The organism is Corynebacterium callunae, assembly GCF_046592015.1.
In the GTDB taxonomy this organism is placed as follows: Bacteria; Actinomycetota; Actinomycetes; order Mycobacteriales; family Mycobacteriaceae; genus Corynebacterium; species Corynebacterium callunae_A.
Genome location: NZ_JAWVOB010000005.1, coordinates 57,672 through 114,169 on the forward strand (window position 1 = coordinate 57,672; position 56,498 = coordinate 114,169).

At 53.0% G+C, this 56,498-nt stretch carries 52 protein-coding genes, 5 tRNA genes, 1 pseudogene and 2 riboswitches; of the genes and pseudogenes, 25 read left to right on the top strand and 33 right to left on the bottom strand.

What is annotated here, in order from left to right; genetic code table 11:
* Nucleotides 1-171 precede the first annotated feature (171 nt).
* Nucleotides 172-594: a hypothetical protein gene (locus tag SFC07_RS07070; protein ID WP_411207528.1), complete on the bottom strand. Its 423-nt coding sequence runs from the start codon at nt 592-594 to the stop codon at nt 172-174.
* A gap of 442 nt (nt 595-1,036) precedes the next feature.
* On the opposite strand from SFC07_RS07070, the gene SFC07_RS07075 reads away from it, so the two are divergent.
* Complete coding sequence (locus tag SFC07_RS07075; RefSeq protein WP_411207529.1) at nt 1,037-1,282, top strand: hypothetical protein; 246 nt, start codon at nt 1,037-1,039, stop codon at nt 1,280-1,282.
* 28 nt (nt 1,283-1,310) lie between these two features.
* Here the strand turns inward: SFC07_RS07075 and SFC07_RS07080 are convergent, their stop codons facing one another.
* Nucleotides 1,311-1,460: a hypothetical protein gene (locus SFC07_RS07080; protein WP_411207530.1), complete on the bottom strand. Its 150-nt coding sequence runs from the start codon at nt 1,458-1,460 to the stop codon at nt 1,311-1,313.
* Between SFC07_RS07080 and SFC07_RS07085 the strand changes: the two genes are divergently transcribed.
* Nucleotides 1,460-1,894: a hypothetical protein gene (locus tag SFC07_RS07085; RefSeq protein ID WP_411207531.1), complete on the top strand. Its 435-nt coding sequence runs from the start codon at nt 1,460-1,462 to the stop codon at nt 1,892-1,894. The genes SFC07_RS07080 and SFC07_RS07085 overlap by 1 nt on opposite strands.
* On the opposite strand, the gene SFC07_RS07090 is transcribed toward SFC07_RS07085, so the two are convergent.
* Complete coding sequence (locus SFC07_RS07090) at nt 1,891-2,940, bottom strand: alpha/beta fold hydrolase (protein WP_411207532.1); 1,050 nt, start codon at nt 2,938-2,940, stop codon at nt 1,891-1,893. The two genes, SFC07_RS07085 and SFC07_RS07090, sit on opposite strands and share 4 nt — an antisense overlap.
* Before the next feature lie 147 nt (nt 2,941-3,087).
* Between SFC07_RS07090 and SFC07_RS07095 the strand changes: the two genes are divergently transcribed.
* The 7 genes from SFC07_RS07095 (at nt 3,088) to SFC07_RS07125 (ending at nt 8,927) form a co-directional block, all read left to right on the top strand.
* On the top strand, nt 3,088-3,405 hold the full coding sequence (locus SFC07_RS07095) for an ArsR/SmtB family transcription factor (RefSeq protein WP_411207533.1): 318 nt from the start codon (nt 3,088-3,090) through the stop codon (nt 3,403-3,405).
* A gap of 94 nt (nt 3,406-3,499) precedes the next feature.
* Nucleotides 3,500-4,492 (top strand): LLM class flavin-dependent oxidoreductase, encoded by a 993-nt coding sequence (locus SFC07_RS07100; RefSeq protein ID WP_411207534.1) that lies wholly within the window; start codon nt 3,500-3,502, stop codon nt 4,490-4,492.
* Nucleotides 4,482-5,432 carry a nuclear transport factor 2 family protein gene (locus tag SFC07_RS07105; RefSeq protein ID WP_411207535.1) on the top strand — a complete coding sequence of 317 codons (951 nt, stop codon included), beginning with the start codon at nt 4,482-4,484 and terminating at the stop codon, nt 5,430-5,432. The genes SFC07_RS07100 and SFC07_RS07105 overlap by 11 nt, the downstream gene beginning before the upstream one ends.
* On the top strand, nt 5,417-6,067 hold the full coding sequence (locus SFC07_RS07110; protein WP_411207536.1) for an SDR family oxidoreductase: 651 nt from the start codon (nt 5,417-5,419) through the stop codon (nt 6,065-6,067). The genes SFC07_RS07105 and SFC07_RS07110 overlap by 16 nt, the downstream gene beginning before the upstream one ends.
* 172 nt (nt 6,068-6,239) lie before the next feature.
* Nucleotides 6,240-7,136 (top strand): ABC transporter substrate-binding protein, encoded by an 897-nt coding sequence (locus SFC07_RS07115; RefSeq protein ID WP_411207667.1) that lies wholly within the window; start codon nt 6,240-6,242, stop codon nt 7,134-7,136.
* 54 nt (nt 7,137-7,190) lie between these two features.
* Nucleotides 7,191-8,162 (top strand): amino acid ABC transporter permease, encoded by a 972-nt coding sequence (locus SFC07_RS07120; RefSeq protein WP_411207537.1) that lies wholly within the window; start codon nt 7,191-7,193, stop codon nt 8,160-8,162.
* A complete protein-coding gene (locus tag SFC07_RS07125) occupies nt 8,163-8,927 on the top strand; it encodes an amino acid ABC transporter ATP-binding protein (RefSeq protein ID WP_411207538.1) in 765 nt (254 codons plus the stop codon).
* Nucleotides 8,928-8,934: 7 nt separating this feature from the next.
* Here SFC07_RS07125 and SFC07_RS07130 read toward each other — a convergent pair.
* From SFC07_RS07130 to SFC07_RS07170, 9 genes and pseudogenes are all read right to left on the bottom strand, one after another.
* Nucleotides 8,935-9,090, bottom strand: a pseudogene (locus SFC07_RS07130) (PTS nitrogen regulatory IIA subunit); the annotation flags it as partial.
* Nucleotides 9,091-9,142: 52 nt separating this feature from the next.
* The gene (locus SFC07_RS07135; RefSeq protein WP_411207539.1) at nt 9,143-9,889 is read right to left on the bottom strand and encodes a TSUP family transporter; all 747 of its coding nucleotides are present in this window, start codon (nt 9,887-9,889) and stop codon (nt 9,143-9,145) included.
* A gap of 3 nt (nt 9,890-9,892) precedes the next feature.
* Nucleotides 9,893-10,372, bottom strand: a complete 480-nt coding sequence (coaD, locus tag SFC07_RS07140; RefSeq protein ID WP_411207540.1) for a pantetheine-phosphate adenylyltransferase — start codon at nt 10,370-10,372, stop codon at nt 9,893-9,895.
* Nucleotides 10,372-10,959, bottom strand: a complete 588-nt coding sequence (rsmD, locus tag SFC07_RS07145; protein ID WP_411207541.1) for a 16S rRNA (guanine(966)-N(2))-methyltransferase RsmD — start codon at nt 10,957-10,959, stop codon at nt 10,372-10,374. Before rsmD ends, coaD begins: the two co-directional genes overlap by 1 nt.
* The gene (locus tag SFC07_RS07150) at nt 10,959-11,174 is read right to left on the bottom strand and encodes an acetyl-CoA carboxylase biotin carboxyl carrier protein subunit (protein WP_411207542.1); all 216 of its coding nucleotides are present in this window, start codon (nt 11,172-11,174) and stop codon (nt 10,959-10,961) included. The genes rsmD and SFC07_RS07150 overlap by 1 nt, the downstream gene beginning before the upstream one ends.
* Nucleotides 11,175-11,218: 44 nt before the next feature.
* Complete coding sequence (locus tag SFC07_RS07155; RefSeq protein WP_411207543.1) at nt 11,219-13,342, bottom strand: ATP-dependent DNA helicase RecG; 2,124 nt, start codon at nt 13,340-13,342, stop codon at nt 11,219-11,221.
* A 3-nt stretch (nt 13,343-13,345) separates the two neighbouring features.
* On the bottom strand, nt 13,346-15,043 hold the full coding sequence (locus SFC07_RS07160; RefSeq protein WP_411207544.1) for a DAK2 domain-containing protein: 1,698 nt from the start codon (nt 15,041-15,043) through the stop codon (nt 13,346-13,348).
* Nucleotides 15,044-15,054: 11 nt separating this feature from the next.
* The gene (locus SFC07_RS07165) at nt 15,055-15,816 is read right to left on the bottom strand and encodes a uracil-DNA glycosylase (RefSeq protein WP_411207545.1); all 762 of its coding nucleotides are present in this window, start codon (nt 15,814-15,816) and stop codon (nt 15,055-15,057) included.
* A gap of 3 nt (nt 15,817-15,819) precedes the next feature.
* The gene (locus tag SFC07_RS07170) at nt 15,820-16,779 is read right to left on the bottom strand and encodes a thiamine-phosphate kinase (protein ID WP_411207668.1); all 960 of its coding nucleotides are present in this window, start codon (nt 16,777-16,779) and stop codon (nt 15,820-15,822) included.
* Between the two features lie 232 nt (nt 16,780-17,011).
* On the opposite strand from SFC07_RS07170, the gene SFC07_RS07175 reads away from it, so the two are divergent.
* Nucleotides 17,012-17,998: a DUF3515 domain-containing protein gene (locus tag SFC07_RS07175; protein WP_411207546.1), complete on the top strand. Its 987-nt coding sequence runs from the start codon at nt 17,012-17,014 to the stop codon at nt 17,996-17,998.
* 91 nt (nt 17,999-18,089) lie between these two features.
* Here SFC07_RS07175 and SFC07_RS07180 read toward each other — a convergent pair whose 3' ends face one another.
* Nucleotides 18,090-19,175, bottom strand: a complete 1,086-nt coding sequence (locus tag SFC07_RS07180; protein WP_411207547.1) for a D-alanine--D-alanine ligase family protein — start codon at nt 19,173-19,175, stop codon at nt 18,090-18,092.
* 24 nt (nt 19,176-19,199) lie between these two features.
* Nucleotides 19,200-20,198, bottom strand: a complete 999-nt coding sequence (locus SFC07_RS07185) for an NAD(P)H-dependent glycerol-3-phosphate dehydrogenase (protein WP_411207548.1) — start codon at nt 20,196-20,198, stop codon at nt 19,200-19,202.
* Between the two features lie 240 nt (nt 20,199-20,438).
* On the opposite strand from SFC07_RS07185, the gene SFC07_RS07190 reads away from it, so the two are divergent.
* Nucleotides 20,439-21,449, top strand: a complete 1,011-nt coding sequence (locus SFC07_RS07190; protein WP_411207549.1) for an NUDIX hydrolase — start codon at nt 20,439-20,441, stop codon at nt 21,447-21,449.
* A 100-nt stretch (nt 21,450-21,549) separates the two neighbouring features.
* On the opposite strand, the gene leuD is transcribed toward SFC07_RS07190, so the two are convergent.
* Nucleotides 21,550-22,143 carry a 3-isopropylmalate dehydratase small subunit gene (gene leuD, locus SFC07_RS07195; RefSeq protein WP_411207550.1) on the bottom strand — a complete coding sequence of 198 codons (594 nt, stop codon included), beginning with the start codon at nt 22,141-22,143 and terminating at the stop codon, nt 21,550-21,552.
* Nucleotides 22,144-22,164: 21 nt separating this feature from the next.
* Nucleotides 22,165-23,610: a 3-isopropylmalate dehydratase large subunit gene (gene leuC / locus SFC07_RS07200; RefSeq protein WP_411207551.1), complete on the bottom strand. Its 1,446-nt coding sequence runs from the start codon at nt 23,608-23,610 to the stop codon at nt 22,165-22,167.
* A 186-nt stretch (nt 23,611-23,796) separates the two neighbouring features.
* Between leuC and SFC07_RS07205 the strand changes: the two genes are divergently transcribed.
* Nucleotides 23,797-24,504: an IclR family transcriptional regulator gene (locus SFC07_RS07205; protein WP_411207552.1), complete on the top strand. Its 708-nt coding sequence runs from the start codon at nt 23,797-23,799 to the stop codon at nt 24,502-24,504.
* On the opposite strand, the gene SFC07_RS07210 is transcribed toward SFC07_RS07205, so the two are convergent.
* Nucleotides 24,466-25,053, bottom strand: a complete 588-nt coding sequence (locus tag SFC07_RS07210) for an HD domain-containing protein (protein WP_411207553.1) — start codon at nt 25,051-25,053, stop codon at nt 24,466-24,468. The two genes, SFC07_RS07205 and SFC07_RS07210, sit on opposite strands and share 39 nt — an antisense overlap.
* A gap of 59 nt (nt 25,054-25,112) precedes the next feature.
* Here SFC07_RS07210 and SFC07_RS07215 point away from each other — a divergent pair, with 59 nt between their 5' ends.
* The 6 genes from SFC07_RS07215 (at nt 25,113) to SFC07_RS07240 (ending at nt 32,289) form a co-directional block, all read left to right on the top strand.
* Nucleotides 25,113-25,640, top strand: coding sequence for a hypothetical protein (locus SFC07_RS07215; RefSeq protein ID WP_411207554.1), 528 nt, complete (start codon nt 25,113-25,115; stop codon nt 25,638-25,640).
* A 46-nt stretch (nt 25,641-25,686) separates the two neighbouring features.
* Nucleotides 25,687-26,466, top strand: a complete 780-nt coding sequence (locus SFC07_RS07220; protein ID WP_411207555.1) for a sulfite exporter TauE/SafE family protein — start codon at nt 25,687-25,689, stop codon at nt 26,464-26,466.
* A 118-nt stretch (nt 26,467-26,584) separates the two neighbouring features.
* Complete coding sequence (locus SFC07_RS07225; RefSeq protein WP_411207556.1) at nt 26,585-28,000, top strand: rhodanese-like domain-containing protein; 1,416 nt, start codon at nt 26,585-26,587, stop codon at nt 27,998-28,000.
* 51 nt (nt 28,001-28,051) lie between these two features.
* Complete coding sequence (locus tag SFC07_RS07230; protein WP_411207557.1) at nt 28,052-28,210, top strand: hypothetical protein; 159 nt, start codon at nt 28,052-28,054, stop codon at nt 28,208-28,210.
* Between the two features lie 182 nt (nt 28,211-28,392).
* The gene (malP, locus tag SFC07_RS07235) at nt 28,393-30,783 is read left to right on the top strand and encodes a maltodextrin phosphorylase MalP (RefSeq protein WP_411207558.1); all 2,391 of its coding nucleotides are present in this window, start codon (nt 28,393-28,395) and stop codon (nt 30,781-30,783) included.
* A gap of 369 nt (nt 30,784-31,152) precedes the next feature.
* Nucleotides 31,153-32,289 (top strand): hypothetical protein, encoded by a 1,137-nt coding sequence (locus SFC07_RS07240; RefSeq protein WP_411207559.1) that lies wholly within the window; start codon nt 31,153-31,155, stop codon nt 32,287-32,289.
* Between the two features lie 141 nt (nt 32,290-32,430).
* Here SFC07_RS07240 and SFC07_RS07245 read toward each other — a convergent pair whose 3' ends face one another.
* Nucleotides 32,431-33,354: a restriction endonuclease gene (locus tag SFC07_RS07245; protein ID WP_411207560.1), complete on the bottom strand. Its 924-nt coding sequence runs from the start codon at nt 33,352-33,354 to the stop codon at nt 32,431-32,433.
* A gap of 522 nt (nt 33,355-33,876) precedes the next feature.
* Here SFC07_RS07245 and SFC07_RS07250 point away from each other — a divergent pair.
* Entirely contained in the window at nt 33,877-34,677 is an 801-nt protein-coding gene (locus SFC07_RS07250) for an alpha/beta fold hydrolase (RefSeq protein WP_411207561.1), read from the top strand.
* 98 nt (nt 34,678-34,775) lie between these two features.
* Here SFC07_RS07250 and SFC07_RS07255 read toward each other — a convergent pair whose 3' ends face one another.
* Nucleotides 34,776-35,135, bottom strand: a complete 360-nt coding sequence (locus SFC07_RS07255; RefSeq protein WP_411207562.1) for a hypothetical protein — start codon at nt 35,133-35,135, stop codon at nt 34,776-34,778.
* A 14-nt stretch (nt 35,136-35,149) separates the two neighbouring features.
* A riboswitch (SAM riboswitch) is annotated at nt 35,150-35,267 on the bottom strand.
* Nucleotides 35,268-35,401: 134 nt separating this feature from the next.
* Nucleotides 35,402-35,514, top strand: a riboswitch (TPP riboswitch).
* Here SFC07_RS07255 and thiC point away from each other — a divergent pair.
* Nucleotides 35,511-37,259 (top strand): phosphomethylpyrimidine synthase ThiC, encoded by a 1,749-nt coding sequence (gene thiC, locus SFC07_RS07260; protein WP_411207563.1) that lies wholly within the window; start codon nt 35,511-35,513, stop codon nt 37,257-37,259. It overlaps the preceding riboswitch by 4 nt.
* A gap of 3 nt (nt 37,260-37,262) precedes the next feature.
* Here the strand turns inward: thiC and SFC07_RS07265 are convergent, their stop codons facing one another.
* From SFC07_RS07265 to SFC07_RS07295, 7 genes are all read right to left on the bottom strand, one after another.
* Complete coding sequence (locus SFC07_RS07265; RefSeq protein ID WP_411207564.1) at nt 37,263-37,595, bottom strand: hypothetical protein; 333 nt, start codon at nt 37,593-37,595, stop codon at nt 37,263-37,265.
* Nucleotides 37,595-38,743: a TRAFAC clade GTPase domain-containing protein gene (locus SFC07_RS07270; protein WP_411207565.1), complete on the bottom strand. Its 1,149-nt coding sequence runs from the start codon at nt 38,741-38,743 to the stop codon at nt 37,595-37,597. The genes SFC07_RS07265 and SFC07_RS07270 overlap by 1 nt, the downstream gene beginning before the upstream one ends.
* A 1,559-nt stretch (nt 38,744-40,302) precedes the next feature.
* Entirely contained in the window at nt 40,303-41,583 is a 1,281-nt protein-coding gene (locus tag SFC07_RS07275) for a hypothetical protein (protein ID WP_411207566.1), read from the bottom strand.
* A gap of 55 nt (nt 41,584-41,638) precedes the next feature.
* Entirely contained in the window at nt 41,639-42,529 is an 891-nt protein-coding gene (locus SFC07_RS07280; protein WP_411207567.1) for a helix-turn-helix domain-containing protein, read from the bottom strand.
* 90 nt (nt 42,530-42,619) lie between these two features.
* On the bottom strand, nt 42,620-43,714 hold the full coding sequence (locus tag SFC07_RS07285) for a CHAT domain-containing protein (protein ID WP_411207568.1): 1,095 nt from the start codon (nt 43,712-43,714) through the stop codon (nt 42,620-42,622).
* A gap of 155 nt (nt 43,715-43,869) precedes the next feature.
* Complete coding sequence (locus tag SFC07_RS07290) at nt 43,870-44,121, bottom strand: DUF5655 domain-containing protein (RefSeq protein ID WP_411207669.1); 252 nt, start codon at nt 44,119-44,121, stop codon at nt 43,870-43,872.
* A 169-nt stretch (nt 44,122-44,290) separates the two neighbouring features.
* Nucleotides 44,291-44,500 carry a hypothetical protein gene (locus SFC07_RS07295; RefSeq protein ID WP_411207570.1) on the bottom strand — a complete coding sequence of 70 codons (210 nt, stop codon included), beginning with the start codon at nt 44,498-44,500 and terminating at the stop codon, nt 44,291-44,293.
* 42 nt (nt 44,501-44,542) lie between these two features.
* Here SFC07_RS07295 and SFC07_RS07300 point away from each other — a divergent pair, with 42 nt between their 5' ends.
* Nucleotides 44,543-46,027: a recombinase family protein gene (locus SFC07_RS07300; RefSeq protein ID WP_411207572.1), complete on the top strand. Its 1,485-nt coding sequence runs from the start codon at nt 44,543-44,545 to the stop codon at nt 46,025-46,027.
* 176 nt (nt 46,028-46,203) lie between these two features.
* Here the strand turns inward: SFC07_RS07300 and SFC07_RS07305 are convergent.
* Nucleotides 46,204-46,279: transfer RNA gene (locus SFC07_RS07305), tRNA-Glu, on the bottom strand.
* Nucleotides 46,280-47,266: 987 nt separating this feature from the next.
* Between SFC07_RS07305 and SFC07_RS07310 the strand changes: the two genes are divergently transcribed.
* The 4 genes from SFC07_RS07310 to SFC07_RS07325 are packed head-to-tail and all read left to right on the top strand — an operon-like array spanning nt 47,267 to nt 53,859.
* Nucleotides 47,267-48,769 carry a DUF3375 domain-containing protein gene (locus tag SFC07_RS07310; RefSeq protein WP_411207574.1) on the top strand — a complete coding sequence of 501 codons (1,503 nt, stop codon included), beginning with the start codon at nt 47,267-47,269 and terminating at the stop codon, nt 48,767-48,769.
* Nucleotides 48,769-49,416 (top strand): DUF4194 domain-containing protein, encoded by a 648-nt coding sequence (locus SFC07_RS07315; protein WP_411207575.1) that lies wholly within the window; start codon nt 48,769-48,771, stop codon nt 49,414-49,416. The genes SFC07_RS07310 and SFC07_RS07315 overlap by 1 nt, the downstream gene beginning before the upstream one ends.
* Nucleotides 49,413-52,763, top strand: coding sequence for an ATP-binding protein (locus SFC07_RS07320; protein WP_411207577.1), 3,351 nt, complete (start codon nt 49,413-49,415; stop codon nt 52,761-52,763). The genes SFC07_RS07315 and SFC07_RS07320 overlap by 4 nt, the downstream gene beginning before the upstream one ends.
* A complete protein-coding gene (locus SFC07_RS07325; RefSeq protein ID WP_411207578.1) occupies nt 52,750-53,859 on the top strand; it encodes a Wadjet anti-phage system protein JetD domain-containing protein in 1,110 nt (369 codons plus the stop codon). Before SFC07_RS07320 ends, SFC07_RS07325 begins: the two co-directional genes overlap by 14 nt.
* A 436-nt stretch (nt 53,860-54,295) precedes the next feature.
* On the opposite strand, the gene SFC07_RS07330 is transcribed toward SFC07_RS07325, so the two are convergent.
* The 6 genes from SFC07_RS07330 to SFC07_RS07355 form a co-directional block, all read right to left on the bottom strand.
* Complete coding sequence (locus tag SFC07_RS07330; protein WP_411207579.1) at nt 54,296-54,478, bottom strand: hypothetical protein; 183 nt, start codon at nt 54,476-54,478, stop codon at nt 54,296-54,298.
* Between the two features lie 79 nt (nt 54,479-54,557).
* Entirely contained in the window at nt 54,558-54,995 is a 438-nt protein-coding gene (locus SFC07_RS07335; RefSeq protein ID WP_411207580.1) for a hypothetical protein, read from the bottom strand.
* 920 nt (nt 54,996-55,915) lie between these two features.
* Nucleotides 55,916-55,988, bottom strand: a tRNA-Glu gene (locus SFC07_RS07340).
* 37 nt (nt 55,989-56,025) lie between these two features.
* Nucleotides 56,026-56,097 (bottom strand) — tRNA-Gln (locus SFC07_RS07345).
* Between the two features lie 80 nt (nt 56,098-56,177).
* Nucleotides 56,178-56,250, bottom strand: a tRNA-Glu gene (locus SFC07_RS07350).
* Nucleotides 56,251-56,287: 37 nt separating this feature from the next.
* Nucleotides 56,288-56,359, bottom strand: a tRNA-Gln gene (locus tag SFC07_RS07355).
* Nucleotides 56,360-56,498: the final 139 nt, after the last annotated feature.

Consider the following 56,498-nt stretch of genomic DNA (forward strand, 5'->3'; position numbering starts at 1 on the left):
GCTGGAACCAATTAGAAATCAGGTTCCAGCCGTTCTTTTGGGGTTAAGTAGCAAAAAGTGTGTCCGGTCGGCGTGTCACTAACCGGACACACTTCGCTTAGCGAATGGTTCCTTTTCTTATTCCGGTGGAGGGGCCCGACCCCCGGCTCAGAGAGCGGTGGTTCAAGCTGCCTACGAATTACGCTCCACGAAATCCTCAAGCCCCGGAGCTACCCACCCCACGGGGAGTGACCACAGGTGAGACAGTTCAGGTCTAAATGATTTGCGCTCTTCTTCGAGTACAAACGCAGCAAAGTCTTCTTCGAGTGTTGCACTCATGAGAGATTGACCTGGAAAAACAAAAGAAATTTCACCAGGCGTGGAAAGAGCCGTCACAAACACCAGATGCACCAATTGCCCTTTATATATTTCTTCACGAGCAACATCAGCCTTGTTAATATCTTCCCATTCAAGAAAATGGTTCTTCAGCTTCCTACCCTTCAGAAGCTTTTCAATATAATCAAGTCCGTCTGAGCCATCTAATAAACCTACGCAGCATTCATAGCTTGAATCCTGCTCAGAAAGGAATAAAAGAATCAGCTTGTCGGAATACATGCCTCAATTCTCCTATCCCATTCCTCACCAACACTGTTAGTCTGGCACGATCAGACTTAGTCAATGAATGAAACGGGCCATAACTGTTGGCCATTGCTACACCCTTCTAAGGAGCAAAGTGTTGCAACGACCCTCTGAACTTAAGGCATAAGGAGATAACCCAAAATCCCCGTACCAGGCGCCTGGTACGGGGATCCACCATGGATTGGAACCACCCAACCCACCACATATCCCCGCCCACCACAGGCGAGGATAAGGGAATGCTACCTGATTACTAAGCCTGGGGACAAGCATTGCGCAGCCCCACCACTAAATCGCCTTTAAATCACCTTTATTTGTCTGAGCTAGCTGCTAGCATTTCGCCACTTAGCTAAGACCATATTTGTTGAAAGGTATTCTCCGTTGACCTGTGATCCTTGCCCAACACTTACCATCAATCGTGATGGCAAAGCAGTATGTCTCCACTGTGGCCAGCTGGTTCCTGCGATTGATTATTCGAAACAGCTGCGCGAACAACGAAGAGAAGAAAGTCGGCGAGAGCGCCGTCAACGTCAGCGGGAAGCAGATGATTTTGCAATCTGGACTGAGGATTCCTGGGGCACGGATAATCTCGGCTGGGAAGGCGGGGGAAAACTCGGTACGTGCACGGCGGGGTGGCCGCGTCGAAAGCAACCGAAACCGCCACTAACGCAAACCTCCGGAAACCTGACGAACCCTTAGTCCTCAAAAACCAGCCCAGCAGATAGTTCCCTCTGGGCATAAATCTGCCCCTTAATGGTGGCGAGTTTTTGCTCAACACCTTCCATGGCGTCGGCACCGACAACAAATCTCAATCGCAGGTGTTCAGAATCAGAAAGGGTGACCAATGCGCCAGCAAGTTTGGCTGGGTCACCCCCTGCTGCCCATTAATGCTCTTCCAGGCAGCGATTGTTTCTTAGATCCGCGGTCCCAGGATTTTTATCGAGATTGGCCCGTAGTGGCGCAACAAACCGTCGCCCTGCTCAGAGCTGAATCCGAGCGTAATCCGCAAGATCGCACATTAAGCGACCTAGTTGAAGAGCTTTCTGTTAGTAGTGAGGATTTCCGCACCTTGTGGGCTTCTCATGATGTCCGCGAGCACCGCACTGGGTTAAAGCTTTTCCAGCATCCGATTGCGGGCAGCCTGGACCTTAATTTTGAAGCCATGAATCTTGATAATGATCCCGGAATGTTTTTTGTGGCGCTGACAGCACCTCCGGGATCATCCTCACACGATGGCCTCCTATTACTTAATAGTTGGACCGCCACTTCACACTCTTAGGAAGCAAAAAGCTCTCCAAGGTGCTTATCAATCTGCTGCATGTAGTTGGCAGATATTCCAAAAAGCCCTAAGTGGCCAGCGTTATCTTCAATGACGCGCAGCTCACTTCCAGGGATCAGTTCCTGCTCTGCAGCACAATCGCGCACTGGGAAGAACATATCCTCACTAATGGGCATCACAAAGGTCTTGGCCTGCACACGGCCAAGTGCTGCAGCTAGATCACCATCGGTATGGCGGGAGACATCACCGCGCTGCCACTTCCAGGCATTGTTGAGCAGAGTGTTGGGATCCATGGACAAAAATAGTGCGTCCAGGAAGTCGGAAAGCACGGCTTCTTTGCTATCAAATCCCAAGCTGCGCCATTCTTCGCGCTTCCAATATTCAGTGGAAAATCCCATGACAGCCCACAAATGAGATTGACGTCGCAGGCCATCGGCTACCTCAGTGTGGGAGGTGTACTCTCCGCCATTAAAACCGGGGTCAGATTCGATAGCCTCGTTGAGAGTCTGAGTGAAAATGAAATCATGCGGAGTGTTCTTCGCAGTGCCAGCAATTGCTGCTGCACGCTTGACCTTCTCAGGGAAACGCACGATCCATTCATAGGTTTGTTGCGCACCCATGGAACCGCCCACCACCGCAAAGAGCTCGGTGATGCCAAAGTGCTCACGTAGCAAACGCTCCTGGGCTACTACATCATCACCAATGCGGACCTGCGGGAACTTAGACATGGAAATGGAATCATCGGCAGTATTAAAAGGAGAAACTGAAAGCCCATTGCCAATCTGATTAATGGAAATAATGAAGTACTTCTCTGGATCCAGGGCATGACCTGCACCAACATAGGTGGAGAAATATGCGCCATGGGAGCCGGAATACCAGGTAGGCAGCAAAATCGCGTTGGATTTATCCTCATTCAGGGTGCCGGCGGTAGCAAAAGCTAACCAGCAATCCTCAATTACTCCACCCTCCTCCAATTCCAAACGCCCAATGGACGCGGTCTCATACTCTCCATGAGCCTCAACACCATAAAAATTATTCTCTAACATTCAAACTCCTCATATACGAGAGACGGATCACTAATGAACCCCCACCATGATATAGATCACGGCAGAATCTAGCTACAAAAGACGCTTTTCGACGCGCTCCGCGGCCCCTCATTGGCACATCGAGAATTCTCGATTAGTATTGAGACCATGGCAAGCCAAGTAGAGATTTTTAAAGCACTAGCCAATGATGCGCGGTTGGATATTTTGAAGTGGCTCGGCGAACCAGACCGCTATTTCATCGAACCCGCTAAACATGCCACCGAAGAAGTCCGAAATGCCGGTGGTGTATGCGTGCGCGATATTCATGAAAAAGCCAATATGTCTCAGTCCACGGTCTCGCATTATTTGCAGATCCTGCAGCGTGCAGGCTTGGTGGAATCTGAGCGCGTCGGCCAGTGGACCTATTATCGCCGCAATGAAGAGACGATGAAAAAGATCGCCCACTTCATTTCCGAAGAGCTTTAGAAGTAAACACCTTAAAGATTTACCTGCTTGACGCCATAATATCGAAGTTTCGCAATACTTATGATCGTCTTTTAATTTGGAGGAGATTCATTCCATGTCAGCCAAAACGCTTAATGATCTCAAAGTCTCAATTCTTGATCTAGCAACCATCAGCGATGGCTCTACACCTGCCGATGCTTTCCGCAATACCCTCGATCTTGCTGAACACGCCGATCGCTGGGGATATGACCGCTATTGGATCGCCGAGCACCACAATATGGCTCCTATTGCCAGCGCTGCTACCTCAGTCCTCATTGGACTGGTTGCCGAGCGCACCAAGAACATCAAGGTCGGTTCTGGCGGAATTATGCTGCCCAACCACTCCCCTTTGGTCATTGCAGAACAATTCGGCACCCTGGAATCCATTTTCCCTGGCCGTATTGACCTTGGTTTGGGGCGCGCCCCCGGTACCGATCAAATCACCGCGCGCGCCCTGCGTCGCAGTAATTCCGATGACTTCCCCGGCATGGTGGAAGAACTTCGCTCCTACTTCACCCCAGAGCGCACCGGCAAACACCTTAATGTCACCGCCATCCCAGCAGTAGGCAAAGATCCTCTCATTTGGCTACTCGGCTCGAGTGATTATAGCGCCACCCTTGCAGCAAAGCTTGGCCTCCCATTTTCTTTTGCTGGTCACTTCTCCCCTGGTTTTGCCTTCCCTGCTATCGAGACCTATCGCCAAAACTTCCAGCCTTCTGAAGTTTTGGATGAGCCTTATGTCATGCTGGGCCTGAATCTAGCGGTAGCTGATAGCGATGAAGAAGCTGTCCGCCAGTTCTCCTCCACCCAGCAACACTTCTTGGCCTTGGCCCAGGGACATCCGCTGCCCATCCAGCCACCTCGTCAGATGAGCCAGCAGGAAATGAACATTGTGCACAATTCCGTGGCAGGTTCTGTCGTCGGCAAGCCAGAAACGGTGAAGGAACAAATCAAGGGCCTTTTGAAGCAAACCGAGGTCGAGGAAATCATGTTCACCTCTTATATCTACGACCACCAGGCTCGCCTGCGTTCCTATGAGCTCCTCAAAGAGGTCGTAGATGCTGGCTAGGGAAGAAATCCAAGCACAATTCCACGCCCTAATCGCACCATTTGAAAAGGGCGATCTCACCCCAGTTGCCACAACCCTGGCGCCGGAGATTTCCATGGAAACCTCCAACCTGGGCGATGCTCACGGTCGCGCGGAAATCTTAAGCACCTTAAACGCAGCAGCACCAGCATCGCAGTTCAGCCGTTATCACCTCACCAATGAATACATCGCGGTAGCAAGCATTAAGGCCCAACACAGTGTGTACCTCACCGCTGCGGTTATTCAGGGTGTCAGCACCAGTTGGTTTGGCGGACACTTTGCCAATTCCTGGGACCATGCCGAAAACGGCTGGCACATATCCACCATCCGCTTTGAACTGGACTGGGTTTATGGCTCACATCCCACGCTCAATTCCTGGCCCACGCCTCGTAACCAACTGGGCTGGGCACCCGGGGCGCCCCTGCCCAAACCGCTTAGCGCACTGGATGGTCCCTGGCATGTCCTCCCACATAGCGATGAACTCGGCTCGGATGAGCAACAAATAGTGGATGCTTTTACGCGTTATACCTGGGCTGTTGACCAATGGGACTTATCGCTCATGGATGAGATTTTCGCGGATGATCTTTATACCAATATCTCCCCCTTTGGTCCGCTCCGAAGCAAAAGAGAGTTTCTTAGCACTCTGCTACTTTTCCGCACCGGACGGCCCTATTTGCACCATGCCATGGGCGCCACCGAGGTTGAGGTAGATGGCGATACTGCGCGCTTGCAGGTTTATCGCCTCGTCCCCTATGGCGCCACGCCAGAGCTGTTGGAACGCAATATCTTTGGTGCCATCTATGACTGCACCCTGCAGCGCGTGGACGGAACTTGGGTGTTAAAAGCATCACCTTCACTGAGGGAAAACTTTTCGAAATCCCCACGAAATAGAAAAGGAGAAAAAATATGTCAAAGATTCTGATTATCGGCGGAAATGGCAAGGTCGCTATGCGTCTAGCTCCAATTCTGGTGGAGCAAGGAGAAGAGCTGACGAGCCTCTTCCGCAATCCCGATCACACTGCAGAGGTGGCAGATACTGGCGCGACCCCCGTGGTGCAGGATATTGCAGCGCTGAGCACCACCGAAATGGCCGAGCTCATGCGCGGATTTGATGCCATTGTCTGGTCCGCAGGAGCTGGTGGCGGTGCTGCTGAAAGAACCTATGCCATTGACCGTGACGCCGCCATTCGCAGCATGGATGCAGCAACGCAAGCCGGAGTAAAGCGTTATGTCATGATGTCTTATCTCCGCGCGCGTGCCGGACATGGTGTTGCCCCGGATCAAGGTTTTTATCCTTATATTGAGTCCAAGCGCATTGCAGATGACTACCTGCGGGCCAGCGATTTGGATTACACCATCGTGGCTGGAGATATCCTCAGCCTGGACGAGCCCACCGGAAAGATTAATCGGGTGCTCATTCCTGCTGAAACCACTTATGTGCCACGCGGAGATGTCGCTGCCACCATCGCAGCCGTTCTTAAAGATGATTCCACCATCGGCACCACCCTCGATATTTGTGGTGGAGAAACTCCTATTACAGAGGCTATTCAGGGCTAAAACCGCCAGTTTTTCGTCGAAAAGCGCACTCTTGGCAACCACGCTGCTGGTTTGTGGCACCTCACCAGGTAGTATTTTGCCCATGATTGAGAGTTTGACCCGATTGCGAAAACGGCCGCTATCTTCACTGCGCCGCGAATCCGCACCCCAGGCCAGGGTGTCACGCAGGGTGATGGCGGCTGTTGGCATCATGGCAGCCTCACTCAGCCTTGTTTCCTGCGTTACCAATGAGGAACAAGGAACTCCCGAAGGCTGGGAAGAAATCAGCCCAGTCGCCGTTCCTGAAATTCAGGCACTGGTTCCAGAAGATGTCGCCAGCCGCGGTGTGCTTACCGCCGGCGCCAACCCGCCTTTCCCACCATTTGAGTTCAAGGATTCTGATGGTGAGATCATCGGTGTGGAAATGGATCTAGCCCGCGCCATGGCCTCAGTAATGGGCCTGGAGTTTAGCGCTCAGGAACAGGATTTCTCCCTTATCTTGCCTTCGGTTCAAGCCGGTACCATTGACATTGGCGCATCGGGCTTTACCGATAATGAGGAACGTCGCGCCAACTTTGACTTCATTGATTTCCTCTACGCCGGTGTGCAGTGGGCGCAGGCCACCGACCGCGACACCCCGGTGGACCCCAATAACGCCTGTGGTCTGACCGTTGCGGTGCAGCGCACCACCGTTGCTGAAACTGACGACGTAATGCCAAAGTCGGAACAATGTGTGGCAGAGGGCAAAGAGCCCATCACCATCTTGTCCTATGAAACTGCTGATACCGCAGCTACCGCCCTTGTTTTGGGCCGTGCCGATGCTCTGGCAGCTGACTCCCCCATCACCGCCTGGGCTGCAGCTCGTTCCGATGGACGCATTGAGGTTGTGGGCGAAATGTTCTTGGCTGCACCTTTTGGTTTTGCTTTCCCCAAGGATTCTGAGCTCACCCCAGCTGCGGCTGCTGCCTTCCAGCACTTGATTGATACTGGCGAATATGAGCGCATCCTGACGCAATGGGGCATCAAGGAGGGACTTGTTGATGAGACCCTCATCAATGAAGTTCCCTTTAGTGAACGTCCCGCTAGCTAAAGCTGCCGTTTGAAGCCCATCTAATTCTTATTTCTGCAAAAGGACTTTTTGACTATGTCTGATGTGAATGCCCGAAGCGGGCACCAGCACGCCCAACATTCCCAACGCTCCCAACCCAAACCTATTGAGGCAAAGCCTTTGCGCCACCCAGGCCGCTGGGTCTCAGCAGCAATCATTCTGGGACTTCTCGCCTGGTTTATTATCGGCGCGCTGAACAATGATGCTTATGGCTGGGAAACCTACCGCACCTATCTTTTTGATACTCGCATCGCCACCGCAGCTTTGCACACCATTGCACTGACCGTGCTTTCCATGATCCTCGGTGTAGTACTAGGTGCCATTTTGGCCGTTATGCGCATGTCCGGAAACCCTGTGCTGCAGGGCTCCGCGTGGCTCTACCTGTGGATTTTCCGCGGCACCCCAATCTATGTGCAGCTGGTGTTCTGGGGCCTACTCGGCTCCCTCTACCAGTCCATCAACCTCGGCTTTACCGAGATTGACCTGCAAAGCTTCCTTTCCAATATGTTCATCCTCGCCGTAGTAGGCCTGGGTCTGAACGAAGCCGCCTACATGGCTGAAATTGTGCGTTCCGGAATTCAAGCAGTCCCCGAGGGACAAATGGAAGCCTCTAAGGCTTTGGGCATGAACTGGGCCATGACCATGCGCCGCACCATCTTGCCGCAGGCCATGCGCATCATCATCCCACCAACCGGCAATGAGCTGATCTCCATGCTCAAGACCACCTCCCTCGTGGTTGCGATTCCTTATTCCCTCGAGCTTTATGGTCGCAGCATGGATATCGCTTACTCCCTCTTCGAGCCAGTTCCAATGCTACTTGTTGCTGCAACCTGGTACTTGGTGATCACCTCCATCCTCATGGTGGCGCAGTACTACTTGGAAAAGCACTTTGAAAAGGGCAGCACCCGCACCCTGACCGCCCGTCAGCTGGCTGCCTTGGCTGATGCCGAAGGTGCCATCCCTGGCAATGTCACCGTTGTTCCTGAGCTTCCCAAGGAGAATAAGTAAATGTCTGAATTGATGATTGACGCCCAGCAGGTGTGCAAAAACTTCGGCCGCCTCGAGGTGCTCAAAGGCATTGACCTCCAGGTCCCTAAAGGAACAGTAACCTGCCTTATTGGACCTTCCGGTTCCGGTAAATCCACCATGCTGCGCTGCGTCAACCACCTGGAAAAGGTCAACGCTGGCCGCCTCTACGTCGACGGTGACCTCATTGGCTACCGCGAAAAGGAGGGCGTGCTCTATGAGATCTCCGAAAAGGATGCCGCCCGCCAGCGCGCCGATATTGGCATGGTGTTCCAGTCTTTCAACCTTTTCCCCCACCGCACGGTGATTGAGAACATCATCGAGGCCCCCATTCACGTGAAGAAGGTGCCGGAAAAGCAGGCGCGCGCCCGCGCCATGGAACTACTCGAGCAGGTTGGCCTGGCACATAAGGCCGACGCTTATCCGGTGCAGCTGTCCGGCGGCCAGCAGCAGCGCGTGGCCATTGCCCGCGCGGTTGCGATGGAGCCAAAACTGATGCTTTTCGACGAACCAACCTCAGCTTTGGACCCCGAGCTTGTTGGCGAAGTCCTACGCGTGATGAAGCAGCTTGCTGACCAAGGCATGACCATGTTGGTTGTTACCCACGAAATGGGCTTTGCTCATGAGGTCGCAGACCAGGTGGTCTTTATGGCCGATGGTGTGGTGGTTGAGTCCGGTACCCCAGAACAGGTACTGGATAACCCACGCGAACAGCGCACCAAGGAATTCCTTTCTTCGCTGCTCTAAGGTGAAATTCTAAAAAATGCGGGAGGGCCCGCCGAGATACTCGGCAGGCCCTCTTATTGCTTTCCTTCTTCTTGTCCGGAATTTGTCTAGCGCGATTTTTCAATTGCAGATGTTCCTGGAGTCTTTCCGGATTCATCTTCCACATTGATCTATCACCGCCCATCGCTGTCACCTCCCCACATATCACTCGATTCAGCGACACACTCTAGACTGCTTTAAGCAAAAAGACCACTAAGGCCCTTATACAGCACCACAAAGGCACCGCCAAAGGCCACTACCAGCGCAAATTTCCGAGCCGTGCCCTTAGCAATATGTGGAGCCATCCGTGCGCCCAAGAAATTTCCCAGCACCATCGACACCACGCACACCGGCCACACCCACAGGCTGGTATCGGGTAGATGCGCTGTTCCAAAAAGCGCCTTCACCAAAATGGAGACCAGTGCTGCACTGAAGAAAACCGGCTGCAATGTGGCGGCAAAAGGTTTTTGTTCCCACCTGGTTGCTTGGGCATAAATCGTCATAACGGGACCAGAAGCCCCAGACAGGGAGTTGCTAAAGCCAGAGACAATGCCCGCCACCACCGCTGGGATCCGCCCAGAAAAATGCGGAATTTTCTTTTGGGCGAAAGTCACCAAAGATAATGAAGCAAGCAAGATGAGGGCCACGATGGTTAAGACCACCGATACCGGCACATATTTAAGCAGCACCGTAGCGGGGATGGCCCCTAGGATGAGCATGATGGCGATTATGCGAAATTGCGGCCAATCAATATCTTTATGCACGCTGGCGGTGCTGATGGCGGCGTTAAAAACCGAGATAACATTCACCACCAGGATGCCCTCAATGGGGCCAATGATTACTGCCATGACTGGCCCAGCCACCAGCCCGAGCCCCAAACCTGAGACTCTTTGTAGGCAGGCACCAAAGGCAACAATCACCCCGATGGTGAATAAAGCAAGCATAAATTAGCTTTGGCGGTACTTCTTGGTCATGGCCTCTGCAACCACATCAGGCAAAAGCCCTGAAACATCGCCACCAAAACGCGCTACCTCTTTACAAAGGGTGGAGCTGACATAGCCGAATTTTTCATCGGTAAGCAAGAAAAAAGTGTCCACGCCTGAGAGCCTGCGGTTCATCTGCGCCATGGGCAGCTCATACTCATAGTCCAAGGAGCTGCGCAGTCCCTTGACCAAAGCTCCTACCCCATGGGCCGTAGTGTAATCCACCAGCAAAGATGCCCAGGTATCCACTGACACATTGCTTAGGTGCTTGGTGGATTCACGGATAAGTTCCATGCGCTCTGGCACGCTAAAAAGTCCCGTGTTCTTATTGGGGTTGGCGGTCACCAAGACAGTGACCTCTTCAAATTGCGCAGCAGCGCGGGTGATGATGTCGAGGTGTCCCAGGGTGATGGGATCAAAGGAACCGGGGCAGACGGCTTTCATTAGCTCTCCTCTAACAGGGTTTCATCAAACACAGCCATATCCATACGCGCGATGCCATAGGTGCGCTTTTTGAGCTTCTGGGTGGTGGGCACCATCCAGACTGGCCAATCGGTTTCTGGAGATTCAATGTGGCGTTCCACCACAATAGCTGCACCATCAAGAAGCTTGGGTGTTAGAGCTAGCAGCATGTCCCGCACCGCGTCGTCGGCAAGCTCATAGGGCGGATCAGCCAGCACCATGGTGAAGTGCTTATTGGGCGCTGAGGCCAGGTAGGTAGAGCCTTTCATCTCAACAACCTGCACCCGTGGGTGCTTGACCACCGCAATATTGCGGCGGATGACCTCTACTGCCTTGGGGTTCGATTCCACCAACACCACTTCTTCTGCACCGCGGGAGGCAGCTTCCAGGCCGAGGGCGCCGGAGCCTGCAAAAAGGTCGAGCACGCGCTGGCCTTCAAATCCAAAACGGACCTGCAGGGAGGAAAAGAGGCCTTCGCGGGCACGGTCAGAGGTAGGGCGGGTACCAGCTGGTGGCACTTCAATCTTCCGGCCGCGAGCTTCGCCGGAGATAATGCGGGTTTGTCCCATTAGTTCTTAGCCTCCAATTCCAACAGCTCATCGCCGCCGGTGACATCGGAGAAATCATCAAAAGCCAAGGAAGCAACCACGCCTGGGCCGGGAGCCAGGATGGGAGCCTCGAGTTTGATGGTTTCAACGGTGCCAAGTTGCATTCCGGTGTCTACCGTATCGCCTTCATCGACGAAGTAGTGGACGATTCCGGCAAAGGGTGCGCAGATCTTCATGGGTTATAGACTATCGCAGGTTGCCTCGATATAAGCAGGCAGGGTCAGCTCTTCTCCAGGTAGTCCTGATTAACGATCGCTATCTCACTGACCAGCTCCAGCGCGCGACGGCGGTCGCGTGCTACGAGCTCGGCGGCGTCGATAAGCGCCTGTTCAATAATCTTTTGGTCGGTGATAAAAGAGAGGTGGCGCAATTTGGTGTCGCTGCCTGATTGACGGGTGCCTAGGACGTCGCCTTCTTGGCGTACCTGTAAGTCAAGTTCAGAGAGTTGAAACCCATCAGTTGTGGCGGCGATGGCGGCAAGCCTTTTGCCTTGCGGCGAGTTCTCATCAAAGGTTGTGTGCAAAAGGCACAGGGAGTCATAGGCGCCACGGCCAACACGACCGCGCAGCTGGTGGATTTGGGAAACGCCGAAGCGCTCGGCCTCGCGGATGAGCATGACGGTGGCGTTGGCAACGTCAATACCGACCTCGATGACGGTGGTAGCCACCAAAATATCGATCTCGCCGCGTGCAAACTCTCCCATGACCTCATCTTTAAGGTCAGTGTCCATGCGGCCATGAAGCATGCCGACGTTTAGCCCTGGGAAAATATGCTCTTCGAGAAGCTGATGGATTTCCAGGACGCCGCCTTCACCCTCAATTCGGGGGCACACCACATAGGCCTGCCGACCAGCAAGGACTTCTTCTCCGATGCGTTCCCAGCCGCGTTTAACCCAGCCGGTTTTATAGTCCGGGATCACTGAAGTTTGGATGGGGCGGCGTCCACCGGGTAGCTCACGCAGGGTGGAGACTGCCAGGTCACCGAAGACCGTCATGGCGATGGTGCGTGGGATGGGTGTTGCTGTCATCACCAAAAGGTGTGGGGTGAGCCCCTCGCGGCCCTTGGTGCGCAGGCGATCGCGCTGCTCCACGCCGAAGCGGTGCTGCTCATCCACCACAACGAGGCCCAGATCAAAAAACTCCACACTATCTTGGATCAGCGCATGCGTACCGACGACAATATCGGCATCTCCCGAGATAACTTCCAGCAGTGCCTCTTTTTTCTTGGCGGCGGGCATGGAGCCAGTCAAGAGCACAACGTTGACATCAAGGCCTGCGGACTCCAAGGTGGATCGCAAACTCCGGGCATGCTGCGTGGCCAACACTTCCGTGGGCGCCAGCATCGCGCATTGGCGGCCGGAATCAATGGCCTGCAACATGGCAATCAGCGAGACAATGGTTTTACCCGAACCCACCTCACCCTGGAGCAGGCGTGACATAGGTACCCGCTGCTCAATATCGGCGCTGATTTCTCGAATAACCTGCTTCTGGCCAGCTGTGAGCTGGAAATCCAGAGCCTCGATGAGCATATGCTGATGCCCTTTAAGCGCGCGCGGCATCGGTGGAGCCTTGCGGTTTTTGTTATCAGCACGGCGCAGTGCCATCACGGTGGCCAGTGAAAGTGCCTCGTTATACTTCAGGCGATTAATAAAGGTGCTGGGTGGTTGGTCACCTGGATCGTGAATACCGCGGATGGCTGCATCAAAACTGGGCAGGCCATCTGGAACCACGGTGAGCGGTTCTTTGATCACCGGCATGGTTTCTAGGACGCGTTGCACCGCAGCCATAATCCGCCAGGTGGTCATGGTGGCGGTACCTGCATAAATGGGGATATATTCGCGGTCGACGAGGCGACGGGCAACTTCTTCAATATCGCCATAGGCCGCCAAAGACTTCATACCGCCTGTGGCGGTGAGTTTGGTGGTGGATCCAGGAGTGGGGATAACAATGAACTCTGGGTGTGAGAGCTGAGGTTCATTGCGGAAGAATTTTACTTTGCCGGTAAAAAGCGCGCGGATGCCCTGTGGCAGCAGGCGTGGAATATGTTTGGCACCAAAGAAAGAAATGCCGATGCGCTCGGTTTCGGTGACCACCATGACCTTGTAGAGCAATTTTCCGGACTGGGTATAGGACTGTTTGGCCACAGCTACTTCACCAACGATGGTGACAAGATCGCCCTCGACGGCATCGCCAATGCCTACTCCCGAACCGTGGTGGGAGTATTTGCGCACATGGTGGCCAAGTAGTTGCTCGGCGGTGGTATAGCCCAAGGCTTTTTCAAAGGCCTTGGCCTCTTTTGCGGGCAGAATATCTTTGAGCAAACGCTCATCATGCCAACCCAACATTTTCTACTCCACCCCGATCTCTACGAGATTCTCCATTCCAGATGCAGGATAGACGGTGATCTCCACACCTGTATGAGTGCCCAGGCCACGGCGGAAAATATCCTCATCAAACTCATGCTGGCGTTCTTTCACAATAAGCAGCGTGATCTGCTCGCCGCCACCATCAAGTAGACGCAAAGCGGTACGCGATAACGCCTCATTGAGTTCCTCGGAGACCTGCACAATTTCGGGTCCAATAAAGGTGAGCAGATCTCCCTTGGAACAAGCACCGGCTTGGGTAAGCGCTGCTGAGGTGGCAGCACGAACCACGGCAGTACGCATAGCACCTGCGGCTTCTGCCATGGCATAGGAATCCACCGCAATGGGCTGGGCTGGATCATGCACGGCTACGGCAGCAATGCCAGAGACCAAGGTGGAGGTGGGCAAAATGATGACATTTTGTTCAAAGGCATGACTGGAGCGCTCAATGGAAACCAACTCCCGCTTGCTTAAGAAACCATTGGGCAAAAGGATAACTTCATCAGCACCGGACTTACGGGCACTGGAAACAATCTTGGCCACAATGTCATCATCGGGTTCTTCAGCATGTAGCTGCGAGATTTCCCGCGGAATAACGTTGACACCAGCGCTGCTATACAGCTCTGCCACCAAGCCATGGGGTGCTACGGCCATAAGAACCCGGCGCGGTTGTCCGACTGGGTTATGTCTGGTCTCTGGGAGGATTTCGAGGCGCAAATCTTTTACTGCGCCACTGGCAAAGGCTTGTTCGATGATCTCCCCGGCGCGACGAGAGTGAATATGGACCATGCCGGCGGTGTCGGTTTCGCGGGCGACGATGAGGCTATCGCCAAGTTCGTGGAGTGTGGTTTCCAAAGCGTTGAGTGCTGCCTCGGTGGTGCAGGTGATATAAAACATCACTTCGAGGTTGCCCACTCGGCCATGAGTATCGGCGGAAGCATCGGCGCCTGTGCCCTCGGCGCCTGCGTTGGCTGTGGCATAGTGGGCGCGCAGTTCTTCCCTCGCTGCGCTATCAATTTGGGCGAGCAGGCTTTCCAGCAGGATGACCAAGCCCTGACCGCCGGCGTCTACTACTCCGGCTTCACGAAGCACTGCCAACTGCGAGGGTGTGCGGGCGAGAGCGGTGCGCGCAGCCTTGACGGTATTGCGGACGACGCTTAAAAGATCGTCTGCGCCGTTTTCTACGCTGTGTTCTGCTTCGATGGCAGCCGAGCGCAGGACAGTAACAACGGTTCCCTCTACAGGATCGGTAATTGCACGGTCTACTAGTGAGCGGGCAATACCTAAGGCTTCTTGGAAGGTGCGGCCATTGATCACGCCGTTGGCTGCTGCTTGGGATACTGCTCGCAAGACTTGGCTGAGTACTACTCCGGAGTTGCCGCGTGCACCACGTACGGAACCAACGGCAAGTGCTGCGGTCATACGCGCTACATCGCTGGTGTCGGTGACTTTAAGGGCTTCATCAAGTGCTGCCGTCATGGTGTGGGTCATGTTGGAGCCGGTATCTGCATCGGGCACGGGGAAAACGTTGAGTGCGTTGATTTCGGCACGACGTTCACTCAGTTCCCGCACGGCAGTATGAGCCCAGCCGAGGACCCCGGGGCCGTCGAGTTGGAGTGTAGGGTCAGATGCCACCGCGTTGTTTAGGGTGTCATGCTGGTTTTCGCTGCTACTGCCGGACATAGTGATTTACTTTACAGTTGCCAGTTAATGGGGGTGGCACCGAGGTTCTTTAGAATCTCATTGGCTTGGCTAAAGGGCTTGGAGCCAAAGAATCCGCGGGATGCTGATAGCGGTGATGGATGTACGGAACAGATACATGGGGTTTCGCCGAGGAATTTTTGCACCTCTTGGGCTTGTTTACCCCAGAGTATTGCCACCAGTGGTTGTGCACGTTCACCAAGTGCAGTAATTGCTGCTTCAGTAATTGCTTCCCAGCCTTTACCCTTGTGGCTACCTGCAGCACCGGGCGTTACTGTGAGCACGCGGTTAAACAGCGCCACCCCTTGGGCACTCCAGGGGGTGAGATCCCCGGAGGTCGGCAGCGCCACCGGGAGCTCCGGCAAAGACTTAGACAAGGACACTCCCAAGTCCAGCGCCCCCTGCCCTGGCTGACTGGAACCTCCAGCAGCGCCCACACCGATATCACTAGCCAACTCTTTAAAAATATTGTTAAGGCTGCGGGGCAAAGGCCGCACATCAGCGTGAACAGAAAAGCTTAAGCCCATGGCGTGGCCGGGGGTGGGATACGGGTCTTGGCCCATAATGAGTACTTTGACCTCATTAAAGGGGTAGCTAAAGGCCCTAAATACATCACCCTCAGCGGGCAAAAATCCGCGCCCGGCTTCCACCTCTGCAGCTAAAAACTGGCCCATTTCTGCGATATGGTCTGCTACCGGCGCTAGTGCTGGCTTCCAGCTGGGGTGGATGGGAAGTTCATCAAAGTTTTGCCACATGGCCTAAAAGCTCCTCCAGCCGGTGGAATAGGCAGGTGTCTTTTTATCTACGGTTACCAGATCATCGGGACGGGTTTTGGTCACACGGCCGATGGTACGAAATCCCGAGGGGGCCTCGCCAAAGGTGGTGGAAAGGAGGGTGTGGTCTTCCCCACCGCTTAAGATCCATTCCCAAGGATCGCAACCCAACAGTTCACCGGCGTGGCTAAGGAGTTCATCGGGGGCGATTTCGGCGGAATCCACGTCAATGCGCACGCCGGACTTTTTAGCCATGTGGGAGAGATCCACGATCAGCCCATCGGAATTATCAGTCATGGCGGTGGCGCCCGCAGCACGCGCCACCATCCCCCGGCCGGGGCTGAGTCGCGGGGCGCAGTGGGCGTCGATAAGCGCTTTGAGGTCATTGGGGACCCCGGCGCGCCCAAATCGCTCAAGTAACGCCAGGCCGGCGGCGGAATAGCCTATGTGCCCGTGGGCGACGAGGCTTTGGCCGGGGCGAGCGCGACCGAGGGTGAGTTCGGGCAGCGAGCCGCCGAGTGCGCCGATGGCGGTGACGGAAAGTACGAGGGAGTCACCAGAGGTGACATCGCCACCAACAAGTTCGGCGGAGTACTCCCCTAGGCGTTTGCCGATGCCGGTGGCCAGGCCTTTGATAAAGGCAACTGGGGTGTGGGAGGGCGCGGAGATCGCCAGGAGCGCTGCTACTGGGCGTGCACCCATGGCTTCAATATCGGCGAAGTTTTGCAGGATGGCCTTCTCGCCGATTTCCTCAGGTGTGGACCAGTCCAGGCGGAAGTGGCGGCCAGAAACCAGCATGTCGGTTGCTACCACCGCGCGGGAGTTGGGGGATGCGTGCCTTAGCACCGCGGCGTCGTCGCCGTTGAGGGAGGAACTGGCCTGTTCGGTAATGACCCTGATGACCTCAAATTCGCCGAGTTCACCTACGGTGGGTCCATCCTGCATGGTGGCGGGAAATATGGGGGCAGGCACAGGTGGTTCGCTCCTTGGTTGCTAACGGTGGGTTAAGGCGGGTTAAAGGCGTTTTGAGGGCCAAGATCAGCGCGGGGTGGCCATAAGCACTACTCAGCGCAGTAAAGCGCCATACTCAGTACAGCCTTCAGTACAGAGTGAAAACCCCGCGCGGTTGCTGATCAGTTTTACTCAGTCTATCGCCTGCCGGGTAGGGTGTGCTGATATGAGTGCCGTGAATAACGCAGGTGGTTCTACTGCCGGGGCGATGAAAAAGACGCCCATCATTATTGCTTTAGTGCTGTCCATCGTATTGGTTGTGGGCGTTTTGATCGCAGCCCGCGCGCTTTTGGGGCCAACTGGTCAGCGTCAGGTATCCATGAGTGCCTTGCCCGCGCCAGAGGCAGAATCCGCAGCGTGTAGCACTTTGGTTGAGAATTTGCCGGATAAGGCATTTGGCCATACCCGCGCGGTTATTGCCGAGCCACAGCCAGCAGGCGTGGCAGCGTGGTCATCCTCCGAGATCGAGCAGGTTACCGTGCGTTGTGGCGTGGATATGCCCTTCCAGTACACCGAGCTTGCCACCACCGTTGAGGCCGAAGGCACCACTTGGCTGCCCGTTGCTGATATGACCCCGGGGTCCACCCTGCAGACCTGGTATTCCGTGGACCGCTTCCCCGTTGTTGCCATCACCGCCGATGACTTGAGCACGAACAATGCCGAAAACCCAGTTGCGCCTTTTGCCGAGGCCGTCGCACAGCTCGAGGAGCGCGCCGGGTCACCCTACCCCGCTCCTCTGCGCGATTTGCCCGCCGGAATCCAGACGGATTCCTGCCAGGCCTTGATCGACGCCCTGCCACAGACCTTGGAGGTCGGGGGCGAGGATGGTGCCACTTATACGCTTATCGACGAAACCCGCATGGCTTCGGTCGGATATGGTGCTGACACGATCGCCTGGGATGCACCAGGCCTTGAGCCCATTGTGATCCGCTGTGGTGTTGCCCCTTCTGCCAACTACGCAGCTGGCGCCATGTTGCAACAGATCAACACAATTCCATGGTTTGAGGACACCATCCTTGCTTCCGGAACCACCGCCTCTACTTGGTATGCGCTGGGCCGTGAAACCGATATTGCCGTTTCCCTGCCCCAGGCGGCTGCAAACCTCTTGATCACCATTTCAGGAATTATTGAAAGCACTGTGCCTGCTAGCTAGTTTTCTCAGGCATAAGAAAAAGCCGCGGTTCCCTTTCCGGGAGCTGCGGCCTTTTATGTTTGTGCTGAGGTTCGTACTTAGTTGCTGGTGCTTAGTTGCTAGTGCGGTGCAGGGCTTGCTGCACCAGCACGTCCAACAAATCCTCATAAGCAACACCGGATGCTGCGAAGATCTGTGGGTACATGGAAATTGGGGTGAAACCAGGCATGGTGTTGATCTCATTGAGCACTGGACCTGATGCAGTAACAAAGAAGTCCACGCGGGCAAGGCCTTCACAGTTAAGAGCCTGGAAGGATTCAATAGCTAGGGACTGAATCAGCTCAGTGGTCTTTTGGTCCAGGGGAGCTGGAATCTCTGCAGTAACCACATTGTCCAAGTACTTGGTATCAAAGTCATAGAAGCCGCCTTCACCATCTTCAGTACCGAGCAACATGGCTGGAACCGAGGCGATAATGCGACCATCTGGGTATTGCAGCACACCGCACTCTACTTCGCGGCCGACAATCTCAGATTCCACAATGACCTTCTCATCGTGGTTGCGTGCCAGTTCCACTGCAGCTGGGAAATCTTCCCAGGTGGTGACCTTAGAAATACCGATGGAGGAACCACCGCGGGCAGGCTTTACAAACACTGGCAGGCCAAGAAGGTTCTTCTCTGCTTCGCTGAGTTCACTGCGCTTACGCAGAATAACTTCCTTGCCAATGGGCAGGCCTTCAGCTGCCATGAGCTTCTTGGTGAATTCCTTATCCATACCAGCAGCAGAAGCCAAGATTCCAGGACCCACGACAGGAATATCAGAAAGTGCAAAAAGGCCTTGGACAGTGCCATCTTCACCAAACCGGCCATGCAGCACCGGGAAGATGACATCTGCGGTGGCATAAAGGCTGCCATCGAGGTAGTGGAATTCACCACGGTGCGCTGGATCTAGGCTAGGTCGGATTTCCTCGCGGTGTTCCACCTCTGGCATGCGACGATCACGGAGTTTAAGGTTTTCCGGATTGCTTTCACCTACCACCCAGGCGCCATCGACGGTGATGCCAACTGGGATCACCTCATACTTCTGAGGATCAAGGTGTCCCATGACAGCGCCGGCTGACACACAGGAAACTGAGTGCTCAGAACTGCGGCCACCATAGACAACTGCGACACGGACTTTTCCAGAATTTGAGATGCTCACAGCATTGAAGCTTACAACCTGAAGTTACTCAGCCTTCTTAGACCTGCCCATGAGTGCCACAATCATGTCACTAACTTTCATTTCCTTATGGCACACGCCGTACACAGCAGTGGTAATTGGCATTTCTACGCCGAGGCTGGTGGCCAGATCAAAAATAGACTGTGAGGAAATAACTCCCTCTGCCACCTGGCCATTTGTAGCTTCACGTGCTTGCTCCAGGCTTTCTCCCCTGCCCAGGCGCTCACCAAAACTACGATTTCGAGACAGTGGTGAAGAACACGTGGCCACCAGGTCACCCATACCAGCCAGGCCGGAGAAAGTTTTAGCATCCGCACCAAGGGCACTGCCCAAACGCGCAATTTCAGCCAAACCACGAGTAATCACCGAGGCATTGGTATTTTCACCCAGGCCAAAACCATGGGAAATTCCGCAAGCCAAGGCGATCACGTTTTTACATGCGCCTCCGAGCTCAGTACCCACCACATCTGTATTGGTATAGGGGCGGAAATAGGGCGCAGCTACCGCAGCTTGCACCAGCTTGGCGCGGTTTTCATCAGGGCAGGCAATAACCGTGGCAGCAGGTTGTCCCTGTGCAATTTCCAAGGCCAGGTTGGGGCCAGACAATACTGCAATGCGCTCTGGATCTGCGTCTGCAACCTCAGCAATAACCTGGCTCATGCGCAGGTGGGTATCTTTTTCAATACCTTTAGCCAGGGACACAATGGTGGCGTCCTGAGAAATAAGGTCTTTCCACTGCGCCAAATTTGCACGCAGGGACTGCGAAGGCACGGCGAGCACCACAATATCTGCACCATCAAGGGCCTCAGCGGCATTGGAGGTGGCAATAATTGCCTCTGGCAAAGCGATTCCCGGCAGGTAGTCGGGGTTTTCATGGGTGTGTTGGATAGCGTTGGCGAGTTCTTCGCGCCGGACCCACAAGGTGACCACATTTCCAGCGTCTGCGAAAACCTTAGCCAAGGTGGTTCCCCAGGAACCTGCTCCCATCACGCTTACGGAAACCACTAACCACAACCTTTCGCCTACCAACATGAACTGCTTAAGGTTAGCCCATCGACGCGAACAGATGCATTTAAACACACAAGAAACCTCGTACACGCCGGGGCTCCGTTATGCATTGGAGCTAACACTGGTGAACAATAGAGGTATATGTTTCTCATTCACTCTGTGCGCGGTTTTCGCCCCAGCCCTCTGGCAAATCGACGAGTTTTGTGCACCTTAACGCGAAAGGTGAATTAACACCCAATGGCAAATAAGAACAACAAGCCCCATGAGGTGGACAAAGATCAGGATTCTGCCATGCTGATCAATGGCCGTCTGCAAAAGATTTCCGCCCGCCCCACCGAGGAGTTCACCAAGCCTACCCTGGCTGCTGGTGCTGTTTTGTGGCGCGGTGATATTAACGATCCAGACAATATTGAAGTAGCAGTGATCCACCGCCCCAGCTACGATGATTGGTCTTTAGCAAAGGGCAAGGTTGATCCAGGCGAGTCCATTCCCACCACTGCTGCCCGCGAAATCCTCGAGGAAACCGGCTATGACGTGCGCTTGGGCAAGCTCATTGGCAAAGTCACCTACCCTGTTCTAGACCGCATCAAGGTGGTTTATTACTGGACTGCACAGGTTTTGGGTGGAGAATTCACTCCCAATGATGAAGTAGATGAAATCCGTTGGTGCAGCATCGATGAGGCCTGCGAATTGCTAAGCTACCAGGTTGATACTGAGGTACTTGCTAAGGCTGGAAAGCGCTTCCGTACCCCAACCACCACCCGCGTGCTTTATGTCCGCCATGCCAGCGCACATGCTCGTCGAACGTGGGGTGGCGATGACAATAAGCGCCCACTCGATAAGAAAGGACGCCGTCAGGCAGAATTGCTGGTTCCAATGCTGCTGCCTTATAAGCCCACGGCAATTTATTCAGCAGTTCCAGATCGCTGCCAGGCAACCGCCCTGCCTTTGGCAGATGAACTGGGCCTCGATGTCTCCGTGAACCGTCTTTTTGGTGACGATGCCTGGGCTCAGGATCCTGAAGCCTGCAAGAAGCGTTTTGAAGATGTGGTCGCTCAAGGAGGTGTCCCTGTCATCGTGGGCCAGGGCGAGATTATCCCTCAGATGATTTCCTGGATTGTTTCCAATGGCACCTTGCCCATCAATGAAGAAATCAAGGCCAAGAAGGGCAGCGTATGGGTGTTGAGCTTCCATGATGGACAGCTCACCGGCGCTGATTACCTAGCTAGCCCGCTGCCAGTCAAGTAGCGCTTAGCCAAGCAAAAGCCCGCGTTCTCCCCTCCCTTGCACAAGGAGTCGAGAACGCGGGCTTTTGTGTTGCTAGAAACGCTGCTAAAACTAGCCAGGTTTAGACGTTGGTCTTTGGCTTAAAGGCAGGACGCTTTGCCTCATAAGCCTCGATCTCATCAACCTTGCGCAGGGTCAGTCCGACATCGTCAAGGCCTTCCATGAGACGCCAGCGGATATAAGGGTCAACCTCAAAGCTGACAATTACATCGCCTGCGGTGACCTGCTGGTTTTCCAAGTCAACGGTGAGCTCCAGGCCGGGGTTTTCTTCCATGAGCTTCCACAGCAGCTCAATATCGGATTGCTCCATGATGCCGGTGAGCAGACCTGCCTTGCCGGAGTTGCCGCGGAAAATATCGGCAAATCGGGAGGAGAATACGGCGCGGAAGCCGTAGTCCATCAATGCCCACACAGCGTGCTCGCGGGAGGAACCGGTACCAAAATCAGGTCCAGCTACCAGGACGGAGCCGTTCTTGTAGGTGTCGGTATTGAGCACAAAGTTGGGATCGCTTTTGCGCCAGTTGGAAAAGAGGCCATCTTCAAAGCCGGTGCGGGTTACGCGCTTGAGGTACACAGCTGGGATGATCTGGTCGGTGTCCACATTGGAACGCTGCAGAGGAACGCCAACGCCAGTGTGCTTAGTGAATTTCTCCATGGTTTTTAGGCTCCTTCTAGCTTAAAGATCTGCAGGTGAGGACAGGGTGCCACGGATTGCCGTGGCAGCGGCGACAGCTGGGGAGACCAGGTGGGTGCGTCCTCCAGGGCCTTGGCGGCCTTCGAAGTTACGGTTGGAGGTTGAGGCAGAGCGCTCCCCTGGCTTGAGCTGATCTGGGTTCATGCCCAGGCACATGGAGCAACCAGCGGTGCGCCATTCAGCGCCAGCGTCGGTGAAGATCTTGTCCAGGCCGAGGGCTTCTGCTTCTTGCTTGACCCAGGTGGAAGATGGAACAACCATCATGCGCAGATCATCTGCAATTTTGCGGCCCTTGAGGATATCGGCAGCAATTTGCAGATCCTCAATGCGAGCATTGGTGCAAGATCCGAGGAAGACAGTGTCAATCTTGATGTCGCGCAGCGGGGTGCCTGGAACCAGGTCCATGTACTCCAGTGCCTTTTCAGCAGCTGCCTTGTCATTGTCGTTGGTGAAGTCGTCTGGGTTTGGCACGGATTCGCTCAGTGGCAGACCCTGGCCTGGGTTGGTGCCCCAGGTAATAAAAGGAGTCAGTGCGGAGCCGTCGATTTCCACAACCTTGTCAAAGGTAGCGCCCTCGTCGGTAGGCAGAGTCTTCCAATAAGCCACTGCTTCATCCCAATCAGCGCCGGTTGGAGCCATTTCGCGGCCCTTAACGTACTCAAAGGTGGTCTCATCGGGAGCGATCATGCCGGCACGGGCGCCAGCTTCAATGGACATATTGCAGATGGTCATGCGGGCATCCATGGACAGCTTGCGGATTGCTTCACCGCGGTATTCGAGCACGTAGCCTTGGCCGCCGCCGGTGCCGATCTTGGCAATGATGGCCAAAATCAGATCCTTGGAGGAGACACCTGGCTGCAGCTCGCCGGAGACCTCAATAGCCATGGTCTTAAAAGGCTTCAGTGGCAGGGTCTGGGTAGCCATAACGTGCTCTACCTCGGAGGTACCAATACCAAAGGCCATGGCACCAAAAGCACCGTGGGTGGAGGTATGGGAGTCACCACAGACGATGGTCATACCTGGCTGAGTAGCGCCGAGCTGTGGGCCAACGGTGTGCACAATACCCTGGCGGACATCGCCCATGGGGTGCAGGCGGACGCCAAATTCCTTGCAGTTATCACGCAGGGTGGAAACCTGCAGGCGGGAGATTTGATCGTTAATCTCCAGCAAAGAACCGGTCTTAATGCCCTCGGTAGGAACATTGTGATCCTCGGTTGCCAGGTGCAGTTCTGGGTGGCGCAGCTTGCGGCCAGACATGCGCAGACCATCAAAAGCCTGCGGGGAGGTCACCTCATGCAGCAGCTGGAGATCGATATAAAGGAGGTCGGGTTCGCCGTTTTCTCCCTTGGACACGACATGGTCGCGCCATACCTTTTCTGCCAGAGTCAGCTTCTTCGCTGGGGTGTTGCTCTCCACGGGGCTGGTCATGGAACTCACCGTCCTTTAAACTAAATCCCACTATGTGAGATTAAAATATCGTTTCATGGGACAGTATAGCTTTTAAAAGGATTAATTGTCACCTCCCGCCAAAAATCTCCCAAAATCTTTTTTGGCTCCACCCAGACACTGAATCCCGCCACCACGTCCCACGGAGTGAAATGCTAAATTCAAGGTATGGGACAGCAAGAAATTATCGAGGACTCTACCGAGAGCGGTATTAAAGTTTTAGACCGCACTGTATTAATCCTTAATGTCATCGCGGAACAGCCCCGATCATTGGCGGAGCTCGCAGCGGCCACCGATTTGCCGCGCGCCACCGCCCACCGCCTCGCCTCAGCGCTCGAGGTTCATGGCATGTTGGCACGCTCCCGCGATAATCGGTGGACCATCGGTGCGCGCCTAGCATCATTGGGTGCCCGCGGCGCCGATACCCTTATCGATACCGCCGTTCCAATTATGGCAGACCTAATGGAGCGCACCGGCGAATCCGTACAGCTCTATCGCCTTACCGGCACCACCCGCACCTGCGTGGCCAGCCAAGAGCCCACCTCGGGCCTTAAGAACGTGGTCCCCGTGGGCACCCGCATGCCACTTAATGCAGGTTCGGCGGCCCGGGTTTTTGCCGCCTACCTGCCCATTCCCTCAGCATCGGAGTTCTCCCGCGAGGAACTAGATCAGGTGCGCGCCACGGGACTTGCGGAATCAGTCGGCGAGCGCGAGCTCGGCCTGGCCAGCCTCTCCTCCCCCGTTTTTGACGCCAACGGTTCCATGATCGCAGCACTGTCCATCTCGGGCGTGGCCGAGCGCCTCAAGCCCCACCCCGCCGCCATGTGGGGCACCGAGCTAATCGACGCCGCCGAGCGCCTGGGTGCTCTGCTTTAAGAGCTTTTCGACGCATTCCCCCAGTTGTTTATTCAACTGGTTGGGACCAAGCCTTTCGCAGGAAATGCGGTGCACTTCGCTATACCACCACAGTTGTTGCTGCTTGCCGGAGTTAAAGCGCTGCCATAGGTCCTCACCAAGGACTGCATAGTCATCGGAGATTGAGTAAATATTATGCAGTTTATCGGCTGTGGAAATCAGCACAGCCTCTAAGCTGGCACCCTCGCTGAGGTGTAGGAGGTAAGCGTCGGCACGCGCTTTCCAGGTTTTTAAAGGCTTTTTGGTGAGCTCCTCCACCAGTGCGCGCACGCGCGGGCCAAAATCCGCCTCAAGTTGGGCGGCGCTATATTCTTCGGGCACGTCTTCGAGGGTGTCGTGGAGTAGGCCTGCGATGAGGATATCTTCATCATCAGTGACAGTGCTGAGCAGGTACATCACGGAATAAAGATGGCTGAAATAGGGAATTCCGCTGCCTTTGCGTACGTGGTTGCGATGCGCCCAGGCGGCGGTATTTATAGCTTTTCTCAAACGTGGGGAAAGGGTATTCACGCAGGCAACTTTCGACTAAACTCTTAAATATACGAACCATGTATATAAAGGAGGTTGGGATGTTAAAACTCCAGTCTAGGGCGTTAATCCTGGCAGCTGGCATGCTTGCAGTTTTAAGTGGCTGTGGCCAAACAGACGATTCTGCCGAGACGCCTGTGACGGTAACCGTTACTGAGAGCCCTAAAAGCTCCGACCAACCCACCCCAGCACCTGCCACCACCACAGTGACCAGCACCATTTCTGTGGAGGTGCCCGTCACGGGATACATGGTCCCACGCGATGCCCCGGTTGGCGACAACGTAGATCTAGAGGTTTCGCGAGCCACAGTGTGCATTAATGGCGATGGATTTGGCACCAATGTTTGGGCAGCCGGACCACATACCAGCTGTGAGCTCGTATCCAGCACCTACGAAGTTCTAACAGCAAATTTCAATGCCACCGAGGATGATCTTCGAGATTTCCTGCCTATGTCAATATGGGTTTATAGCCCTGTTACGCAGGTAACCTATGACATGAGCTGCAGAAATGAATCAGCAGAGGTGTCAGTATGCCGTGGCGCTAATAATGCTGAGGTCTACTTTTACTAAGACCTAATCTTGGTTTAAACATACCCCCCAGGGTATCGTCTGATTTATGATTTTAGCCCTTTTAGGCGGTCTGATAATCGGACTTCTCCTTGGCATGCTCGGCGGTGGCGGCGCTATCCTCGCCATCCCCCTGCTCATTTATGGATTTTCTTTTAGCGCCACCCAAGCCACAGCAGCCTCCCTCACCATCGTAGGAATAGGTGCACTCATAGGATTAAGCACCCAATATGCTGCGGGAAATGTACGCCTCAGAGCAGGAATCAGCTTTGGACTACTCGGCATTGTCGGCTCATTTGCGGGCAATAAATTATCCAGCAACCTCAATGAGGCCCTATTACTTAGCAGCTTTGCCGTCTTAGTCTTGGTGGTGGCAATCACCATGATTCTAAAAGTTAAGAATGTCAAAACCCCTGCCCAAGAAGGTAATTCCCACCAACCAAAAGCGGTGTCCGTGCTTTTAACAGCAACTGGGGTGGGCTTTTTAACCGGATTTTTTGGCGTGGGTGGAGGCTTTGCCATAGTTCCGGCCCTGATTTTTGCAATGGGATTTTCCATGCGTACAGCGGCCGGAACTTCACTGGTGGTTATCGCCATCAATAGTGCCGTTGCACTGGCGTTTAAATACTCCGATCTAGCCACAGTGGACTGGGCAATTGCCACCCCCATCATTGGAGCCACCATTGTTGGCGCTTTTAGCGGAGTACTACTGGCCAAGAAGATCAAAGCAACCTCTCTCCAGCTCGGTTTTGCAGGCTTCCTAATCTTCATTTCCCTCTATATGGCAATCCAAAACTTCCCTACCCTTCTCCAAAACCCCTGGCCATAAGGCCTTTTTTAAAACTCTTTTACATACCCCCTGGGGTATATTGACAGAGTGGCTAAGGTGTTTTAAGCTCTACACATACCCCCAAGGGTATACATTCAACTTTGACCTAAGGTTTCACATGCTTTTTGAACGTGTCTACGAAGAAGGCCTCGCCCAGGCCAGCTATTTCATTGGCTGCCAGCGCGAAGGCAAAGCAATTGTGGTTGATGCTCGCCGTGATATTCAGACCTATGTGGATCTGGCAGCAAAAAACAACATGGACATCATCGCCGTAACCGAAACCCATATCCATGCCGATTACCTCTCCGGTACTCGCGAACTTGCCGCTGCCACCGGTGCTGAGATCTTTCTCTCCGGTGAAGGCGGACCAGATTGGCAATATGGATTTGCTGGCACCACCTTGATGCATGATTCCACCATTAAATTGGGAAATATCACCATCACGGCCAAGCACACCCCTGGCCATACACCTGAGCACCTGTCTTTTTTGATCAGCGATGGCGCTGTATCCAGGGACCCAGGCTTTATGCTCAGCGGTGACTTTGTCTTCGTAGGCGACGTGGGACGTCCGGATTTGCTCGATGAAGCAGCAGGTGGCATTGATACCCGCTTCGCGGGAGCAAAGCAGCTCTTCCAAAGCCTCAAAGAGCAGTTCCTTACCCTCCCCGACCACATCCAGGTTTATCCCGGACATGGCGCAGGCAGCCCGTGTGGAAAATCCCTCGGCGCTATCCCCAGCACCACTGTGGGATATGAAAAAGCCACTGCATGGTGGGCGCCTTATCTGCAAAACAATGATGAGGAAGGCTTTGTTGCAGAACTTCTTGCAGGTCAGCCTGATGCCCACGCTTATTTTGCGCGCATGAAAAAGCAGAATAAGCAAGGACCAGCAGTGCTGGGAGCTTTAAGCCCTGTGGAGGAGTTAAGTGCGGAACAGGTCGTCGACAAGCTTGGTTTGAAGGCAGCTGTTTTTGTGGACACCCGCGAGCAAAATGAGGTGCACCGCGCAACTGTGGTTGGTGCCTTGAACATTCCGCGCGGAGCCAAGGCCTCAAATTTTGCGGCTTGGGTTATCGATCCGGAAAAGGACAACACAGACCTCATCGTATTGGCACCTAATGCCGCTGCAGCCGAGGAGTTCCGTGCCGCCTTGATGCGAACCGGCATTGATAGTGTGCGCTACTTCACCACCAGCATTGACGGCTTGCCTACCTTTGCTCCCGCGCTCATCTCCCCTGCTGAGCTGACCTCCACCAGCTATGACGCATTGGTTGATATCCGCGGAAAGTCAGAGTTTGCAGCAGGTACCATCCCCGGCGCGCAACAGCTTTCCGGAGGTTCGGCAATGTGGCGCCTAGATGAGCTACCCACCAGTGGAACCCTAGTGACTTTCTGCCAGTCCGGAGCACGAAACACCGTGGTAGCAAACGCTTTGCGACGCGCCGGGTTTGAGGTTATTGAACTCGAGGGCAGTTATGCCGCGTGGGAAAGTTTCTCCCGCCAATCCCCAAAACTTGCAGTCACCGGGCGCTAGTCCTCAGGCTGTATTTAATTAAACAATCCCCCTTTATAGAGAGGCAACACTATGTGCCGTGCAGTTACTTGTAAGAAATGCGGAAAGACCACCTGGGCAGGCTGTGGCCAGCACGTTGATCAGGTGATGAAGAACGTCCCTACCTCCCAGCGCTGCCAGGGCCATGAGGCGGAGCCTTCCAAGGGCTTTTTGTCTAAGCTTTTTGGTTAAGCGAGCGCGAAAACGGCCAACCCTTGCGGGGGTTGGCCGTTTTTTGCTTTTCGACGAGGTCCTAGTGTTCCCTCCGCCGCAGGCAGCAGTTTTTCGTCGAAAAGCACGGTTTTGAATCCGAAAGTTCCATTTATGTCCGATTGGACGACATTTTTGGCGTTTTGCATTTAGACTCATCTGCTATGAGCCCTGAAAAACAGCCACTTCCTTCCGCACTCGTCGGCAGCCATGTTCGCGCAGCTGCCGGCACCCCCGCTGAGCTAGCAACTGATCGTAAGTTCTGGACTGGTCTTTCCCGTGCCGTGCAAGAGCGCATCGCCACCGACTGGGAAGCCACCCGCGAAGCCTATGGCAACGCTCGTCAGCAGCACTACTTCTCCGCTGAATTCCTCATGGGTCGTGCGCTGCTAAACAACCTGACCAACTTGGGCCTGGTAGAAGAGGCTGCCGCTGCTACTCGCGAGCTGGGCCATGAGCTCACCGATATTCTTGAGATCGAAAATGACGCGGCTCTTGGCAATGGTGGCTTGGGCCGTTTGGCTGCCTGCTTCTTGGATTCCGCTGTTACCCAGGACTACCCCGTCACCGGCTATGGCCTGCTGTACCGATTCGGCCTGTTCCGTCAGTCCTTCAATGACGGTTTCCAGGTAGAAAAGCCAGACCCATGGCGCGAGGAAGAATACCCCTTCACCATTCGTCGTGCCTCTGACCAGCTGGTTGTTTGCTTTGACGATATGAAAGCCCGCGCGATTCCTTATGACATGCCAATCACCGGCTATGGCACCCACAATGTGGGCACCCTGCGCCTGTGGAAGGCAGAGCCTTGGGAGGAATTCGACTACGATGCCTTCAACTCCCAGCGCTTTACCGATGCCATCATCGAGCGCGAGCGCGTTTCCGATATTTGCCGCGTGCTCTACCCCAATGACACCACCTACGAGGGCAAGAAGCTGCGCGTACGCCAGCAGTACTTCTTCACCTCCGCTTCCCTGCAGGCCATGATCAACGGCCACCTGGAGCACCACCCAGATCTGAGCAACTTTGCCGAGTTCCACTCCGTGCAGCTCAATGACACCCACCCAGTGCTGGCGATCCCTGAACTAATGCGCCTGCTCTTGGATGAGCACCAAATAGGCTGGGAAGAGTCATGGGAAATTGTGTCCAAGACCTTCGCCTACACCAACCACACCGTGCTCACCGAGGCTCTGGAACAGTGGGATCAGCAGATCTTCCAGCAACTGTTCTGGCGCGTATGGGAAATCATCGCTGAGATTGACCGTCGTTTCCGCCTCGAGCGCGCAGCCGATGGCCTGGACGAAGAGACCATCAACCGCATGGCTCCAATCCAGCACGGCACTGTGCACATGGCATGGATTGCCTGCTACGCGGCATATTCCATCAATGGCGTGGCAGCGCTGCACACCGAGATCATCAAGGCAGAGACCCTGTCTGATTGGTACGCCCTGTGGCCTGAGAAGTTCAACAACAAGACCAACGGTGTGACCCCGCGCCGCTGGCTGCGCATGATCAACCCTGGACTTTCCGACCTGCTCACTCGCCTCTCCGGCTCCGATGATTGGGTAACCAACCTGGATGAGCTGAAGAAGCTGCGTTCCTACGCCGATGACAAGTCTGTGCTGAAGGAGCTCCGCCAGATCAAGGCTGCCAATAAGCGCGACTTTGCGGAGTGGATCCTGGACCGTCAGGGCATTGAGATCGATCCTAATTCCATCTTTGACGTGCAGATTAAGCGCCTGCACGAGTACAAGCGCCAGCTGATGAACGCGCTCTATGTGCTGGACCTCTACTTCCGCATTAAGGAAGATGGACTCACCGATATCCCAGCCCGCACCGTTATCTTCGGCGCGAAGGCAGCTCCTGGATACGTTCGCGCCAAGGCGATTATTAAGCTGATCAACTCTATCGCTGATCTGGTAAACAACGATCCTGAGGTTTCCCCGCTGCTCAAGGTGGTTTTTATGGAGAACTACAACGTCTCCCCTGCCGAGCACATCCTACCTGCTTCTGATATTTCCGAGCAGATTTCCACTGCCGGCAAGGAAGCCAGTGGCACCTCCAACATGAAGTTCATGATGAATGGCGCCCTCACCCTTGGCACCATGGACGGCGCCAACGTGGAGATCGTGGATTCCGTAGGCGAGGAAAACGCCTATATCTTCGGCGCCCGCGTGGAGGAACTCCCTGCACTGCGCGCGACCTACAAGCCTTATGAGCTCTACGAGACCGTCCCAGGCCTCAAGCGCGCACTCGACGCTCTGGACAACGGAACCCTCAATGACAACAACTCCGGTTTGTTCTATGACCTCAAGCATTCCCTGATTCACGGCTACGGCGTCGACGCCAGCGACACCTACTACGTGCTTGGCGATTTTGCCGACTACCGCGAGACCCGCGACCGCATGGCCGCCGACTACGCAGCCGATCCTAAGGAATGGGCACGCAAGGCATGGATCAACATTTGCGAGTCCGGCCGCTTCTCCTCCGACCGCACCATTCGCGATTACGCAACCGAGATCTGGAAGCTCGAGCCAACTCCTGCAGTTAAGAAGTAGGTTTTAGGGCTGGGCCCTCCGGGATCTGGTTCTTTGACAGCTGCCGCTTAGCTTCCACCTTGCTGCCGCGACGGCTAACCCTTTGGGTTAGCCGTTTTTTGGGGTTCAGGGGGTCCAGGGGCTTAGAAGAGTACTTTTCGACGGGTGTTGGTGGCAGTTGGCTGACTTTATGCGCGCTCTATTTGAAGCTGCCAAACCCAGGCGAAAAGCCTTTCTTAGGAGATTCATTAGAGGAAGACTCTTTACCGCCCACGAATTGCAGGCATAAAGTCTCTAAAGAGCCACGCCGATCCCTCGCAAATTTAGTCCATAGCAAATTTTTGCAATAAAGTTGATATTGAAAGTAACAAAATTAGCTTAAGGATCCCTTTGGACTATTTACGGTATTTCCGCGAGAAAATTCCGACAATTGAACACCTACCAACAGAAGAACTCCTTGAAACAGTTAGGGTTTTAACTCGCGAAGTCAACGAATGGGATTTTGCGAACAAACTGAAGCCTGAAGACATGCTTTGGCGAGAATGTAAACAGATCTATTTCGAAGGTGAGAGAGTCCGAATCACTCCACAATTTCTACTGAATATTGCACGTATCACACTCTTAGATAGGGGCTATTCCTATGAACAAACCTATAAAGAGAGCGACATTGCTGCGTTTAACAAACGCCTCCCCTACCTCAACAAACTACAGTTTTCCCCCAATGGTTCCTTCTACATTAATGGAATCCGAGAATTAGAGATTGTCGAGAATTCAGAGAAAAACTGGGCGGAGCTGCGGCGACAGGAAGAGCTGAATTCTTACCAGATGAGCCTATTCAAAAATGATGTCCTTCCCCAAATTGAATTCACTCGTGCTCTCGCAAACGTTGGTTTGGGTGGGTGGTCCGGATTCAAAACCGAAGGACTTTCGTTCGTCGAAGAGGATTCTTGGGATCTCCACCTCGATTTTTCCGATGGCAAAGGATCAGTTAGTTTCAGTGGCTTGGACTATTACCCAGAAACTTTTGTAGAACTCTGTCGAGTTCTATTTTGTAAACCTCCGGAGATCCTCGACGATGATAGAGAAACTTTAAACATACGCCTACCCAACCTCAGTAAACTCAGTTTCACCATTGGCGGATTCTTTGGTGCCACTGAGACCAGAACGATTCATGTCGATCGTTCTTATCTCATTTTGGAAAGCGCCGACTATGAAGCCTTCACTTTGAAGGATGGCGATCGTCCTCATACAGAGTTCAAAGTTCATAAATTTTCCCTTGAAGAATTCACTAATGAATTGGAAAATCTAGACCTTGGTTTATGGGAAGAGAACTATTTCTCAGGAGCAACGGATGGAACTTCCTGGTGGCTGAAAATGGAGTTTTCAGATGGTGGCGAGCCCTTTGAATCTTCTGGCAATAACGACTACCCCGAAAACTTTGATGAGCTTCTGAGGTTACTGAGCTGCTCAACTAACGAACCGGAGGAAGATGATGAGTTTGAGGACGAGGATGAAGAAGATTACTAAACCCTAGTTAGAAATCTTCCCTCCTCAAACAGGTTTCCACCGGGGCGAAGGGTTGCGTCGAAAAGCGCCATTTTGCCCTGCACACCGCAACTTTTGCGCCTCTGTGCGGAAGGCGCAGAGCTAATTCTGGTGGTATCTAGATTAGGAGAAGAAATCCTCATCGATTTCAACGACTTTATAGGTATCGCGGACCTGGATTCCCACTGCGAACCGAATCATTAGATCAGTGAGGCGTTTGCCGTCGATCAGGATAATTCGAGTAGGAACATTATTTGCGTATGTGCGTGCGCCTTCAGTGAAAGTGCTGGTAGTGATAAAAACGCCACTATCTGCTTTGCCGCTGAGCGCACCAACAAATGCTTGAAGGTCTGGGCGGCCAACTGAATTGTTGTCTGCATATCGTTTGGCCTGGATGTACACACGATTCACGCCGAGAATATCCTGGTCGATCACTCCGTCGATGCCGCCATCGTTACTGAGTTGAGTTACGCTGCCGGCGCCGGTGGTACCGCCGTACCCCATTGCGAGGAGGAGATCGACAACTGCTTGTTCGAAGAACGCGGGTTCTTTACCTTGGAGACGTTGCAAAAGCTCTGCGGCAACCTCATCATTGATTCTTTGAATACCACCTTGTACCTGCTCAATTGGTGTTAAAGACTCAATTTCGCGTTTTTGCTCCGAAGACTCAGCCGCGGTACTTTCTTTCTTCTTGTACACGCGGATGGCAGAGTTTTTATCTTCGCCGAGAGCCCGAATTTCTTTCTCTTTCGCCCCATTTGGGAACATGGGGATTAACTGTTTACCCGCCTCAGTAATTGTGTAATGCCCACGCTTTGGACGACTAAGAGCACCAACATTTGTTAAGAAAGAAACTGCCCACCCGATTCGGTTCTCATACTTTAATTGACTTCCCGAGGAAAGCATCTCTTGTTTCTGCTCGTCGGTGAGCTTAACTTCATCCGCAACCAGAGGCTGGAATTCACGCCAATGCCGAACGACACCGTCGCTTAAAACTTTAAGCGTTGGAATCATAAAGCCTTCCCAATTGGGCATTGACGAACTCATTTTTCTCCTCTTAGAAATGCCAGAATCTTTCAGACAAGCTAGCAGCCAATTTGCTAGCTTGTGTTCTGTTTAATCCTAACGGTGAGTTCTGAGGGGTTTGCAATGGCCTCGCTGTTCCTGGAATAAGGCCCAAATTCTTGGGTAGTTTTACCTGTTTCTGGGACATCGTTGAACGATTCTTGCCTTTTTCTGACCATGGGGTGTCTCGTCGAAAAGCGCACTCTTTTGGCTTACCACCTGGATGGCGGCTGGCTCCCACCACGTAAAACCGCCGGATTTGACTCTAGGTTGGCCTCTATTCATTCCTCCTTTAAAGTAATGCCGCTCAACGGGTTAGGTAGTTTCACATCCAACGCTTTAAGTTCAGTCACTTAACTTAAATATTGTGCCATGAAACACAATGGCGTAAAACTTAACAAACGGTGTTACAAATCGGGTTCTACACCAAGGAACCTCAAATGCAGAGAACCTCGCACCTCCGACACAGAGGCACACTTAAAAACTTTGAAAGGCAATCACAATATGAGCAGTAACAACAATGTCGCCACTTCAGCGGATGGAACCAAGATTTCCTATGTAAAGTCCGGCACCGGCCCAGCACTAGTAATTACGCACGGATCTATTGCCTCCAAAGAGCAATGGGCTCCAGCGATCCATGAGCTAGAAAAAGACTTCACCTGCTTTGTTTATGATCGCCGTGGCCGTGGTGACAATCCAAATGCCACGAACTACTCCATCCAAAATGAAATTGATGATCTTCATGTGATCCTCAAAGAAGCTGGCGAAAATGCTTCAATCCTCGCCCACTCATACGGAGCTTTGTGTGCCCTGGAATATTCCTTAGCGCACCCACTTGGCGATAGGAAGATGATTCTTTTTGAGCCACCTCTTCCTGTAAATGAGCCGATCGCAGGCGAAGCATTGCTTCCTTATAAAGAACTCATTGAAGCCGGAGAAGATGACGCCGCCCTCCGATTCGGCCTTCTCAACTTCGTCAGGTCATCTGAAGAGGAGGTCAATGGTGCATCACACAGCCCATTGTGGCCTTCTTTGGTTCAGCTAGCTCCAACTTGGGTCCGAGAGCTTGAAAGAATGGATCAACTTAGCGATGACCTTTCCCGCTTTTCGGTGCTTTCCGGATCCAAAGTAAGCCTTCTTGTGGGAACGACTACCAGCGATTTCCTGAAAATAGCAGCAAACGGCTTGGCTGAAACCGTGGACAATATTGTTGTGATCGAAATGCCTGGGCTAGACCATCTTGCCCACGTCATGGACCCTGTTAGCTTTAGCGAGTTCGTCAAAGAAGCTTATAACGGTAGCTAAGACACTCAATGGAATATGTAGAGACGGTCAGTGAGATTTTCACTGACCGTCTTTTCTCTTTCTCACCCGAGATACTCGGGAGCTTCCAAGACCTACTTCTACCTAGTGCAGCCCTCTACGGTCCGCTTGAAGCCAAGGTTGAAGATGTGGAAACCACCTTCAGTTGGTAGCCGCAGAAGACCACCGAAACTACTGCTATCTTCCCACTGAGCTGTTGGATCGACAGCGATGACCCGTGCAATTAGTTCGCTGTTGTGATTCCAACCGCGATAATGCTTGTCACCGGCATCAAATTCGACCCACTCCCCGTCCATTTGCAGATTGGAAACCGGCAACCACTCCGCCCTTTCCAGGGTTACCTTTGACCGAAGGTAAAACACATCATGCCCGGATTGAGTGTGCCCGCACTTGTTGTGCAATCTGATTACTAGCGGGGTGTTTTCATAGGTATTCCGCATGGGAATCTCCTTCATAATCGCTCTTCTCTGCAGTCTTTTGAGTACAGAGCGGATCTTCCTTCGGGGGCACCGTGTGCGTTGCGCGGTTGCCAGTCAGCCTGCCGAAGGGCTTAGGGGCTGAACTTCTTGATCGCGAAGATGAGGTTAGCAGACTGCTTGGTCTAGATGCAAGCCCACCGCCACAGGCACTCGTCGAAAAGCACCCTCCCTCAACCCCCGCATGGGGGTAACTTTCACGCCCAGGCGGGCAACGCGCTAGTTTTGACGGCAGTCCCCACGGGCGCCCGAGCACGGGCTGAGATCGCGCTGATTGCTGCGCGAGCACCGTTTGAACCTGTCCGGTTAGTACCGGCGAAGGAAGAGAGGAATGGTGCAATGACGCCTACCCAAAATGAGATCCACCCGAAGCACAGCTACTCCCCCATCCGCAAGCACGGCCTTGAAGTTCCCGAGACCGAAATCAACCTCGATGACTCGCTAAGCGGCCCCAACAAACCTTTTCGCATCTACCGCACGCGTGGCCCAGAAACTGACCCTACGTTGGGGCTTCCCCGTCTGCGCACACCTTGGATCACCGCCCGCGGCGACGTCACCGAGTACACCGGTCGCGAGCGTTTGCTTATCGACGACGGCCGCTCGGCAATGCGTCGAGGTGAAGCTTCAGCTGAGTGGAAAGGCCAAAAACCAGCGCCTTTGAAGGCGTTGCCTGGCAAGCGCGTTACCCAAATGGCCTATGCCCGCGCCGGCGTGATAACTCGGGAAATGGAGTTTGTGGCGCTGCGCGAACATGTGGATCCGGAGTTTGTACGCTCCGAAATTGCCCGCGGACGTGCGATTATTCCCAATAATGTCAACCACCCGGAATCGGAGCCGATGATTATTGGTCGCAAATTTTTGACCAAAATCAACGCAAATATCGGCAATTCCGCCGTCACCTCTTCCATCGAGGAGGAAGTATCCAAGCTGCAATGGGCCACGCGTTGGGGTGCCGATACCGTGATGGATCTGTCTACCGGCGATGACATTCACACCACTCGCGAATGGATTATCCGCAACTCCCCTGTTCCCATCGGCACCGTCCCGATCTACCAAGCGCTGGAAAAAGTAAATGGCGTAGCCGCCGACCTCAGCTGGGAAGTATTCCGCGATACCATCATCGAGCAGTGCGAACAAGGTGTGGACTATATGACCATCCACGCCGGCGTGCTGCTGGCCTACATCCCGCTAACCACGCGCCGGGTCACCGGCATTGTTTCCCGCGGCGGTTCCATCATGGCCGGGTGGTGCCTAGCGCACCACCGCGAGTCATTCCTCTTTGAGCATTTCGACGAGCTGTGCGAGATCTTTGCGCAATATGATGTGGCCTTCTCACTCGGCGATGGCCTGCGCCCCGGATCGCTTGCCGACGCCAATGATGCCGCTCAATTTGCTGAACTAAAGACCATCGGTGAGTTAACCCAGCGCGCTTGGGAATATGACGTGCAGGTGATGGTCGAAGGCCCCGGCCACGTTCCACTGAATATGATCCAGGAGAACAACGAGCTTGAACAAAAGTGGGCTGCTGACGCTCCTTTTTACACTCTTGGACCCTTAGTTACCGACATCGCGCCGGGTTATGACCACATCACCTCTGCCATCGGTGCAGCTCACATTGCTATGGGTGGAACCGCCATGCTCTGTTATGTCACTCCGAAGGAACACCTGGGTCTACCCAACCGTGACGACGTAAAAACCGGCGTCATCACCTACAAACTCGCAGCCCACGCTGCTGACGTTGCCAAAGGCCACCCCGGCGCGCGAGCTTGGGACGATGCTATGAGCAAGGCACGTTTTGAATTCCGCTGGAATGATCAATTTGCGCTTTCCCTCGACCCTGACACCGCCATCGCTTATCACGATGAAACCCTTCCGGCAGAACCCGCGAAGACAGCGCACTTCTGTTCCATGTGTGGCCCAAAGTTCTGCTCCATGCGCATTAGCCAGGACATTCGCGATATGTTTGGCGAGCAAATCGCTGAATTGGGGATGCCTGGGGTTGGGGCTTCTGATTCCACGGAAGGCATGAAAGAAAAGTCCCGAGAATTTGTTGCCGGTGGTGGCGAGGTTTATCGCAGTGCTGAGTAGTTGCTAGTGATGGTCGGGCCGATCCCAGATTTCTTGAAAGTGCTCTGCCACCAGAGGCCAAATGATTTCTCGGACATCTTCAGGTGAATTAATGCCCTCTGACATCTGACCACGCAACACAAAATCATGCGGGATTATTCTTCCTGCATGATCAGTGCGACCCAGCGGATCTAAGATTCGGGCAGCTGTTAGACCGTAAGATTTTTGGACTAATTCGGTTGCCTGTTCTTGGTTTTCAAAGGCAGCTTTATATATGGGTAGTGGATCCCGCTCTCCGCCATTTTCCAGGAATTGGAAACCCCAGTCTCTGCCACGAGTTGCCCATATTAGAGACATCAGAGGTCCCTCACGAGCACTCGATCATCTACTGCCTGATCCAATTTGCGGGTGAATTCAGCAACCAGGGCTTTAAGGAATTCTCGCTTTTGCATGGCTTCATCACGAAATCCCTGGAGACTTTCCTGAGGTTGATCAGCCATATGTTCCACAAATGCGCTAAAAGCCATGGCAGCAACAGCTACACCACGGTTATTGATCCTCTGACTTCCAAGGACCTTTGAAACAATCGGAACGACCAATTGGACTAGGTCATTTGTACCTATCCGCATTGCCAAATCGGCAGGTAAAACTTTCAGGTTTTGCCATCGCAGTTTTCGTTGCACCGGGAGTACACAGGCTAATGGCAAAAGAACATCGATCCCCTTACGCTGACTAATATCGATATGCCCTGGAGTGAACTTAGCTGATGATAGTAAGAGAAAATCTTTGCCAAAAGAGAATGCCTCATCATGCTCAATGAACTCCAGCAGCTTAGATCGTAGAGCGATAATATCGCTTGCTGCTTTCTTATTTAAGAGGTTTTCAAACTCTTGGACTGATAGCTCGGGCCAAAGATCCGCCTTGGACAGCGCAATAACCCAATTTCGAGGGAACTGCTTCAATTGCTTGCCATCAGCGAGTATCTCATCTTTAACTTGGTTAAGAGATTCGATGAATCCACTAAACAGATAGCGCAGATAACGCTCTTCCTCGCCGGCGTGATCGTGCAATTTTTGTCCATCTACCAAGAACAATGCAACATCTGCGCCCAGCAGGTTTCTAAAGGTACGCGCTTTGTCTTGCCTTTCTGAATCAGTAGTAGCACTGCCTTCAAACCATTCACCTGGGTAATCAAACCACGTTAAGCGAACCTCTGAAGCTTTTGCAGCTTCATTAAGACGAATACCTTTTTGTTTTAATGAAAAGACCGTTTTCTTCGAATCAAAACGGTCAGCTGCTGGAGCCTTGGAATCTTCTTTCATTCCTAAATAGATCTGCATCAAAATATTGTGCCGATCATCTTTTGCCCTAAGTTCAAATAGCTGAGGCTCCCCAGCCTCGCTATTTTGCGCTGTTCCATAAAAGGAACTCAATAAGACAGTCTTGCCGCTACCTGATTGTCCGAAGACTGCTATTTGTCGGTCAACCGTCCTGTTTTCACTCATGGCCCCGATCCTAGTTGTATCTTTGCAGTCGCAACCCCAAATAGTGAGCTTTTGAATCAACGTGTTGATAGCACGTGGAGTTCACGAGCAACGATGCGGAGGCATCGCCTCTTATTAAAAGGCGAAATATCGATCATTACCTTCTACTCCACCGAGGAAGTCCCTTTCGCTTCCTACTACATAGTAAGCATCTTCCAAACCACCGCTTGAACAAAGAAAAAGCCACTCGGTGAAATTCACTGAGTGGCTTCTTTAATCTGTACGACACGCATCGCACAACATATACGGGTTCTTATCAACGGTAGAAATGCCCTCCACTACTGCCCTACGACCAGGGTTAATGGGATAAATATCTCTAAATCCAAAGCCGCCGAAATGTGGGCTAGTTTTTTGCCACTTTTAGAACGAAATAGAAGATTTCGAGCACAGAGGGCGGTATTTATACGTGTTATGCGAATTGTTTTGGTGTTGGATTATGCACCGGCGAGAAAACAGAAATCTGCAAGGATCGGTACTTTTCTATTTCTATACATCCAGTTCCCACACTTGAATAACCTATTAAACTTTTGAACATTATAGTAAAATTGAATCAATCAGTGGTGCCTATTTCCACATAGGCCTGCCTAGTATTGGCTCTGACAGTGATAAAAGCAAAACATCCAACACCAAAACCGACACACCAGCGGCTGAAAGCGGAAATGAAGTTAAGTCACCTGAGGTAACTTGGACAGAAATTTCCCGCCATTCAGGAACTGCAGCGCAAACAAGCGGAGAAGTTTTCGCATTTGCGGGTGGCGAGATAAAGGTCCGCTACGACCAGGTTGGAACAAGTACAGGTTCGAACTCATTTATCTATGCACTTCCTGAAGGCACCACCACTTCTCAAAACGCAGCTGGAGAACTAAACATCGTAATTCAGGATGTTAACGTGTTAGGCACCGACAACGGAAAAAGGGTTGTTGAGAAGCTCGCTGGCAACTATTACATCTACTACAATTCCTCTGGAATTGAGTCGTACACGGTTACCGTCGAAGCCAAAGAGACTTCTTCAGCAGATCAAGTTGAGGCAACTAAAGAATAATGAAGGATCGAGATACCTACAAGATCCTTACGGTGTTTAGTTTCTTTTGTCCGTTAAATCGCTTCTACCTAGGAGAACGAGGAGTATTCAAGCGATTGATTACCCTCAATTACCTCGGACTTGGCTGGATCGCGGACCTGTTCTACATGGACAAGCGGTTCGATGAAGCGATGGCGAAGCGCGGTTTTACGAACACCAATATCCGAAATAGATCTGAGGAATAGCCTGGAAACGGAACAAAAATTTAAAGCGAGGTTACGGCCTCGCTTTTTGGTTATCCTCCTTGCGCATCCATCTATAACATGGACTTTGGATTAGATTATTAGGAGTAATCGGGGTATTGCCTACCTACCCAGTAAGGACAACAGTTTTCCGCAGATAGTTCTCTAAATAAACCCTGAGGTTTATTTAGATTGGTTTGCCTTCGTATTCCAGGAGCCCAGAACCTAATATGTTTGCAGTCGCAATAAAACCTCTTCTAGAGAACTCGAGTTAGTTCAACCAAATACTGTAATCCAGACTTATCCTGATTCTCCCGCTGAATACGTCTTTCTTTGGCTATATCTCGAGCATTCATTCCAACATTTCCCAAGATCGCCGCGAGCACATCGAAGATAATAGTGTCAAGATCTAACCCAGTAAGACCAAAACTTGCAATACCGAAAGTAGCTGTAGGTACAGGCTTTTCCGGGAATCGTCTAGCAAGGTCGGTCGTGAACTTAGCTACCCCGCCCAATCTAGTTTGGGAAACCGCATTGGCGAGTTCAACTACCTGCGGATGTACCTCATCTCTCCACATCGCATCTATCTCAGCTGCATGGTCTATCTCAAGAACTGACGATTCTAAGTTAGAAGCGAACTCCCCGACCGAGCGGAAATATCTCTGGCGTAGCTCCGCTAAGTCATTTCTGGCCTCGAGAATATCCTGCATTCCCGCCTTAGGAAAAACAGGCAAATGCGAGATGAAGCGAGTCCCTGTTGCTGCTCTGGAGGAGTTCTTTAGGGACTGACCGGAGTAAGGGTGATCAGAAACCGATTGAATACCTGCCAATTCCCGAATGTGATCATCCATGAGAACATGAGCATTTGGATCAGTCAAAAGCTGCTTTAGTTGAGAACCTATTTTGAGCAGATCCAATTCTGTATCCTCACTATCCGAGAAAAAGTCGCTCCCCCGAAAGACTAATGCTCCTGAATCGATCGCGGCTTGAATCTGATCTCCGCCATATTGCTGCCAAATTTCTCGGTATTGACGCTCAACATTGCTGCGAACCGAGTCATACCCAGAACCAAGGATTTGGTCGAGTTGGGCTTTATTGCTTAAGTAAGTCGGATCATTCGCAATATCGGGTCGACTTCGGACCAATCTGCGTGGGTAGCTCTCCTGAAACTGGAGCATACCTCGCATAAGTTGTGCAATCTCAGCAGCTTGGTTAGCACTTATTCCAACGCTTTTACTGTAACGCGGATCAGAATATAGATCCATTAGCTGGATTAAGCCCTTTGGCCCAGAGTTTGCTAAGTCATTGTGACGCTTTAGATAGGCTACAGCTGGAGAAACCAGTTCAACACGTGGAGCATAAAGAAGGGCGGATCGAACTAAACGAACATCTTGTGCTGCCTGTTTTTCATCCGGACCACTACCTTCAGAGAGAGACTGAGAATCCCCAATCGCCATCACCACGACAGTCGGGCCATATTCTTGCTCCGCTAAATTTCGAAGATCTCGCTGCTGGCTTTTCCTATTTTTCTTAGCCATTTAACCTTCCCCTGCTCAGCTTTTTACCCAGTCTAAAGTTCTATTAGCGTTGGCGCTACCTTCCCCGATAGTGATAACCCCGGTACGTATTATCTTTAATAAACTCTTTTAAAGTCTCACGCGACACATATTTCCTGGAAGCTACCTGCACATGTTCTAGCTCTCCCTGATTCACCAACTCATAAACCATAGAGTATGAAAGCCCCAAAGCTTCACCGGCTTGTTTAAGGCTTAAAAGCAAAGGGCCATTATCTGCCAGGACATTCGGCTTAATCACAGTGGTCTGCTCAGCCTCAACTACTTCCACCTCTGAAGCAGTAGTCTTCCATGAGCCGTAATACCCGTAAGGCTTGTTGAACTCTTCCTGGACTTTCTTCGCCGCATCCTCCTCATCCGCAGCCCTAACCCACCGCTCTGCCACCTGCACCCTTGTGACTTGAACCCGGTAACGCATAAATGTCTCCTCGGTTTGAACTCGTTTAACCTTTAAGGGCTTGTTCTCTCGTTTCTTGGCGGCATTGCGTACTCGGCGAGAGTAGCGAACCGCCCCATCGACAGGAGGTGCTGGAGATTCACGATCTGACTGCACGTTGCCAATATTCGCTTTTGGCATGCCAGATCGCTTCTTCGTCTTGCTGTGGGTGCGCGTCTCAGATTTACCAAACCCAGGAATCGCTGGCCACCGCTCCCCCAAATCAGTGAGTTCCACCCTCCAAGAATCACCACTGCCCGAGACTTTAACAAGACCTAATTTATCTAGACGCCGAGCATGACCTCGGTAACGAAGATCCTCGTCATCAGCGAAAGTATCAGGAGGCTGCCCGGCTTTGACCCACTCCAAGACCTCAATCTGGAGCTCAGTCAGTCCATGTCGCTTATTGGTCAAAATTGCCTCCGCCCGTTGACCTCTTGCTACTCCATCTTCGCGTGATTGCCACCAGTTCACAAGAGATATTGTGAAGCCCAGGTATGCCGCGCACTTTTCTGGCCAACCCGATCCAAGTTGTTTGCTTAATTTCCCCGGTAAGTCTCAGTCCTAATCGCCCACTTCGCCTTCCGGAGACTTCACTAGAAACAGATTTGACGGGTCAACGTCCTCAGCGTGCGCGAGAACGGGTAGTTCACCGCCCGAAAAACCAGCCATTTCAAGAGCGACCTTTCCAGTATTTACTGCAGAAGCCAAGGACTGTCCGTTGGCTATCGTGGCATAAAAGCGGGCTGAAAATACAATGGCACCCGTATCGTCAATAGAATCCAGCATTCCCACGACAAACGGAATTCCTCCTTCAGTGAGAATGTCCAGCTGTCCGGCGGACTTGCAGGAGTTAAGCACGACCAAGGAAGGCGGGGTGTCCACAGCTGCGAGCGCCCTAGAAAGCGTTGCTGCTGAAATGGCTCGTCCAGGGTTTGGGTCATCCTGGTCTTCTTCGAATAGAACAATCTCCTCGTTGCTATGACCCGAAAAATGCAGTACGTGAGGTGAAAATTCAGTCAAGCCATCGAGAAGATCTTCTGGTGTTGCTGCCGTACGGAAATCGAACTCCACCCAATCACGATGGGTCGCAGACTTTACCGCCTGGCTGATGCGCTTTTGTTCTCTTCCGAGCCTTAGACTTCTTTCACCGGGTAGTGCCCCCATCGGGTCTGAAGTAAGGACGAGGATTCGTAGCTTTTCGATAATAGGGGCTGGAAGTCTCCGTTCCAGAGCAACTACCGAGTTTCCGGTCTCAACCACCCGCGCGTTAAGCGCAGCCTGTTCGCGCTTTAGTTCCGCCATAGTCTTGTTATACTCGGCCACTCGCTTTTTCTCAGCCCTGGTTGCCTCATCCAACTGGGCCTTCGTCAATTTAGTCGTTAGATCGCTTACCTTTTTAGACGCATCAGACGCCTTCCGTTGCCACTGTGTAGCACTCTTTCCCGCCGCTTGAGCCTCTTTGAGACGACGATCATGCTCAGAAAGTTTCATGCGACGAGTAGATTCACTTCTCGTTTTCCCTGCAGCTTCTGCAGCTTTTTCCGCTGCCATTCTCTTCAGTGACTCCTGGGTGCGATACTCCCCGGTCTTCTTTTCTGCTTCAGTTTTAACTTTCTGAGCTCGCTCCAATTCACGAGCAATTTGACTAGCACTCATCTAGATACCCCTTCGCACTTCAGTCCTCGCCGACAGAACTTACATTCGACATTAGGCACAGAATAACACCCATAGAACAAATAGTCGATAGCGATGTTCATACCACTCTCGCAGAAGCGATGAAGTAACTTCTTTAGGACGCGGGCTGTAGACTGCTACCGATTCATCTCATAGGCCTGTTTGACTAGTGTCATCACGTAATCCAAGTCAGTCTCCGAAGTGATTTCCACTCGGTAGTGCCCAATCTTCACTGGAGTCTCAAGGTCTTGCGCAAGTCCTTTGGGGTCATCAAGTGCCCCTGTCTTAACAATTAGAAATAGCCAGAGCTTTAGCTTCTGTATCACAACATCCGCCATGTTGCGGGTCATTTTGAAGGCTACGTATTGTTTCTTCGGCTCAACCTGCATTTCCCGATCGAGACCGAGAATTCGTTCCTGGAGGTCAGCGAAGACTTTGCGGCTGTTTACCCCCACTCCTTCCGATGTGTTCTTCGAGGGTAAAGGTCTGTTGCAAAGGCTTGACGCTCTCCTTGTTCCCAGCTTCGAGCTTCGGCATCCCCGAGATTTTAATTTTCTGTTAGCTCTCGGAATCGAGAGTTAACATCCCGTTTTCGAACAGCTGGTACTTAAGAAGTTCAACCTTGATCGGCAGCAGGTCGGCAGTATCGGTATCGAACTTGTTATAGCTCTCCGCCACGCAGATCACACGAGGTGCGTCCCATTGCACTTCAAATTGCACGCCCTTCTGCTGGCACAGGAAATTGAAACTGTCTTTATGGTCAAGCAACCAACGCAAGTATGAAAGCCCCTGGTTGATAACATTCTCGTTTTGACCCTTCTTATACCCAAATATGAAGGTGGTCAAGCCGAAGGCTTCTCCATCCCAGCCCAACGCGAAGCAAACAAAAAGAAAGCCCAAAGCCTGGGCGCGGTGGTAGTGAAAGAATTCGTCGAGCGTGGAGTATCGGGTACCAGCACTAACCGCCCAGCCCTCAAGGCCATGATGCGCTACCTCGAAGAAGAGCAAGGCAACGTAGACTTCATCATCGTCCACAAGATTGACCGCCTGGCACGCAACCGAGCCGACGATGTTGCGATCAACGCCAAGTTCGACGAGTTCAAAGTCCGCCTGGCCTCTACCAGCGAGAACATCGACCAGACTCCCGGCGGACTCCTGATGCACGGCATCATGAGCTCCATCGCGGAGTTCTACTCAAAAAACCTGGCCAACGAAGTAACCAAAGGCATGACCCAGAAAGTACAGTCCGGAGGTACTGCAGGCAAAGCTCCACTGGGCTATCTCAACACCCGCAACTTCGAAGCAGGCGTAGAGACCAGAACAGTGGAGGTAGACCCAGAGCGATCCCCGCTCGTCCAATGGGCTTTCGAGCGCTACGCCGAAGGAGACATCTCGGTGGCAGAGCTAACCACCGAGCTCAATGCCCGAGGACTAACCACCGTCCCCACCAGGGTGTATCCCTCAAAGCCGGTAAACAAGAGATACGTCCACGGGATGCTCTCGAACAAATATTATCTAGGCATCACCACATACTGTGGCGTGGAGTATCCAGGCAACCACCAACCACTCATCTCCAAGACCCTGTTCGAGAAGGTTGGCCAAACACTCAACACTCGTCGCCAAGGCGAACGGCGACGCAAGCTCGACCACTTCCTTAAGTCCACCGTCTGGTGCGGAGACTGTGGCTCGCGACTCATCCTGCAGAAACCCACCAACCACCAAGGTATCCAGTACGAATACTTTGTCTGCAATGGTCGGATGTCTAGGCGAACAGACTGCACAATGTCTGCAATACCTCTCGCCTGGCTAGAGAGCCAGATCGAGGATCTCTACCGCAATATCCAAGTTCCACCAGCCCTCCTCGAAACCCTCCGCCCTCGCCTCAAGGAGCAACTTGCTCTGCACAACTCCTCCCGAAGCGAAGAGTTCGACCAGCTCAAGTCTAGTGAGCTGAGCATCAAGCGTAAGCAAGAGAAACTGCTCGAAGCATACTATGACCAAGCCCTACCAATGGAGCTCATGGCCAGAGAACAAAAGCAACTGGAGCATAGCCTGTCTCAGGTGCAAAGGAAGCTAAAGGCTTTCGAGGGAACTGAACAGATGCACGACGAGATGCTCGAGCGTGCCCTAGAGTTTGCCGCTAACTGCTTCTCCTCATATACCAAGGCATCGGATATCCAGAAGAAGATGCTAAACCAGCTCTTCTTCGAGAAAGTCTTGATCAGCTCGAAAGGAGAAAAAAGAACACCATGCCCACGCCCATCTCAATACGTGGACTCTAATCTTCCGCACTAACAACGTCGCCCAGAATGAGGCGATAGATATAGAACACAATCTTGAGGAATATCTTGACTTGGATCTAGACGAAGACCTGGAGACTAGTGCAGAAACAACCGAAAATACAGGAATAGCCAGATCTGAAGACCTGGCTATTCCTGTTAATTCACTTAATCGTATGTGTAAGAACACAATGGTACCCCGTACGGGATTTGAACCCGTGTTACCGGCGTGAGAGGCCAGCGTCCTAGGCCGCTAGACGAACGGGGCGCGTTTGGTACGAGAGAAACTATATGTCATAAAGTTAAAGCTAAACAAACCCGCATGTCAGAGATAGTTTTTTGGCCACTTTTTCAATGCTTATAAAACTAAGGGCACCTCCTTCGAATTTTACCGTCGAAGAAAGGTGCCCGGCGTACAAGGGTCGTGTTGTTTAGTTCTTAATCTGACCCTTTCAACCTCCCGCAGTGGCTTTAACCTACTACCACCGCTTTCCGGCTGCGTTTCGGAAGTATCGTCAACTCGAGTAAATTGTTCTCGCTGTTGCGTCCGTTGATGCCCTTATTGGGCTTAATGTGCCGAGTGTGGGTTGTTAAAGGTGGAGAAGTTGGGTGTCAGATGACTACAACGAGGTGTCATTTCGAGGCGAGCTCCTGATTCACACATCTTTAGTGCCTGGAATTCATGGTTATGGCGGTGCCAGCTTCCAGGAGGACAGCTTCGTTGTGTCCGAACTTCGTCATATCTTCACTTACTGCCATACACTCTCCTTCTGTAGGTCGCTTCCATTAACTCCAGAGCGCTCTTTCCGAAGCCTTCTAAGATGCATTAGCGCTGGTCAGCAGCTACATCTTGTTGGTGATCGGCTATGAACTTCTCTGATGAACCTGACTTTAACCCCATGGGAATTGCAGGTAAAGGGTTAGCAATCTAATACCGAGCAAGTCGAAAATAATCTTTACCCCCGCTCGCTTTAAAAGAGCAGCTCAATGCCACCGTACGCACGTACCACACAGGGGTGAGATCTGATGAGTGACACTGCACAAAAGCTTAAGCCCACGCGACCTCTGCGCTGATTGCTTTGCCTAATCCTTAAAACCGCGCCCAACCGCGTCCCCCTCAAGCCCCAAAAAGAGCGCACTACCCCACCAACAGACCCCACCTTAACCCACCACTGACCTGCTCAAATAGACTTTCCGACCACCTGTTCGTTCGAATCTGCTGAGCGTGTCTAGGGCCTATGGCACACTGATCTCCATGAGCTCAATCGCCCAAGCTTTATCCTTCCAACGGATTTTGACGGACTCCCCCGCCGTCCGGCTTTTGGCCGCTAAAAATGCACCATATGTGCTGGCCACGGTGGCAGTTCATTTTGCAGGTGCACCGGCTCCCCGCCCAGCATCTGAGGTCTATGAGCTCATGGCAGCAGATCTAGCAGTGCTGCGCCAACACGGAATGGAGCTGCCTAAGACCCCGGCGGAATATTGCACCGACTGGGTTCGCAGCGGCTGGTTGGTTCGAAAGTCTGGCAGCCAGCGAACCGGCGAATTGCTTGAGCCTTCTGAGGACGCTTTAAGCGCATTGCAGTCAGTGCAACGATGGGAGAAGCCTCGTTCAGCAGTAACCGCATCCCGATTGGAATCAATCTCAGATGCATTGCGTGGTTTAGCACGCGATACAGATCCAGATATTTCCTCCCGCTTGGAACGGCTGCAGCTTGAAAGAGGCCGCCTCGACCGCGAGATCGAAAGAGTTTCCCAAGGCGATTTTGAGTTGCCTTCGGTAGAGATGGTGTCTGAAAGAATTGAAGATATTTTGACCTCTGCCTCTTCAGTACCAGCGGATTTTGCGCGTGTGCGCCATGAATTTGAGGTACTTAACCGCACCTTGCGCCGGCAATTGTTAGATCCTGATGCCACCTACGGCGATGTGTTGGATGAGATTTTCACCGGCGTAGACGTCATCAGTAATTCCGAGGCCGGACGTAGTTTTAATGGCTTCTATTCCATCATCACTGATCCTGAACGCAGTGCATTCATCGATAACTGGATTGACCAGATTCTCGCCAGCGAGCCTGCTAGCCAACTCAACCAGGAAAGTCGAATGTCCCTGCGCAGCCTCATTCGGGATATGGAATCCGCCGGCGCAGAGGTGAACTCGGTGATGACAGGCCTGGCCCGCTCCCTGCGTCACTATGTGGCCAGTGAACAATTTGCGGAGGATCGGAAGATGATTGAGCTAATCCGTGAAACCCGAGCTCTCGCTGCTGATGCAGTACAAGAATCCGAGCTCAGCGCCATTCATGCCATGGAAACTCCCCTGCAACGCATCGGCATGAGCATTCACTCTGTTAGCTCCATCGAGCTGGCCAACCCCGGTGAAGAAGTTGTGGAGGGTGAAACTGCGGTTAATGAACCAACCTCACTTAATGTCGAAGAGCTCATGGCCGCGGTTCGCCAATCAGACATTGACCTTGAACAGCTCATTTCCTCAGTTCGAGATACCGTCACCGCGGAAGGCGGGCAAGCAACAATTAGCCAGGTTCTGGCCAGACATCCAGCCACTCAAGGCCTGGGCAGTATCGTCGGCCTTCTCCATTTGGGTCTCAAATACGGAGTACCGGCTGACCGCATGGGGCATGTCACCTGGAAGGAAGAGGAACCGCCTCAGGGTGCCAATCACGAGGAAACCCGCAGCATTACCCGCCACGCCACCATCGATCAATACTCCTTTGACACCACCAGCCTGGAGGAAATGTAATGTCCGCCATTGAACCTTTATGGACCGGCGATTCCGGCACTTTAACCTTCGATTCCCGCCGCGCCCTGGTGCAGCTGCTCAAAGGCCCGCTGCTGCGAAAGTCAAAACATTCAGAACTGTGGTCTGCTGTGACCACTGATACCGAGGCATTGCGCAGTCGGCTCGCCGATGTTTTCCTCGATCTCATCGTGGACGAAGATGCCGGCATCGCCTTTACCCGCATGGCCGTCCCGGATAACGAGCTGAAAATTCCCGTAGTGTTGCGCGTTGACCGCCTGAAACACGTCGATACGCTTATTCTTTTGCACCTGCGCAACGAGCTGGGCCTGAGTGCCCCGGGTGAGCGCGTCATCGTTGATGTGGAGGAGCTGCGCGACCAGGTGCGCTCCTACCAGCGCACCGATGATCTTGACGATGCCGCTTATAACAAGCGTTTTAATTCTGCGATAACCCGCATTCGCAACACCTACCACCTGCTTGATGAGACGGAAACTGAAGGCCGCTTTGAAGTCTCTCCGGTGCTGCGCCACATCTTTGATGTGGATACCGTCACCGCGCTGCGGGATGAATATGCGCGCTACGCCCTAAGCGGAGCACCAACCGGGGCACCCGCCGGCGAATCTGATACTGCGAAGGAAGTGCTATGAGCACCATCTACCCCGGCCAATTCCGCCTCTCCCGCATCCAGCTAATTAACTGGGGTACTTTTTCGGGCTACGTTGATATGCCCATTGCCCGACGTGGCCAGCTGATCACCGGTGGCTCGGGCTCGGGTAAATCCACGCTTCTCGACGCCATGGCCTCAATCCTCGTCCCACCAGTAAAAGTACGGTTTAATGAGGCCGCACAACAAGGGCTGAGCCGTGAACAGGGGCGCACGCTGGCGTCCTATATCCGCGGTGCGTGGAGGCGGCGTGAAGATGCCGAAACCGGTGGCATCGCCTCGACTTTCCTGCGCAGCCGCGCCACCTACACTGTTGTTGGCCTCACCTACGACGATGCTGCTGGCACTGTATATACGCTGGTTGGACTGTTTTATTTGAAGGCTGGCGATACCGCGAACTCCCAGGTTCAAAAGTTCTACGGCACCCTGCCACGGGATATCGATCTGCGTGAATTTGAGCCATTTCTAAAAATGGGCATTGATAAACGCAAACTCAAAAACGCCTTTGAGGATGGCCGATTCAGCGATAATTACCGCGTTTTTGCCGACTATTTCCGGCCCCGCTTGGGCATGCACACCGAAGAGGCGCAGCTACTGCTGCATCGCACGCAGTCTGCAAAGTCCCTTTCTAGCCTTGACCAGCTCTTCCGCGACTATATGCTGGAGCCACCCGCTACCTTCGACATGGCTGCGGAAGCCGTCGAACAATTTGATGATCTGCGCCAAGCCTATCGGCGCGTTGTGGATGTCCGCGCCCAAATTGAGGTTCTAGAGCCCTTGGTTGCGCTGCGCGATCAACGCGATGAAAATGAAGCCCGCAAAGCTCATGCCACGCAGATGAAGCAGGCCTTCCCCACCGTGCGCGACACCCTCCATGTGGAAAGCAATCGCGACCGCCTTACCGAGTTATCCACCAATCGAACTGCTGCCGATGCCCGCGAGGCTCAGCTACGGGAATCACTTGATGGAGCCCAGCAGCGCATGACCTCTGCCACCGCAGCCCTGCAATCCCAGGGCAATGGCCGCCTCAATGTGCTTGATGAACAAGAAGCGCGCGTTAAAGAGCGCCGCGATCGCAGGTTGGTGGACCAAGGAAAGGTCCACAATGCCGTGCGCGCCGTCGATGGCACCATTCCAGCTGATGCTGAACAATATGCCCAGCTTTTGGTCCACACCCAAGAAATCGAGGCTAACTCCCCTAAACGCATTAGCACGTGGGAGGCCGAAAAACTCACCGAGGAGGTGGGCCGCCATGACCTCAAAACCCAGCGCGCAGAGCTTAGCGCCGAGCTCAGTTCCCTTGGTCAACGCAGCAGCAATATTGATCGCCGTTATATCCTCGTGCGCGAGCAACTTGCCGAAGCCCTGCAGGTCACCGAACAAGAACTTCCCTTTGCCGGCGAATTAATAGATATCGCCCCCGATCACCTCCGCTGGGAACCGGTGATCCAAAGAATGCTCGGTGGTTTTGCCATTACGCTGCTGGTACCAGCGCGATTGGGGCCGGCCATCAATTCTTATGTCAACCAGACCAACCTCGGCATCAACCTGAAATACCGCGTCATCCCGGCCAACGTTGTTGCCTCCCGCGGCTCCTCAAGCCCCACAGCGCTGAGCAACAAACTCCACTTCACCGACGCTCCCATGTCCACCTGGGTGCGCAATGAGGTCCTGCGCACCCACAACTATGAGTGCGTGGACAATGAGCGCGAACTCGAAGCACTCGGCGCCCACCAACAAGGCGTAACCCTTAACGGTTTGGTACGCGAACGAGCCTATAAGGACGGTTCCGTCGGCTACGCCAAGGATGATCGCCGCAAACTCGGCGACCGTTCCACCTACCGCCTCGGTTCCTCCAATGATGACAAGGTGGAGTTGCTCCGCGCCGAAATCAGCGACGTTGACGGCAAAATCACCGCAGTTGATAACCGAATCCGCGACAAAAAGCGCCTCATTGCCAAAGAACGCACGCTAATTGAGCACGCCAAAATCATCGCGCAATTCACCTTTGACCAAATTGACGTAAGTGTCGACGACGCCAGCCTCACCTCCCTCGCCGAGCAGCGCGCAGAGATCCTTTCCTCACCCGAACTCGCGCAGCTCCAACAGCAGGCCGACGCCTCCCGCCAGCACTACAAAAAAGTCGAGACCGAATTCCTCAAGGCCGCCAACGAGGCCAGCCAGCTGGCCACCGAGATCGCCACCATCACCGAAGACATTGCCCGCCTTGAGGCCGAGCTAGCCAAGCGCCCGCTTGTCGACGAGAAGATCTACGCCGAGTTGGCCACTCGCACTCGACGAATTACCAAAATGAATATTGACAGCATCACCGATAAGGTCAACGGCGAGCTTGATGCCACTATTGATGCCTCCGAAAAAGCCATTAACAGTGCTAATTCGCAGATCGCGCGGGTGCTCGGAAAATATATCGCTGAATGGCCTTCTGAAAAGGCCGACCTCCAAGACAGCCCCGAATTTGCAGGTGAAGCCATTAATCGACTCTCAGATTTGCGACGCAACCGTCTCGGAGATTTTGAGGGTCGCTTCCTCGACCTCATGAATGAGCGCTCGGTGAAAAACCTCGGTGCGCTAGCCACCTCTCTGCGCCGTGCCCGTGGAGATATTGAAACCCGCCTCTCACCAGTTAACGAGTCTCTCGGCCGTTCTGAATTCAACGCTGGACGCTGGTTGCGTGTTGAGGTCAGGGACAATCGCAATCGTGACGCCCAAGATTTCATGGATGATCTCACCGCGGCAACCAGTGGTGCGATGGCCGCCACCCGCGAACGCGATATCGCCGAAGCAGAAAAACGCTATGCCGCACTTTCGGTCATCCTTGATCGCCTTGGCAGTGAAAATGCCGATGACCAGCGCTGGCGTCGACTCGTTCTAGACACCCGCTTGCACGTCCGCTTCATTGCCTCTGAAGTCAACGCTGAGGGCGCCGTGGTTAACACCTATGTCGATTCGGCGTCCTTGTCTGGTGGCCAGGCGCAAAAGCTCGTGTTCTTCTGTCTGGCTGCGGCTTTGCGATTCCGTCTCGCCGAAGCTGACGAAGACCACCCTCGTTATGCCACCGTGGTGCTAGATGAGGCCTTCGACCGCGCTGACCCCGCATTTACCCGCACCGCCATGGACATCTTTGCCGAGTTCGGATTCCACATGGTGCTGGCCACGCCACTAAAACTCATTCAAACTCTCTCCCCCTATGTTGATGGCACAGTTGTGATCAACTACTCCGAGGGTGTCGACAACAACGGCCACGACGTCGCACGTTCTGGATGGGCTCATATCGATTCTTCCGAAGGAGTAGCCAATGAGATTTCCTGATGATGTCGCCCAACGCGCCGCCAGCTATTTCCGTACCCGGATTCCAGAGCTGCTGACCGCCGAGACCTTTGAGTGGTCGCTGCCCTTGCAAGCTCCCACTGCTGCCATTGCATTCGAAAAATATGAAGAAGCTCAGAACTTCATTCGCACCTGGCAGGACTGGTCCGGCCCTGGAGAAATCACCTTTGAGGATAAGCACTGGCACCGCGTTGGTCTAGGAATTCAGCAGGTACCCACAAGGATTAGCACCACCACCCCTGCAGAACTCGCCAAGCTTGCAGGAGCAGGGGAAATTTTCGCAGAACTCCAAACCAAACTTGCGCTGTTGGGGCCAGAAAACACCCAAAGAGCCGTCGAAGTGCTGCCCTTGTGGAGGGATCTTCCTGCGGAGGAATGCGCCTGGGTGCCTAAAGTGGTGGACTGGTTTCGCGAAAATCCCGCATCTGGGCTTCGGCCTCGTGCTGTGGCAGTCGCCGGAGTTCACGGCAAGTGGCTTGAGCGCAATGCCCGGCTGGTCCTCCACCTCCTTGGTGCAGAAGACTTAGGTCTGTTTTCCGGCGATCACCTCGTGCGCCTGCGGATTCTCGATCCAACCTTTGGAAACGGCCTAACCGATATCAGCACCCCACTTGCCGAGGCAGCCACCATGTGGCCCACCCGCGGGCCCAGAACTGCGCTCATCGTGGAAAATAAAGAGACCTTCCTCAGTCTAACTACGGCCTGGCCAGAGACCATCGCCGTGTGGGGTGCTGGTTATGCCCTCGGTCAATTAAGCCGACTGCCTTGGTTGCACCGCTGCGACAGAATCCTTTATTGGGGTGACCTCGATTCAGATGGTTTTGCGATCCTGCACCAACTGCGCAGCAGCTTCACCACGGTGGAATCAGTGATGATGTCCCCTGCCGATGTTCACCGCTGGGCTCATCTAGGAGTCCCGGACCCCGGCAATTTCACCACCGTGCTGCCACTGCTTTCCCCAGCAGAATCTGACGCTCGCCAAGCCTTACTGACCAGTGGAAAAATCCGCATTGAACAAGAACGCATCCCGTGGGATATTGCGTTGAACATGCTAAATGAGGCAGTGATTCACAACTGATTCTACTCAGCGGAATTTGGCCATTGTCAGCTATGGAAAAGGTGCCAGGCCACCTCAACACCCAAAAAATGCCAATTTGAACGGCAAGCAATCAACCGAACAAAACGTCCTCAGTACGCATTCCCGAAGTTAAGGAATCCCCTACGGTTCCAACCAGCGATTTCTTGCGCAAGGAGGAGATCTCTTAAACAAGGGCTTTTCGACGAAGTCCGAGTGGGTTAGGTAGCAAAAGGGCGGTCCGCATGATACGAACTGCCCTTTGAACTGGCGATTTCAGGCAACTACCCCAACTTGGCCCACACAAGGCTTCGAAACAACGCCATCACTCGATTTTCGATAAATGCTCAACTAAAAAATAGCAAGACCTACTACCTATACATGCCCTGAGACGTCAGTAGTAACTAGCTAATCAGGGAGTGAGAGCTACTGAGGGGCATTATTTAAAAATGCGATAAAAAGGGTTCCTGTTCCGACGCATTTGACGTTGAAGGAGTTCCTGTTCAATTCTCGCCATTTCCTCATTAGCCTTAGCCTGTGCTTCGGGTAAATACTTAATCAACTTCTTGTGGGCATCGGACAGCTCACGATGTTGCCCGGCAGTCAGGAATGTCTGTGCCATTTTGATCACCCTTTCTATTCCACAATACTAGCAGCGTAACAATAACTATTAGAGTCACAAATCGATTAAGGCGCAATTGTCAATCGGCTTCTTCGGGGGGCGCATTGAGCGGGTTGAACTTGCGGTTGTAATCGATCACAGACTTCTTGAAATGCTCATCCTCCACGTCTGCCAAACGGGATTCCACCATAGCACCCAGGAAATACCATCCCACTGCTTGTTCTGCCGGATCCGTAGCCAACGTATGATCGATAGCCCATTGAACACGCTCATAGTATGCAGCTCTATCATCTGAGTCACGCTTTTGAGCAAACGTTAATAAGGTGCCTCCCACAGCGAAAGCAGCGATAAAGGTACCAAAAAGGGAACCTCGATAATTAGAAAGTTGAAATGCGGCTTCACGCCAAGGCATATCCCCAACCGCGATCATGAGCCAGAAAATTATCATGATCGCTATTAAAAAGAATAAACCAATTGATAAAAGTAGCACTAGTATCATCCCTCGTCCTGATTTCACATTAGGAACTTTACGAAAACACAAGGACACTTAAGTCCCGAATGTTCGAATATATATTCGGACAAAGGTGTCGTTATTCGAAACTCCGAACCCATCAGCAATACATCCATCACGTCAAGGTGAAGTTCGAAATCGAAGACTTTGCAGCAATTAAACGAAGATGCGACGTTGAGCAACAGCAGGGTCGATGACTCCACTAAGACAGTCAACCTTGCCGAGGCGATATGGAGAAAGCGGGCTGAACCTATGAACCTTAAGCCTTACGTCTACGGTTGATATTGCCGACCAGCTGGCACTTTTTGCCCAGCTGAACCAATCTGAGGCGAAGACTAATGTCTAGTTTGCAACCACAAAACAGAAGATACTGGGGGTATAAGCAAGAAAAAATTAGATCTGTAAGCACATCCCGACCGAGTAAGCAATAATAAAGCCAACGATATTGCACGTAATCGACAAGGCGGACAGGTATGGCTCACCCAATAAACAATCTCGGAGACTACGGGCGTATGACGTCGCTACTTAAAGCCGCTGGAGGAAACCTAGCGAAATATAACCATAGACAACAGCTCATCGGCGGAGGAAAAGCACTTGGTGTCCTCGTTTTAGGAATCACTGCAAACGAGGGCTGGAAAGCCTGGAGCAACCGGAAGAAAGCCACAACTTAAGTCCCGGATCCAACGGTCGCAAACCATAGGGAAGCAAAGTTACGCGATGCCCCTGCGGTAGACGAGGAACTAAAATCTAAGGTCGAACAGAACTCCGACAATGAGGATGAGCACATCGTAGCCGAAGACGAAGAGCCAAAACGAACACTAATTAAGGGCGGAGCTAGGCCCTTAATTTATTCAGCACGTGGCTCAAATTGGGGGTTAAGTAGCAAAAAAGGGCGGTCCGCATAATACGAACCGCCCTTTCATTTGTACCCCGTACGGGATTTGAACCCGTGTTACCGGCGTGAGAGGCCAGCGTCCTAGGCCGCTAGACGAACGGGGCATTAGGACACGATCATTTGTTTTCCAGCTGATCGCAGCTGGCCTACCAGGACTCGAACCTAGAATGACGGTACCAGAAACCGTAGTGTTGCCAATTACACCATAGGCCAATGTTTTCCAAGGTTTAAAGCACCTTGGGAAGTTTGCACTTCATATAAAACCTCACTCCGAAGAGTGAAATTTTACAACGTACCCCGTACGGGATTTGAACCCGTGTTACCGGCGTGAGAGGCCAGCGTCCTAGGCCGCTAGACGAACGGGGCATTAGGACACGATCATTTGTTTTCCAGCTGATCGCAGCTGGCCTACCAGGACTCGAACCTAGAATGACGGTACCAGAAACCGTAGTGTTGCCAATTACACCATAGGCCAATCATTGCTCGCATTGTGCTGAGCAACGAGGAATACTATAACCACAACCATGCAATACGGCCAAATCTGCAGGTGACCTGCAAGCCTTGGCAGCTTGGTTGAGTGGCGCGGGGTTGCATCGAAAAGCGGTTTTTAGTGC

What these genes read in the sequence shown, in the direction of transcription:
- SFC07_RS07270 (WP_411207565.1), bottom strand. Translation starts at nt 38,743, where the DNA reads ATGAGTGAAAACAGGACGGTTGACCGACAAATAGCAGTCTTCGGACAA.
- SFC07_RS07190 (WP_411207549.1), top strand. Translation starts at nt 20,439, where the DNA reads ATGGCAAATAAGAACAACAAGCCCCATGAGGTGGACAAAGATCAGGAT.
- SFC07_RS07110 (WP_411207536.1), top strand. Translation starts at nt 5,417, where the DNA reads ATGTCAAAGATTCTGATTATCGGCGGAAATGGCAAGGTCGCTATGCGT.
- leuC (WP_411207551.1), bottom strand. Translation starts at nt 23,610, where the DNA reads ATGACCAGCCCCGTGGAGAGCAACACCCCAGCGAAGAAGCTGACTCTG.
- SFC07_RS07085 (WP_411207531.1), top strand. Translation starts at nt 1,460, where the DNA reads ATGCGCCAGCAAGTTTGGCTGGGTCACCCCCTGCTGCCCATTAATGCT.
- SFC07_RS07105 (WP_411207535.1), top strand. Translation starts at nt 4,482, where the DNA reads ATGCTGGCTAGGGAAGAAATCCAAGCACAATTCCACGCCCTAATCGCA.
- SFC07_RS07285 (WP_411207568.1), bottom strand. Translation starts at nt 43,714, where the DNA reads ATGAGTGCTAGTCAAATTGCTCGTGAATTGGAGCGAGCTCAGAAAGTT.
- SFC07_RS07115 (WP_411207667.1), top strand. Translation starts at nt 6,240, where the DNA reads ATGGCGGCTGTTGGCATCATGGCAGCCTCACTCAGCCTTGTTTCCTGC.
- SFC07_RS07290 (WP_411207669.1), bottom strand. Translation starts at nt 44,121, where the DNA reads ATGCAGGTTGAGCCGAAGAAACAATACGTAGCCTTCAAAATGACCCGC.
- malP (WP_411207558.1), top strand. Translation starts at nt 28,393, where the DNA reads ATGAGCCCTGAAAAACAGCCACTTCCTTCCGCACTCGTCGGCAGCCAT.
- coaD (WP_411207540.1), bottom strand. Translation starts at nt 10,372, where the DNA reads ATGAAAGCCGTCTGCCCCGGTTCCTTTGATCCCATCACCCTGGGACAC.
- SFC07_RS07095 (WP_411207533.1), top strand. Translation starts at nt 3,088, where the DNA reads ATGGCAAGCCAAGTAGAGATTTTTAAAGCACTAGCCAATGATGCGCGG.
- SFC07_RS07155 (WP_411207543.1), bottom strand. Translation starts at nt 13,342, where the DNA reads ATGTTGGGTTGGCATGATGAGCGTTTGCTCAAAGATATTCTGCCCGCA.
- SFC07_RS07135 (WP_411207539.1), bottom strand. Translation starts at nt 9,889, where the DNA reads ATGCTTGCTTTATTCACCATCGGGGTGATTGTTGCCTTTGGTGCCTGC.
- SFC07_RS07275 (WP_411207566.1), bottom strand. Translation starts at nt 41,583, where the DNA reads ATGGCTAAGAAAAATAGGAAAAGCCAGCAGCGAGATCTTCGAAATTTA.
- SFC07_RS07150 (WP_411207542.1), bottom strand. Translation starts at nt 11,174, where the DNA reads ATGAAGATCTGCGCACCCTTTGCCGGAATCGTCCACTACTTCGTCGAT.
- leuD (WP_411207550.1), bottom strand. Translation starts at nt 22,143, where the DNA reads ATGGAGAAATTCACTAAGCACACTGGCGTTGGCGTTCCTCTGCAGCGT.
- SFC07_RS07120 (WP_411207537.1), top strand. Translation starts at nt 7,191, where the DNA reads ATGTCTGATGTGAATGCCCGAAGCGGGCACCAGCACGCCCAACATTCC.
- SFC07_RS07330 (WP_411207579.1), bottom strand. Translation starts at nt 54,478, where the DNA reads ATGGCACAGACATTCCTGACTGCCGGGCAACATCGTGAGCTGTCCGAT.
- SFC07_RS07225 (WP_411207556.1), top strand. Translation starts at nt 26,585, where the DNA reads ATGCTTTTTGAACGTGTCTACGAAGAAGGCCTCGCCCAGGCCAGCTAT.
- SFC07_RS07315 (WP_411207575.1), top strand. Translation starts at nt 48,769, where the DNA reads ATGTCCGCCATTGAACCTTTATGGACCGGCGATTCCGGCACTTTAACC.
- SFC07_RS07310 (WP_411207574.1), top strand. Translation starts at nt 47,267, where the DNA reads ATGAGCTCAATCGCCCAAGCTTTATCCTTCCAACGGATTTTGACGGAC.
- SFC07_RS07125 (WP_411207538.1), top strand. Translation starts at nt 8,163, where the DNA reads ATGTCTGAATTGATGATTGACGCCCAGCAGGTGTGCAAAAACTTCGGC.
- SFC07_RS07325 (WP_411207578.1), top strand. Translation starts at nt 52,750, where the DNA reads ATGAGATTTCCTGATGATGTCGCCCAACGCGCCGCCAGCTATTTCCGT.
- SFC07_RS07170 (WP_411207668.1), bottom strand. Translation starts at nt 16,779, where the DNA reads ATGCAGGATGGACCCACCGTAGGTGAACTCGGCGAATTTGAGGTCATC.
- SFC07_RS07100 (WP_411207534.1), top strand. Translation starts at nt 3,500, where the DNA reads ATGTCAGCCAAAACGCTTAATGATCTCAAAGTCTCAATTCTTGATCTA.
- SFC07_RS07075 (WP_411207529.1), top strand. Translation starts at nt 1,037, where the DNA reads ATGGCAAAGCAGTATGTCTCCACTGTGGCCAGCTGGTTCCTGCGATTG.
- SFC07_RS07205 (WP_411207552.1), top strand. Translation starts at nt 23,797, where the DNA reads ATGGGACAGCAAGAAATTATCGAGGACTCTACCGAGAGCGGTATTAAA.
- SFC07_RS07160 (WP_411207544.1), bottom strand. Translation starts at nt 15,043, where the DNA reads ATGTCCGGCAGTAGCAGCGAAAACCAGCATGACACCCTAAACAACGCG.
- SFC07_RS07320 (WP_411207577.1), top strand. Translation starts at nt 49,413, where the DNA reads ATGAGCACCATCTACCCCGGCCAATTCCGCCTCTCCCGCATCCAGCTA.
- SFC07_RS07175 (WP_411207546.1), top strand. Translation starts at nt 17,012, where the DNA reads ATGAGTGCCGTGAATAACGCAGGTGGTTCTACTGCCGGGGCGATGAAA.
- SFC07_RS07245 (WP_411207560.1), bottom strand. Translation starts at nt 33,354, where the DNA reads ATGAGTTCGTCAATGCCCAATTGGGAAGGCTTTATGATTCCAACGCTT.
- thiC (WP_411207563.1), top strand. Translation starts at nt 35,511, where the DNA reads ATGACGCCTACCCAAAATGAGATCCACCCGAAGCACAGCTACTCCCCC.
- SFC07_RS07165 (WP_411207545.1), bottom strand. Translation starts at nt 15,816, where the DNA reads ATGTGGCAAAACTTTGATGAACTTCCCATCCACCCCAGCTGGAAGCCA.
- SFC07_RS07230 (WP_411207557.1), top strand. Translation starts at nt 28,052, where the DNA reads ATGTGCCGTGCAGTTACTTGTAAGAAATGCGGAAAGACCACCTGGGCA.
- SFC07_RS07220 (WP_411207555.1), top strand. Translation starts at nt 25,687, where the DNA reads ATGATTTTAGCCCTTTTAGGCGGTCTGATAATCGGACTTCTCCTTGGC.
- rsmD (WP_411207541.1), bottom strand. Translation starts at nt 10,959, where the DNA reads ATGGGACAAACCCGCATTATCTCCGGCGAAGCTCGCGGCCGGAAGATT.
- SFC07_RS07090 (WP_411207532.1), bottom strand. Translation starts at nt 2,940, where the DNA reads ATGTTAGAGAATAATTTTTATGGTGTTGAGGCTCATGGAGAGTATGAG.
- SFC07_RS07215 (WP_411207554.1), top strand. Translation starts at nt 25,113, where the DNA reads ATGTTAAAACTCCAGTCTAGGGCGTTAATCCTGGCAGCTGGCATGCTT.
- SFC07_RS07255 (WP_411207562.1), bottom strand. Translation starts at nt 35,135, where the DNA reads ATGCGGAATACCTATGAAAACACCCCGCTAGTAATCAGATTGCACAAC.
- SFC07_RS07250 (WP_411207561.1), top strand. Translation starts at nt 33,877, where the DNA reads ATGAGCAGTAACAACAATGTCGCCACTTCAGCGGATGGAACCAAGATT.
- SFC07_RS07070 (WP_411207528.1), bottom strand. Translation starts at nt 594, where the DNA reads ATGTATTCCGACAAGCTGATTCTTTTATTCCTTTCTGAGCAGGATTCA.
- SFC07_RS07265 (WP_411207564.1), bottom strand. Translation starts at nt 37,595, where the DNA reads ATGTCTCTAATATGGGCAACTCGTGGCAGAGACTGGGGTTTCCAATTC.